Raw genomic sequence first — 56,128 nt, 5'->3', positions numbered from 1 at the left:
CTGGCAGCACACCGCGCAACTGGCCGCCCGCCACCCCGAGGTGACCGTGGACGACTCGGTCCTCTACACGGACGAGGGATCCGTGCTGACCAGCGCCGGGGCCACCGCCGCGCTCGACCTCTGCCTGCACCTGGTGCGCGCCGACCTCGGCGCGACCGTCGCCGGCCGGCTCGCCCGCCGTCTCGTCGTCCCGGCCCACCGCCCGGGCGGCCAGGCCCAGTTCATCGAGGCGCCGCTCCCGCCGAGCGACGACGACAGCCTGGGGCCCGTCCTGCAGTGGGCGACCGAGCACCTGTCCGAGCCGCTGACCGTGGAGGAGCTGGCCCGGCGGGCCCGGATGAGCCCGCGCACCTTCCACCGGAGGGTGCGCGAGGAGTACGGGACCACCCCGCTGCAGTGGCTGCTCCAGCAGCGGGTGGCCCGGGCCCAGACCCTGCTGGAGTCCACCGACCTGCCCGTGGAGCTGGTGGGCGACCACAGCGGGCTGGGCTCCGCGGCCAATCTGCGCCGGCACTTCACGCGTGCCGTCGGGTTGTCCCCGTCCGGCTACCGCCGGACGTTCAGGCCTTCGGGGCCACCTTCGAGAGACCGTTGATGATGCGGTCCATGGCGTCGCCGCCCGAGGGGTCGGTCAGGTTCGCCAGCATCTTCAGCGTGAACTTCATCAGCATCGGGTGGGTCAGACCGCGCTGGGTCGCGATCTTCATGACCTTGGGGTTGCCGATGAGCTTCACGAAGGCGCGGCCGAGGGTGTAGTAGCCGCCGTAGGTGTCCTTGAGGACCTGCGGGTAGTTCCGCAGCGCGAGCTCGCGCTGGGCCGGGGTGGACCGGGCGTGCGCCTGGACGATGACGTCGGCCGCGATCTGGCCGGACTCCATGGCGTACGCGATGCCCTCGCCGTTGAACGGGTTGACCAGGCCGCCGGCGTCGCCGACGAGCAGCAGGCCCTTGGTGTAGTGCGGCTGGCGGTTGAAGGCCATCGGGAGGGCGGCGCCGCGGATCGGCATCGTCATGTTGTCCGGGGTGAAGCCCCAGTCCTCCGGCATCGAGGCGCACCAGGCCTTGAGGACCTCGCGCCAGTCGAGCTCGCGGAAGGCCTTGGAGGAGTTGAGGATGCCGAGGCCGACGTTGGACGTGCCGTCGCCCATGCCGAAGATCCAGCCGTAGCCGGGCAGCAGCCGGTCCTGCGGGCCGCGCCGGTCCCACAGCTCCAGCCACGACTCCAGGTAGTCGTCGTCGTGGCGGGGCGAGGTGAAGTACGTGCGGACGGCCACGCCCATCGGGCGGTCCTCGCGCCGGTGCAGGCCCATCGCCAGGGAGATCCGGGTGGAGTTGCCGTCGGCGGCGACGACGAGCGGGGCGTGGAAGGTGACCTCGCGCTTCTCCTCGCCGAGCTTGGCGTGGACGCCGGTGATCCGGCCCGTGCGGTCGTCGATGATCGGGGCGCCGACGTTGCAGCGCTCGTGGAGACGCGCGCCGGCCTTCTGGGCCTGGCGGGCGAGCTGCTCGTCGAAGTCGTCGCGCTTGCGGACGAGTCCGTAGTCCGGGTACGAGGCGAGGTCCGGCCAGTCGAGCTCCAGGCGCACGCCGCCGCCGATGATCCGCAGGCCCTTGTTGCGCAGCCAGCCGGCCTCCTCGGAGATGTCGATGCCCATGGAGACGAGCTGCTTGGTCGCGCGGGGCGTGAGCCCGTCGCCGCAGACCTTCTCGCGGGGGAAGGCGGTCTTCTCCAGGAGGAGGACGTCCAGTCCGGCCTTGGCGAGGTAGTACGCGGTGGTCGATCCGGCCGGGCCTGCCCCGACGACGATGACGTCCGCGCTGTGCTCGGAGAGGGGCTGCTCGGTCACGGCGAGATCTCCCGGTGATTCGGCGATGGGAACGTACCGAAGTCTAGGCGGGTCGGCCGCGGCGGGGCCGGAGGGTCACCCCCGTACCGGCCCCGGCGCGCGGCGGCGGGTCAGGCGGGCTTGAAGCCCCGGTGGAGCGCCACGATCCCGCCGGTCAGGTTCCGCCAGGCCACCCGCGACCAGCCGGCCTTCTGGAGCATGCCCGCCAGGGTCGGCTGGTCGGGCCAGGAGCGGATCGACTCGGCCAGGTACACGTACGCGTCCGGGTTCGAGGAGACCGCACGGGCCACCGGCGGCAGCGCGCGCATCAGGTACTCCTCGTACACCGTGCGGAACGGCGCCCAGGTGGCGTGCGAGAACTCGCTGATGACGACCCGGCCGCCGGGCTTCGTCACCCGGTACATCTCGCGCAGCGCCTGGTCGGTGTCCTGGATGTTCCGCAGCCCGAAGGAGATCGTGACCGCGTCGAACACGTCGTCGCGGAACGGCAGCTTCGTCCCGTCGCCCGCCGTGAACGGCATCCACGGGTGGTTCTTCTTGCCGACCCGCAGCATCCCCAGCGAGAAGTCGCAGGGCACGACGTACGCCCCCGCCCGGGCGAAGGGCTGCGAGGACGTGGCCGTCCCGGCGGCCAGGTCCAGGACCTTCTGCGCGGGGCGCGCGTCGACGGCCTTCGCGACCTCCTTGCGCCAGCGACGGTCCTGGCCCAGCGAGAGCACGTCGTTCGTGAGGTCGTAGTTCGCCGCCACGTCGTCGAACATCGAGGCGACTTCGTGCGGCTGCTTGTCCAGGGTGGCGCGGGTCACTGGCTTCGGCCTCGCAGGATCGGGTGCGGACGGATCCGCCCATTCTGGCAGGCGGGACCCGACCGCCCGGAGCGGGCCCGCCGGGCGGCGCGCGCGGCACGATTTCCTGCTTTCCGCGATCTCCTTTCAACCTTTCGGGACCGGGGGCGCTCAAGGACGGTCGAACACGACAGCAGGCACGACGGCGAGGGGAGCAGGGGTGGCTGCGATGGCAGTGCCGGCGGAGGGCGGAATCGACGCCGGAGGTGCGGAGTCGGACGTCGGGACGGACTCCGGGTTCGAGGAGTTCGCCCGGGCCGCCCAGCAGCGGCTGTACCGCACGGCGTACCTGCTCTGCGGCGAGCCCGAGACGGCCCGCGACCTGACCCAGACCACGCTCGCCAAGGTCTACCAGCACTGGCGGCGGGCCGGGGCCGCCGACCATCCGCACGCGTACGCCAAGACCGTGCTGACCCGGACGTTCCTGAGCGAGCGGCGGCGCCGGCTGCGCGATCTGCTCGCCCTCACCCGGACCGGGGGGACGGACCCGGCGCCGGTCGCCGACCACACCGACCTGCGGGTGACGCTGCTCGCCGCCCTCGCCGAACTCCCGCCCCGGGCACGGGCGATGGTCGTGCTGCGCTACTGGGAGGACCAGAGCGTGGCCTCCGTGGCGACCCTGCTGCGGTGCAGCGAGGCCACCGTCAAGAGCCAGTGCTCCCGTTCCCTCGCCCGCCTTCGCACCCGCCTGGCGGACGCCGGGCTCTCGCTCACGGAAAGCTGAGGTCCACCGTGGAGAACGACAACGACATCACCCTGCTGCGCGACGCCATGGACCGGACGACGGACGGCCTGCCGCCCCTCCCCGACCTCGCACCGATCGCCGTGCGCGAGGGCCGCAGGCGGCGCGCCCGCTCCCGGCTCGCGGCCGGCGCGGCGGCCTTCGCCGTGGTCACGGCGGGGGTCCTCGGCGTGACGGTGCTGCCGCGTCCGGGGGCGGACGCCACCGGGGTGTCGACGGGCGTCGGCGGTGAGGCCGAGCGCCGCGCGGACTACCAGCGGCGGATGGCCGCGCTGCTGGACGAGCTGCTGCCCGCGAAGGTCACCGCCGTCCGGCCGGTGAAGGACGAGCCGGGCCGGTACCGGATCACCGTGGGCGGCAGGACCTTCCCGATGGTCGCGTCGGTCCAGCCGGCCGCCGGGGGCCGGGGGCCCTGCACGTGGAATGCCAAGAGTGCCGCCTGTGCGGGGAAGGAACTGCAGATCGGGGGGATCAGCGGGTTGTGCGGGGCTTCCGTGCACTACGCGCTGGGCAGGACTGCGATCCTCCTGAGGGTGTACTCCGGGACATCGCCGGAGCCGCTGGCGGTGGAGGATCTGATGGCCCTCGGCCAGGAACCGCGCTTCATGCACCTGGTGAAGGAGGCCGACGCACACCCTGTACAGCCTCAGGAGAAGAGCCTTGGCGAACCCCTCACCCCGGAGGAGCAGCGGCGGATGGCGAACTGCGAGCCGATTCAGCGGGCCCGGTAGACCAGCCGTCCGCCGATCACGGTCGCGACGCAGGTCGACGGGCCGAGGCGGACCAGGGCGGCCCGGTCCTGCACGTCGAAGACGGCGAAGCGGGCCGGGCCGCCCGGCTCCGGACCGGGCAGCAGGATCAACGGGGCCGGTGAGAAGGACGGGGCGCCCGGGAGCTTCTCCGGGCGGCGGCCCACCGCCAGGCCCGCCCGGCGCACGGCGTCCGCCGCAGCCCGGTCGCGGAGGTCGCCCGCGACGGCGACCGTGCCGTGGGCGAGGAGCCGCTGCACGCCGCGGCGCGCCGACGCGCCCCGGCGCGAGGCGTCCATGCGGAAGATCCGCTGCGCCCGCTCGCCGGTGATCGGCTCGGTGCCGAAGCCCTCCGCCTCCCGGGGGTCCGGGTGGTACATGCCTTCGAGGAGTTCGGGCGCGAAGGGGTTGAGCAGCCCCGGGGTGAGGATGCCGGGCCACCGGCGCACGCGGGCCTCGGGCCGGACGGCGGCCAGGTCGTCGAACGGGCCGACGGCGGCGATCCGGTCGCCGTCGACCAGGACCGCCGTCTCAGGCGTCGCCTCGGCGACGTGGATGGTCAGCACGGGCGCGTCAGCGGGCGTCGAGGAGCTTCAGCTCGGGGTGCGCCGTGCCGCCCTCGATCGCGACGGACGAGATGTGGGAGGCGACGCGCTCGTCGACCGGGTCGTTCGCCGGGTCGTCGTGGACGACGATGTGCTCGTACGTGGTGGTGCGCTGGGCCGGGACGCGGTCCGCGGTGCGGATCATGTCGATCATCTCGCGCAGGTTGGAGCGGTGCTTGGCGCCGGCGGAGGAGACGACGTTCTCCTCCAGCATGATCGAGCCGAGGTCGTCCGCGCCGTAGTGCAGGGTGAGCTGGCCGATCTCCTTGCCGGTGGTGAGCCAGGAGCCCTGGATGTGGGCGACGTTGTCCAGGAACAGCCGGCCGATGGCGATCATGCGCAGGTACTCGAGGAGCGTCGCCTGCGTCCGGCCCTTGAGGTGGTTGTTCTCGGGCTGGTACGTGTACGGGATGAAGGCCCGGAAGCCGCCTGTCCGGTCCTGCACGTCGCGGATCATCCGCAGGTGCTCGATCCGCTCGGCGTTGGTCTCGCCGGTGCCCATCAGCATGGTGGACGTCGACTCGACCCCGAGGCCGTGCGCGATCTCCATGATCTCCAGCCAGCGCTCGCCGCTCTCCTTGAGCGGGGCGATGGCCTTGCGCGGCCGCTCCGGCAGCAGCTCGGCGCCCGCGCCCGCGAAGGAGTCGAGGCCGGCGGCGTGGATGCGGGTGATGGCCTCCTCGACGGAGACCCCGCTGATCCGGGCCATGTGCTCGACCTCGGACGCGCCGAGGGAGTGGATGACCAGCTGCGGGAACTCGGCCTTGATCGCGGCGAAGTGCTTCTCGTAGTACTCGACGCCGTAGTCCGGGTGGTGGCCGCCCTGGAACATGATCTGGGTGCCGCCGAGCTCCACGGTCTCCGCGCAGCGGCGCAGGATGTCGTCGAGATCGCGGCTCCAGCCCTTCTTCGTGTCCTTGGGGGCGGCGTAGAAGGCGCAGAACTTGCAGGCCGTGACGCAGACGTTCGTGTAGTTGATGTTGCGCTCGATGATGTACGTCGCGATGTGCTCGGTCCCCGCGTACCGGCGGCGGCGCACGGCGTCGGCGGCGGAGCCGAGGGCGTGCAGGGGCGCCGAGCGGTAGAGGTCGAGCGCCTCCTCGGGGGTGATCCGGCCACCCGCGGCGGCGCGGTCGAGAACGGACTGGAGTTCGGCCTTCTCGGTCACCGGGTGTGTCCCTTTCGGAGGGGTTCTGTCGACCGAACCAGCGTACGCCAGCGCTCCTCACCGCTTCCGTCGGGTGGTGCGCGGGCGCGCGGTGGCAATGCGGCGGCATTACGGAGGGTTCGGACGGGGATATCGGGGTGAATTGCCGAACGGAGACGCGACGGCGAATTCCGGGAAGCCGGCGGAAGGCCCTGGAGAACTCCGGCGGAGGAGGTGTCCGGGGAGTGTCCGGGGCGTGTCGGGGAGGCCGAATGGGAACGCGGAACGCGCGCCCCGCTAATCCCGCGCCGGCGGCAGCAGTTCGACGGTGACGTCCGCCGGGAAGCCGGTCGTGGGGCCGGTGCGGCGGGCGAACTCGCGGACTCCGGCGAGCTGCTCGGGGCCGAAGCGGAAGTCGAGCGTACGGAAGTACCGCTCCAGGAGTTCGGCGTCGAAGGTCTCCCAGCGGGCGGCCTGCTCGGCGACCTTGGCGACCTCCTCCAGGGAGAGGTCCCGGGAGGCGAGGAACGCCTGGTGCACCTCGTGGACGGTCTCCGGCTCGCGGGCCAGGTAGTCCTTGCGCGCCGCCCACACGGCGAAGACGAACGGGAGCCCCGTCCAGTCCTTCCACATGAGGCCGAGGTCGTGGACCTGGAGGCCGAGCCGGGGCGCGTCGTGCAGCGAGGCCCGGAGCGCGGCGTCGCCGATGAGGACGGCCGCCTCGGCCTCCTGCATCATCAGGCCCAGGTCAGGGGGGCAGGTGTAGTAGTCCGGCGCCACCCCGTAGCGCTCGGCGAGGAGCAGCTGGGCGAGGCGTACGGAGGTGCGCGAGGTGGAGCCGAGCGCGACGCGGGCGCCGTCCAGCTCCTCCAGCGGCCGCTGCGAGACGATCACGCAGGACATCACGGGTCCGTCGCAGCCGACGGCGATGTCGGGGAGCGCGACCAGGTCCGGCGCGTTGCGGAGGTACTCGACGAGGGTGATGGGGCCGATGTCCAGGTCGCCCCGGACGAGCCGCTCGCTGAGCTTCTCGGGCGTGTCCTTGGTCAGCTCCAGGTCGAGGAGCGTCCCGGTCCTGGCGAGGCCCCAGTAGAGAGGGAGGCAGTTCAGGAACTGGATGTGCCCGACGCGGGGCCGGCTGCGCTGCTGGTCGTCGGTTGCATTGTCCACATCGTGAGGCTAGACCCGTCTCGTACCGTGGGCATCGTCGGGGCACGCGCGTCAGCACACGGAGCGAGATCAAACATGCGAGTGAAGTGATCTTTCCCTCTACCGTCCCGGGCGGCCTGCGTGCTACGCTCAACGCAAGTTGCAGTTTGGTTTCCCTTGCAGTACAGAGCCTGCGGAGCATGTGACCCGCAGGCTTTTGTAGTTTTCAGACTTGTTTGCAGGTTCTGGAGCAGGGCGACCCTTTGGCCCATAGGAGGGCTCATGGCTACCGGAACCGTGAAGTGGTTCAACGCTGAAAAGGGCTTCGGCTTCATCGCCCAGGACGGCGGCGGCCCGGATGTCTTCGTCCACTACTCCGCGATCAACGCGAACGGCTTCCGTTCGCTCGAGGAGAACCAGCTCGTGACCTTCGACGTCACGCAGGGCCCGAAGGGCCCGCAGGCGGAGAACGTCTCCCCGGCCTAAGGTGCCTGGGTCGGCGAACACGCACGACTAGAGCAGTACCCAAGGAGCCCCGCTCCGTGCCTCGGCACGAGCGGGGCTCCTGCCCTTTCCCGGCGACGACCGCACCCGCACCGCGGGGCTTACGTAGTCTGGACACATGACCGAACGCAAACCGCCCGGAGTCAGCTTCGAGTCCTTCGTGGACAAGCAGATCCGCGAGGCGTCGGAGCGTGGTGAGTTCAGCCGTCTGTCGGGGTTCGGCAAGCCCCTCCCCGACGACTCGGCGCCCTACGACGAGCTGTGGTGGATCAAGGGGAAGATGCACCGCGAGGGCGCGTCCGTCCTCCCTCCCTCGCTGGCGCTGCGCAAGGCCGCGGAGGACGCGGAGGCGGAGGTCGCCGCCGCCGTCTCGGAGAGCCAGGTCCGCCGGATCCTCGGGGAGATCAACACCCGGATCGGCGAGGCGCTGCTCCGGCCGCCGGCCGGTCCGCCGCTCAACCTCAAGCCCTTCGACGTCGAGGCGGCGGTCGAGCGGTGGCGGGCGCAGCGGAGCGCGTAGCGTCCCTGCCCGCCGGGCCCCGCGTCGAGAGGAGTCCCTCATGTCCCACCTGAACAGCGCCGGTCTGCTGGTCGACTCGTTCGGCCGGATCCAGGAGGCCGTCCACGAGGCCGTGGAGGGCCTCACCGAGGAACAGCTCGCCGCCCGGATCGATCCGGACGCCAACTCGATCGCCTGGCTGGTCTGGCACCTGACCCGCGTCCAGGACGACCACCTCGCGGGGGCCTTCGACACGGACCAGCTGTGGGACACGGACGGCTGGCGCGACCGATTCGGGCTTCCCTTTGGCAAGGACGCGACCGGCTACGGCCAGACGAGCGCCCAGGTGGGCCGGGTGCGCGCGCCCGCGGACCTGCTGCTCGCCCACTACGACGCGGTGCACGCGCGGACCCTCGACCTGGTGCGCACGGTGACGAACGCGGACCTGGACCGGGTCGTCGACGCCGCCTGGGACCCCCCGGTCACCCTCGGCGTGCGCCTGGTGTCGGTGGTCGCGGAGGACCTCCAGCACGCGGGGCAGGCGGCGTTCGCGCGGGGCGTGGTGGAGCGCGGTTAGGCCCCCGGCCGGCCCGTCGACGCCGACGCCCCGCCACCCGATCGCCTGACGGCCGGGGCGGCCGGGGCCTACCCGCGCCCGGGGCGCTCGGGCGCGGCCGCGGGTCCGCCGCCGGTCAGCCGTCTACTCCTCCGTCGCTCAGCGGTCTGCTCCTCCGCCGTCCGCCGTCGTCGGCGCGTCCGGTACCGGGAGGTCGGTCGTCGTGAAGACGGGGACGGTCGCCTCCCCCTCGGGCCGGAAGGCGACCCGGAGTGCCATGCCGATCCGGAGCTCCGCCTCCGGGACGTCCACCACCTCCGTCATCATCCGCGGCCCCTCGGCGAGGTCGACGACCGCCGCCACGTACGGGACGCGCTCGCCGAAGGGCGGGAGGTCGTTCCGGTGGACGACCGACCAGGTGTAGAGGGTGGCGCGGCCGCTCGCGCGCTCCCACACGACGTCCTCGCTCCAGCAGTGCGGGCAGAACTCGCGCGGATAGTGGTGGGCCCGGCCGCAGGCGGCGCAGCGGCGCAGCAGGAGGCGGCCCCCGGCTGCGGCGTCCCAGTACGGGCGGGTGAAGGCGTCGATGTCGGGGTCGGCGGCCGTCACGGGAAGAGTCCGATCGCGTGGTCGAGGGACCAGGTCTGCCAGGACATGGCGAAGAGGGCGACGAGCGAGATGAGGGCCATCATGGCGTTCTGCCCCTGCTCGGCCCAGTCGTGGATCATCAGGACGAGGTAGAGCAGGTTGAGGAGCAGGCCGCCGACCAGGGCGACCGGGGTGAGGAATCCGGCCACCAGGCCGAGCCCGAGGGCGAGTTCGGCGTAGACGACGACGTACGCCATCAGCTTGGGGCGCGGGGCGACGACCGCGTCGAAGCCCTTCCTGACGGGCGGCCACCGGTGCCGGCCCGCGACGTCGGCGGCCCAGGCGATGCCGGTGCCGCGCTCGAACCAGCCCTTCCTGTCCTTGTGGCGCCAGCTCTCCAGCCACCACAGGCCGAGGCCGATGCGGAGGACGGCGAGCCATTCGGCGCCGGTGAGCCAGACGGTCTGCATGCGCGCTCCCCCTCGTGGGAAACCACTGAATCTGACGGTACGTCAGTTCAGCGCAGCCGGGCCCCCGGCGCAAGGGGCGGGCGTCCGGCGGTCGCGGCGGGCGTCCGGCGTGACCGATTCGCAACCGAAATCCCTCTTGACCGAGACCCACAGCGTGTACACGTCATTACGCTCAGCATTCATGGCCACCACCCCCCTTGCACTCCCTCCACAGGCTGACCACCCCGTGTACGTCATCGGCGCGGGCCCCGGCGGTCTCGCCGTCGCCGCCGCCCTGCGCGCGCGGGGCGTCCGGGCCGTCGTCCTGGAGAAGTCCGACGCCGTCGGCGCCTCCTGGCGCGCCCACTACGACCGGCTGCGGCTGCACACCACCCGCCGGCTCTCCGCCCTCCCCGGTCTGCGGATCCCCCGCTCCTTCGGGCGCTGGGTCGCCCGCGCGGACGTGGTGCGCTACCTGGAGAAGTACGCCGAGAAGCACAAGCTGGAGATCGTGACGGGCGTCGAGGTCTTCCGCGTCGAGCGGGCGGGCGCCGACTGGGTCCTGCACGCGACCGGCGGCCGCCGGCTGACCGGCCGGGCGGTCGTCGTGGCCACCGGCTACAACCACACTCCGCGACTGCCCGAGTGGCCCGGCCGCGAGGAGTACCAGGGCCGGCTCGACCACGCCCGCGCCTACCGCAACCCCGAGCCCTACACCGGGCAGGACGTCCTCGTCGTCGGCATCGGCAACACCGGCGCCGAGATCGCCGCCGACCTCGCCGACGGCGGCGCCGCCCGGGTGCGGCTCGCCGTGCGGACCGTCCCGCACATCGTCAAGCGCACCACGGCCGGCTGGCCCGCCCAGCGCTCCGGCATCCTCGTCCGCCGCCTGCCGAGGGGGCTCGTCGACCGGCTGGGCGCCCTGGCGGCCCGGGCCGGGACGCCCGACCTCTCGGCGTACGGACTCCCCCGCCCCGACAAGGGCATCGCCACGCGCCAGCGCGAGGGGGCGATCCCGGTCCAGGACGTGGGCCTGATCGCCGCGGTGCGGGCGGGGAGGGTCGAGGTCGTCGCGGCCGTGGAGGCCTTCGAGGGCGGTGAGGTGATCCTCGCGGACGGCTCCCGGATCGCCCCGGACGCGGTGATAGCGGCGACCGGCTACCGGCGCGCCCTGGAGCCGCTGGTCGGCCACCTGGACGTGCTCGACGGGCGCGGGCACCCGGTGGTGCACGGGGCCCGCTGCCCACGTGAGGCGCCCGGGCTCTACTTCACCGGGTTCACGAACCCGATCAGCGGGATGTTCCGCGAACTCGCCATCGACGCGGAGAAGATCGCCCGGAGGATCGCCCGGTAGCGGGCCCGGGGACCGGCCGCCCCGCACCTATTCCTGACTGCGCGTCAGTTCTGTAATCTGACTGATCGTCAGGTGTATACGGATGGGTGAAGGGCGGGCGGAACACATGCTTGGATCGACACACGGCACCTTCACCACCGATCTCCGCGCCCGCGTGGTCGCCTGCGGGGAGTCGCCCCGCGCCGCCGTGCACGGGGTCACCGCCGCCCCCGGCGACCAGGACGTCAGCGGACGACCGCTGTACGCCGCCGTGCCCGACCTCGACCGGTTCTTCCGCCCCGAGTCCGTCGCCGTCGTCGGCGCCTCCGACGCCGAGGGCCGGCCCAACACCGGGATCACCCGGCAGCTGCTCGCCTGGGCCGAACGGGTCGGCGCCCGGCTGGTGCCCGTGCACCCCACCCGTACCAGCGTGTTCGGGATCCCCTGCGTGCCCTCCGTCGGCGCCCTCGCCGAACCCGTCGACCTCGCCGTGCTCCTCGTCGCCGACCCGCTGCCCGTCATCGAGGAACTCGCCGAGACCAAGGTGCGGTTCGCGGTCGCGTTCGCCTCCGGCTTCGCCGAGACCGGCGCGGCTGGAGCGGCCGCGCAGGAACGTCTCGCCGCCGCCGTCCGCCGCTCCGGGATCCGTCTCCTGGGCCCCAACACCAACCTCAACGCCTTCGAGCGCTTCCGCGAGGACCTCGACGGCCCCGCCGTCGCCCTCATCACCCAGTCCGGCCACCAGGGACGGCCCGTCTTCACCCTCCAGGAGCTCGGCGTCCGCCTCTCCCACTGGGCGCCCACCGGCAACGAGGCCGACCTGGAGACCGCCGACTTCCTCTCGTACTTCGCCGGACGGCCAGAGGTCGGCGCCATCGCCTGCTACGTCGAGGGACTCAAGGACGGCCGGTCCTTCCTCCTCGCCGCCGACCGGGCCGCCCGCCACGGCGTCCCCGTCGTCGCCGTGAAGGTCGGCCGGACCGAGACCGGGGCCCGCACCGCCGCCTCCCACACCGGCAAGCTCACCGGCGCCGACCAGGTCGTCGACGCCGCCATGCGCCAGTTCGGGGTGATCAGGGTCGACGGGCTCGACCAGCTCCAGGACACCGCGACCCTGCTCGCCCGCGCCCGCCGGCCGCAGGCCGACGGCGTGGTCGTCTACTCGATCTCCGGCGGCACCGGCGCCCACTTCGCCGACCTCGCCACCGCGGCCGGCCTGCGGCTGCCCGCCCTCCCGCAGGCCCGGCAGGACGAACTCCACCAGTGGATCCCGGAGTACCTGAGCGTCGCCAACCCCGTCGACAACGGCGGTCACCCGGTGGGCGACTGGCGCGGCCGGAAGATCATCGACGCGATCCTCGCCGACCCGTCGGTCGGCGTGCTGATCTGTCCCATCACCGGACCGTTCCCGCCCATGAGCGACCGGCTCGCCCAGGACCTCGTCGACGCGGCGGAGGCCACCGACAAGCTGGTCTGCGTGGTGTGGGGATCCCCGGTCGGTACGGAGGAGGCCTACCGCACCACCCTGCTCGGCTCCTCGCGCGTCGCCACCTTCCGCACGTTCGCCAACTGCATCGGGGCCGTGAAGGCCTACCTCGACCACCACCGCTTCACCGGCACCTACCGCTCCCCCTTCGACGAGGCCCCCCGCACCCCCTCCCCGTCCTTCCGCAAGGCCCAGGCCCTCATGCGGCCCGGACGGAGGCTCAGCGAGCACGCGGCGAAGCAGCTCCTTCGGGCGTACGGGATACGGGTGCCCCGCGAGCAGCTCGTCACCAGCGCGGCGGCCGCCGTCCGGGCCGCCGGCCTGGTGGGCTACCCGGTCGTGATGAAGGCCTCCGGCGCCCAGCTCGCCCACAAGACCGAACTGGGTCTGGTGAAAGTGGGGCTGACCTCCGCGAGCCAGGTCAGGGACGCGTACCGCGAACTCAACGACATCGCCCGCTTCGAGTCGATCGACCTCGACGGGATCCTCGTCTGCCAGATGGTCGGGCGGGGCGTCGAGATGGTGGTGGGCGTGACCCGCGACGACCTGTTCGGGCCGACCGTGACGGTGGGGCTCGGTGGGGTCCTGGTGGAGGTCCTCGACGACACGGCCGTACGGGTCCCGCCGTTCGGCGAGCACGAGGCCCGCTCGATGCTCGCCGAGCTGCGCGGCCGCGCCCTCCTCGACGGAGTGCGGGGCGCGCCGCCGGCCGATGTGGACGCGCTCGTCGAGGTGGTGCTGCGGGTCCAGCGGATGGCGCTGGAACTCGACGGCGACCTCGCCGAACTCGACATCAACCCGCTGATGGTGCTGCCGCGCGGGCAGGGCGCGGTGGCCCTGGACGCGCTCGCGGTCTGCCGCTGAGGAGACCAGAGGTGAAGGACGCCATGCCCGAGGTACTGCACGCCGTCGAGAACGGCGTCTCGTGGATCACCCTCAACCGCCCCGAGGCGATGAACGCGGTCACCTGGGGCCAGCGGGAACGCATCATGGCCCTGCTCGACGAGGCCTCCGCCGACCCGGACGTCCGGGCCGTGGTGGTGACGGCGACGGGCCGCGGCTTCTGCGCCGGGGCGGACCTGCGGGGCACGCCGACGGTCACGGAGACCGTCCCGGGGGACGTGGCGCGCACGATCCGGCGCGGCGCGCAGCGCTTCATCGGGGCCGTGCTCGACTGCGAGAAGCCGGTGATCGCGGCGGTGAACGGGACGGCGGCCGGCATCGGGGCGCACCTCGCGTTCGCGTGCGACCTGGTCCTGGCGTCCGAGTCGGCCCGCTTCATCGAGGTGTTCGTCCGGCGGGGACTGGTCCCGGACGGCGGCGGGGCGTACCTGCTGCCGCGGCTGATCGGGCCGCAGCGGGCGAAGGAGCTGATGTTCTTCGGGGACGCGGTGTCGGCGGCGGAGGCGCACGGCCTGGGCCTGGTGAACCGGGTCGTCCCCGCGGAGGACCTGCCGAAGACGGCCCGCGCGTGGGCGGAACGCCTGGCCCAGGGCCCGACGCGGGCCCTGGCACTGACGAAGCAGCTGGTGAACGCGTCCCTGGACACGGACCGCGCCGCCGCCTTCGCGGCGGAGGCGGCGGCGCAGGAGATCAACATGACGACGAGGGACGCGAAGGAGGGGGTGGCGAGCTTCGTGGAGCGGCGGGAGGCGCGGTACGAGGGGCGGTAGCGGAGTGTGTCGTACCGGGGCCCTATGGTGTGAGCCGCATATGCCACACACTGCCGCTCCGGGGGGAACGGAATGCCTGACTCCGCGCGCTCGCGCGATGGATCCGAAGGATCTGGAAGATCCGGTGGATCCGACAGATCCGAGAGACTTGGTGGATCCGGTAGATCCGGTAGATCGAGAAGATCCCGCAGCTCGCTTCTGCTCGTCCCGGCGCTGCTGACGGCGCTCCTGAGCCCACTGCTCCCGGCGGGTCCGGCGCTGGCGGCGACGCCGCCGGCGCCGGTGCCCCCGGTGAGCGCGGCACCGGCCCAGGACCCGGCGGCGCCCGCGCCCGAGCCGTCCGCGACGGCGGACCCGACGCCCGCGCCGGCGCCGACCGCCGAACCGTCGCCGAACCCGACGGAACCCACCACCGCCCCCTGCCCCGACCTGCCGCTCGCCCCGCTGGGCGACCCGGGTGACGCGGCGCGGCGGGTCACGATGGAGCCGAACAGCACCGCCTGCTTCACGGTCACCGTGGAGAAGCCGGGCCTGCACCGCTTCGTTCTGGACGGCGGCGTCCCGTCCGTCACCCTCTCCTCCGGCGGGACGCCCGTCAGTTGCCCTCTGCTGGACGAGCGCCCCTGCTCGCTGGTCGTCGGCACGTACACGCTCGGCCTCGCCACCTCCGACTACCGGCTCTCGGACACCCGGCTCGCCGTCGTCCCGCTCATGGCGGGGACCTCCGGCTGCCCGGATCCGGCCGACAGCGGCTTCGGTACGGCCCCGACGACGGGCACGGCCGACGGCGCCGGCATCGTCTGCCACCCCTTCACCGCGGCGCCGGGCGAGCTGGTCACCTCGAAGATCCAGCCCCAGGGCGCCTTCGCCAACGTCAGCGCCTGGATCACCGACGACACGGGCGAGCACCTCTGCAGTGTCGGCTACGACTGCGTGCTGCCCGCGGGGACCGGCGGCTACCGCGTCCTCGCGCACCTCGACTCCTCCGTCCCGTACACCCTGCGGGTCCGGCAGATCTCCCACCCCGTGGGCTGCGCGACCGTCGGAGTGAACGCCTACGGCACGGCGCCGACGCGGGTCTCGCCGCCGGCCGAGTGCAAGACGTTCACGCCGGCCGTGACCGGCGCCTACGACGTGCGGGCCGTCCAGCCGTCCGGCTCCACCGGCACTCTCCAGATGTACGCGCCGGGCGGCCGGATCTGCGAGGACACGGTTTCCTGCCGACTCGTCGCGGGCGTCACATACACCCTGATCACCGACCAGGACGTGCGGATCCTCGACCGGAGGTCCGCCGCCGAGGGGTGCGAGAACGTGGCACTCGGGCAGCCCCGCCGGGCCGCGCTCGGCACGCCCGGCGAGGTCGACTGCCTGAACCTCCCGGTGCCGCGGGGCTCCCGGGTGGCCGTCCTGACGGCTTCCGAGGACGAGGACGGTGTCACGCCCGACCTCTCGGTGATCGACGCCACGGGCGCCCTCCTCTGCTGGACGGAGGAGCAGCTGTCCTCGGGCACCTGCGGCCTGAGCGGCACCGCCCCCTACAGCCTCCTGGTGGAGCGTGGATCCCGGGGCGGGGCGACCGGCGGCTACGGTCTCACCGTCCACCGCACGGACGTGGCGAGCGACTGCCGGACCTTCCCGGCGGGCGACTTCACCGCGCGGTCGGCCCGGGCCACCGTGCGGACCGGCACCGGGATCTTCGGGGACTGCCTGACGATCCCGGCGAACGACCACTCCGCTCGCGAGCTGATCAGGGTCGAGAGCCCCCAAGCCCTCGACTTCAGGGTGCTCGACGAGAACGGCAGGACGGTCTGCGGCGGCAACGAATGGGGCGAGACCCAGGACGACTGCGCGCTGTCGCCCGGACTCTCGCACACGGTCCTCGTCCCCGGCGGCCAGAGCGGCGCTCCCGTCGAGCACACGCTCGTCCGCCGGGACGTCACCGGCACCGCACGCGGCTGTGTCGCGACCGCGGCCGCGAAGGCCGGCGCCCCGTCGGCCTCCGGCGCCCCGGCGGCGGACGGCACCCTCGTGTGCCACCGGGTGACCACGGCGGACGCGCGGGACACCCTCTACCTCGACGCCCGGTACACGGCAACGGGGAACGCGATCGGGCACGGGGTCTACGACGCGAAGGGCAAGCCGGCGTGTGAGGACTTCGGCGCCGGCTGCGCCGTCTCCGGCTCCACCGGCTACCAGGTCGTCGTCCAGGTCGCGTCCGGCGGCACCACCACCCCCGCCTACCGCCTCGACGCCGTCCGCATCGGCACGGCCACCGGGCCCGCGCCGGAGTGCGCGCCGATCCCGGACATCACCTACGGCTTCGGGCCGCTCGTCGACACCCTGTCCGAGCAGCGGTCCACGCTCTGCGCGGTGCTCCCGACGGCGACGAACGACGTGCTGAGGCTCTCGTTCACGCCCGCGCAGGAACTCCGCAAGCAGCCCACGCCCCGGCTGTACGACAGGACCCGCGCGGATCTCTGCGACGGAAGCCACCGCGGGTACTACGACTGCCGGGTGCCCGGCGAGTACTCCACGTCCGCCCCCCGGCAGACGACGCTCGTGATCGGGCTGCCGTCCGTTCCCGCGCAGGCGCCCACCGAGGTGCGCGCCACCGCGACCTGCTCGTCCGCCTGCGGCACGGTGACCCGGGCCATCACCACCGTGGGCCCCGCCACCGTGGGCGCCGGGAAGATCACGATGACGGTCACCGGCGCGGCGCTGCACGAGAAGGACGTCGTCGAGGTGTCCGGTGGCGGCTTCCGCGCCCGGTCCACGACGGTCTCCGTCGCTCCCGACCGGCGGAGCATGAGCGTCGCTCTGGATCTGACGAGCGCACCGCGCACCGCGCTGAACCTGAGCGTGGTCACGCACGACGGTGCCACGTTCGCGCGCGGCAAGGCCACCGTCGTCGCCCCGATCCGCGCCACCACGGCCCCCGGTGTCACCGGCACCGCCGTCGTCGGCGGCAAGGTGACGGCGACGGCCGGGACCTGGACGCCGGCGGCCGAGTCGTACGCCTACCAGTGGCGGGCCGACGGGGTCGCGATCGCCGGGGCCACCGCGTCCACGTACACGGTCCCCGCCGCCCTCCAGGGCAAGCAGCTCTCCCTGGCGGTGACCGCGCGGAAGGCCGGGCAGCCGCTGGTCACCGCCACGACCGGCGCCCTGGTCGTCAAGGGCCTCGCGCCCAGGCCCACCAAGCTGCCGTACGTCTCCGGCTCCACGCGGGTGGGCAACCGGATGACGGCCGTGGTCGGCACCTGGTCGCCCGCGCCGACCTCGTACACCTACCAGTGGCGGGCCGACGGCGTCGCGATCTCCGGCGCGACCGGGTCGACGTACGTCATCGGCGGCGCCGTCGCCGGGAAGAAGCTCTCGGTGACCGTGACGGCCCACCGCACCGGGCACCTGAGCGGGGCGTACACGACCGTCGGGTACACCTCCGCGTACGGGTACGCGCCCAAGGCCACCAAGGCCCCGGCCCTCACCGGCACGGTCAGGGTCGGGCGGACGCTCACGCTGAACCGGGGGACGTGGACTCCGGCGCCGAGCTCGTACGCGTATCAGTGGTACGCGAACGGGCGGGCGATCAGCGGGGCCACCCGGGCCACGTTCACGCTCGGCACGGCCCAGCGCGGGACGAAGATCACCGTCCGGGTGACCGCCCACCGCACCGGGCACGCCTCGGGTGTCGCCTGGACCCGGGCGACGGGGGCCGTCGCCGGCTGATCCCGCGGTCGTCCGCGTGACGAGCCCCCGGTGCGGCGGGACCGCCGCACCGGGGGCTCTCGCGTGCCCGGCGTCCCCGCCGGGTCTTCACCGTCCCCGCCCTTCCCATCTGACGACCCGTCAGGTTCAATGGGCGGTGTGATGGGACACGCGGGGATGGCGGCCACCGTCGTCCGACACCTGAGAGCGGCCGGTTCGCCGACGGCCGTGGAACCACTGCCCCGGCCGGTGCTGCGCGCGGTACGGGAGGACGAGCGACCGCCCGTCGACCCGGCCGAGTTCCGCCGCGTCCTCGGCCACTTCGCGAGCGGGGTCACGATCGTGACCGCCCTCGACGCGGACGGACCGGCCGGCTTCGCCTGCCAGTCCTTCGCCTCCCTCTCCCTCGACCCGCCCCTGGTCGCCTTCATGGTCGCCCGGACCTCGACGACCTGGCCCCGGATCGCGGACGCGGGCACCTTCTGCGTCAACGTCCTCGGGGCAGGGCAGGGGCCGCTGTGCCGGTCGTTCGCCGTCAGCGGGGCGGACAAGTTCGCCGGGGTCGACTGGATCCCGTCCCCCGCCACCGGCTCCCCCCGCCTCGCCGGGGCCCCCGCCTGGATCGACTGCGCGATCACCGCCGTGCACACCGGGGGCGACCACCTGATCGTGGTGGGACGGGTGGAGGCCCTGGGCGCGCGAGAGGACGGCGACGCGTCACCCCTGCTCTTCCACCGGGGGAGGTTCGGACGGCTCGCCCCCTAGGCCGGGAGCCCCGACCGCCCTCGTGCGATCACCCCCCCGGTGCTCGTCACACCCCCGCCGGGGCCACCGGCCGCGTCCCGGGGCGGCGGATGACCAGGGCCATCAGGGCCGCCGCCGCGCACAGCGCGCCCGAGGCGTACCAGACGACGTCGTAGGAGCCGAAGACGTCGCGGGCCACACCGCCCGCGAACGCGACGACCGCCGCGCCCACCTGGTGGGAGGCGAGGACCCAGCCGAAGACGATCGCCGAGTCCTCGCCGTAGTGCTCGCGGCACAGGGCGATCGTCGGCGGGACCGTCGCCACCCAGTCCAGTCCGTAGAACACGATGAAGAAGAGCATCGGCGGGTGCACCGCCGGCGCGAGCAGCATCGGCAGGAAGAGCAGGGAGACGCCGCGGAGGGCGTAGTAGACCGCGAGGAGCCGGCGGGCCTCGAAGCGGTCGGTGAACCAGCCGGAGGCGATGGTGCCGACGACGTCGAAGACACCGATGACCGCGAGCAGCCCCGCCGCCGCCGTCACCGGCATCCCGTGGTCGTGGGCGGCCGGTACGAAGTGCGTCTTCACCAGGCCGTTCGTCGAGGCGCCGCAGATCGCGAAGGTCCCCGCGAGCAGCCAGAAGGGGCCCGTGCGGGCCGCCCTGGACAGGACCGAGAGCGCACGGCGGGCGGCGCCCGTGACGGGCGCCGGCTTGTCGGCGTACTCCCCGCCGTACGGGGCGAGCCCGACGTCGGCGGGGTGGTCGCGGAGCAGCAGCCAGACGAACGGGACGACCGCGAGGGCGGCGAGCCCGACGGTCACCGCGGCCGGGCGCCAGCCGTGGTGCTCGACCAGCCAGGACAGCAGCGGCAGGAACACCAGCTGCCCGGACGCGCCGGCGGCCGTGAGGATGCCCGTCACCAGGCCCCGACGGGCGGTGAACCAGCGGTTGGTGACGGTCGCCGCGAACGCGAGGGCCATGGAGCCGCTGCCGAGCCCGACGAGCACGCCCCAGAGGAGGACGAGCTGCCACGCCGCCGTCATCCAGACCGTGAGCACCGAGCCCAGCGCGATGACGGAGAGCGCCGCGGCCACGATCCGGCGGATGCCGAAGCGGTCCATGAGGGCGGCGGCGAACGGTGCCGTGAGGCCGTAGAGCGCGAGGTTCACCGAGACGGCGAAGCCGATGGTGCCGCGCGACCAGTCGAACTCCCGGTGCAGCGGCTCGATCAGCAGGCCCGGGAGCGAGGCGAACGCCGCCGCGCCGATGATCGTGACGAAGGTGACCGCCGCGACGAACCAGGCGCGGTGGACTCGGGGCGTGCGCCGGGGGCGCGGCTGCCGCGGGAGGCGGGGCGCCCGCCCGTCGGGCGGGGCGGCGGACGGCGTCTCGGTTGTCTGGGCCATGCCACCGAGCATCCCGGTCCGCCCCGGCCCCGGACCATTGGCCCGGACGACAGGTTTCGAACGGATCGGGACACGCGGGCCGGAGCCGGGACGCCGCGCCGGACAGGCAGAACCGGGCCCCGGGTCGCCGCTCAGGCCGCCCTCGGCAGGGTCCTGATCGGGCGCACCGCCAGCAGAGCGCCCACCACGAGAACCGCGATCCCCGCCCCCGTCAGCAGCACCTCCTCCGTGCCGACGGCCGCCGCGACCGGCCCCGACAGGGCGCGCCCGACGCCCATCATCAGGAGCGATCCGGCCACGTCGTAGGCGTGCATCCGGTTCAGCGCCTCCTGCGGCACGTGCGTCTGGACGGACGTCGACCACATCACCAGCCAGAAGGCGAAGGCCGCGCCCCCGATGAACTGGCCCGTGCCGAGCAGCGCCACGGGCGCGCCGAGACCCAGCAGCGCGAGGTTGACGGGGAGGCCGAGGAGGGCGACCGCGCCCGCCGCGAGCGGGGCGCGGGGGCGCAGCCGGAGGGCCAGCAGACCGCCGACGGCGCTGCCCGCGCCGTTGACGGCCATCAGCACGCCGTACACGGCGGAGCCGTGCTCCCCGGTGACCAGGCTCGCGGTGAGCGGCACCATGGGCCCGGCCACGGTGAGCCCGTACACGGTCCAGATGGCGATGACGCCCCAGAGCCAGGTCCGCGCCCTGAACTCCCGCCATCCACCGGCCATCTCGGCACCCAGCGAGTCCCGTCGCAGCGCGTCGGAGGGGATCGGGGCGATCCGCATCAGGGTGAGGCAGAGGGCGCTCACGGCGAACGTCACGCCGTTGACGGCGAAGGACGCGCCCGCGCTCCACACGGCGACGAGCACGCCCGCGGCCGCCGGACCCGCCATGATCATGAGGGCTTCCATCACCCGCAGGACGGCGTTGGCGCGCTGCACGTCGGGGGCGATGCGCGGGATGGTCGAGGCGACGCCCGGCTGGAAGAGGGCGGCGCCGACGCCGCTGAGGACGGACAGCGCGTAGACGGCCCAGAGCGGCGGGGCGCCGAGCGCGAAGGCGACGGCGAGGACGGCGGCTCCGGGCAGCCGCAGCAGATCCGCGAGGATCATCATGCGGCGGGCGGTGAAGCGGTCGGCGAGGACGCCGCCGAAGAGGACGAAGAGGGCGAAGGCGGCGGTCCAGCCGCCGAGCGCGTAGCCGACGGTGGCGCCGGAGTGGCCGGCGCCGAGGAGTCCGGCGGCGAAGGCGACCGGGACCATGCCCTCGCCGAAGACGGCGACGCCCCGGGCGACGAAGAAGAGCCGGAAGTTACGGTTCCACAGTGCGGGCGGCTCGGCCGGGGCGGGAATCCGCTCGGCGGCCTCAGACTTGTACGTGTTGTCCGTCACGGAGACGTAGACCTATCACCACGTGGTCTACACCACCACTGGTTTTCGATCGATCCCGGAGGGAGCACCGCCCGTGCAGCCGTCGCCCGAACCGCCCCCGCACCGCGTCGCCGTGCTCGCGCTGCCCGGTCTGCTCCCCTTCGAACTGGGCATTCCGCACCGCATCTTCGGCCGCGCGATGGACGCCGCGGGCCGCCCGCTGTACGAGATCGTCACCTGCGCGACGGCGGCCGGGCCGGTGCGGACGGACGCGGACTTCGCGATCCACGTCGAGCACGGGCCGGAGGCCCTGGCCACCGCCGACACCGTCGTCGTCCCGGCCTCGTACGAACTCGGGCCGGTCTACGAGGAGGGCCGGCTCACCGGGGAGCTGGCCGCCGCGCTGGCCCGCATCCGGCCCGGCACCCGGCTCGTCTCCATCTGCACCGGCGGGTACGTGCTCGCCGCCGCCGGGTTCCTCGACGGGCGTCCGGCCACCACCCACTGGTCCTCGGCCGAGCACTTCCAGCGGCTCTTCCCGCGCGTCCGGGTCGACGCGGACGTGCTGTTCGTCGACGACGGGGACGTCCTCACCTCGGCGGGCGTCGCCGCCGGGATCGACCTGTGCCTGCACATCGTGCGCCGCGACCACGGCACGTCCGTCGCCAACGACGTGGCCCGCAGGACCGTCGTGCCGCCGCACCGGGACGGCGGTCAGGCGCAGTACATCGAGCGGCCCCTGCCGGAGGCGGGCACCCACACCACGACGACCGCGCGGGCGTGGGCGCTGGCCCACCTGCACGAGCCGATCCAGCTGCGGGACCTGGCCGGCCAGGAGGCGATGAGCGTGCGGACGTTCACCCGCCGCTTCCGCGACGAGGTGGGCGTGAGCCCGGGCCAGTGGCTGACGCAGCAGCGCGTCGAGCGCGCCCGGCACCTCCTGGAGTCCACCGGCCTGCCCGTCGACCGGGTCGCGCAGGACGCCGGCTTCGGCACGGCGCAGTCGCTGCGGGTGCACCTCATGAGCGCGATCGGGGTGACGCCGACGTCCTACCGCCGGACGTTCCGCACGGCCGCGTCCGCGGCCCCGGGGTCCGGGTCGGAGACGGCAGCGGCGGCCTCGGGATCCGTCTCCGACCCGGCTCCCTGAGACAGGGACCGGGACGAGCGTGCGTCCGCCCCGTCGTCCCGGGCCCCGCCGCCGACCCGCCGATCACCGCCGGACCGATCACCGCCGGACCGATCACGGCCGGACCGAGCACCGCCGGGCCGATCACCGCCGGGCCGAGCACCGTCCGACCTGCCGGTCTCCGACCCGCCCGGCTCCGACCTGCCCGGCTCCGACCCACCCGGCTCCGACCCGTCCGGCTCCGGCCGGTCGCCCTCCGCCCCGTCGCCGTCCCGCCTCCGCCGGACGAGTCGCCGTTCGCCCGCCGCGCCGACCAGGGCGAGCAGGACGGTCAGGCCGACGCCCCAGAGGATCGCGGTCGACGGGGCCGCGACCCTGAGCAGACCGCCCGCGAGGCCGCCGCTCGCCGCGTAACCGGCTCCCACCGCCGCGTACATGACCGAGTACCCGGCGGCCAGCGCCGAGGGAGGCAGGAGCTCCCGCAGGGCCAGGCTCCGGGCCAGGCTCGCCGGGGCCTGGAGCAGTCCGGCGGCCGTCAGGGCCACCGCGATGCCCGGCACCGAGGGCAGGACGGCCACGAGAGCGACGCCCGCGGCGACGGCGAGGACCAGGACGAGCGACTGCAGCGCCAGCGGGCCCGGCCAGCGCCCCCGGAGGCCGTACAGGAACGCGCCGACCGCCGCGCCGACGGAGAACCCGGCGAGGAGCGCCCCCGCCCACCCGATGCCGATGCCGCGCTGTTCGAGGAGGGCGGGCAGGATCAGCTCGGCGAGGGCGAGCAGCGTCAGACCGGCCGCGCCGAGGACGTACACCGGCCACGCCCGGAGCAGGGCCCGCCACGTCGCCCCGCCGCCCTCCCCGGCCTCCTGGTGCCAGCCGGGCGGGAGCGCCCGCAGCCCGGCGACGGACACCGCCATCAGCCCGCCCATGAGCAGCAGGGGCGCGGCGGGGGCGGCGCCGAGCGCGAGGCCGGTGACGAGGGCCGGGGCGGCGGCCCAGATGCCGAAGGTCAGCATCGACTCCATGCTCATCGCCTGGGTGACGGCCCGCTCGGGGACGAGCGCGGTGAGGAGCGCGCGCAGCCCGCCGGGCACGGCGGCCGGTGCGGCTCCGGCGAGCACGGCGAGGACGGCGAGCACCGCGGGATGCGCCGTCGGCAGCAGGCCGAGGCCGGTGAACCCGGCGGCTCCGACGCCGAGACCGGCGGCGAGCTGCGGCCGGGCGCGCGCGGCGTTCAGCCGCATGCCCAGGACGGGCGCGGCCATGATCTCCCCGAGGACGTACGCGGCGGCGAGCACGGCTCCGAGCGAGTACCCGCCGGGGCGCTCCCGGACGAGGAACACCAGGGCGAGCGGGGCCATGGCGACGGGGAGGCGGCCGGCCGCGGTGACGGCGGACCAGGCGAGAACGGGGCGGGTGGCGAGCTCGCGGTAGGACATCCCCGGACCGTAGCGGGGTGGGTCCGCGGGGCTCACCCCGTTTTCGACGGCCGCCGGGCGGCACCGTCAGAACGTGAGGACCCCGCGGGCCACCTTGCCGGCCTCCGCGTCCTCCACGGCCCGCGCGAAGTCCTCCACCGGGTAGGTGGCGGTGACGAGTTCGTCGAGGAGCAGGCGGCCCGAGCGGTACAGCTCGGCGTAGAGGGGGATGTCCCGCTGCGGCCGGGAGGAGCCGTACCGGCAGCCCAGGATCGACTTGTCCAGGAACATCGCCGCGGGCAGGAAGGCCGCCTCCGCCGTGGGCGCGGTCATGCCGAGCAGGACGGCCTGGCCGTGCCGGTCGAGGAGGTCGATCGCCGTCCGGACGAGCCCGGTGCGGCCGACGCACTCGAAGACGTGGTCGGCGCCGGTGGGCAGGATGTCCCGTACGCCGTCGGCGGAGGTGAGGAAGTGGCTCGCCCCGAACCGCCGTGCCGTCGCCTCCTTCGCCGGGTTGGTGTCGACGGCGACGATCGTCAGCGCGCCCGCGATCCGCGCGCCCTGCAGGACGTTGAGCCCGATCCCGCCCGTGCCGATGACGACGACCGTCTCGCCGCGCCCGACCTTCGCCCGGTTCAGGACGGCCCCGACGCCGGTGAGGACGCCGCAGCCCATCAGCGCGGCGGAGGTCAGCGGGATGTCCTGCGGGATCTTCACCGCCTGGACCGCCTTGACCACGGTCCGCTCGGCGAACGAGGAGTTCGAGGCGAACTGGTGGAGAGGGCTCCCGTTCCGCGAGAACGGCTGTCCCGGTCTCCCGATGGCCTTCCGGCACATGGTGGGCCGGCCCCGGTCGCAGTCCGCGCAGGCCCCGCAGTTCGCCAGGGTCGACAGGGCCACGTGGTCGCCCGGGACGACGTGCCGCACGCCTGGTCCGACCGCCTCGACGACCCCGGCGCCCTCGTGCCCGAGGACGACGGGCGCGGGGAAGGGGATGGTGCCGTCGACGACCGAGAGGTCGCTGTGGCACAGTCCGGCCGCCGCGATCCCCACGAGCACCTCGCCCGGGCCGGGGTCGCGCACCTCCAGGTCGTCGACGACGGTGACCTGCTTCCCGTCGAACACCACGCCCCTCATGAGCCGTTCTCCCCGCTCGTGGCGGTACGGGCGGCGGTGTCGGGGGCCGGAGTCGCGTTCGGGCGGTCGTCGGCGGCGGCGGCCCGGGCCATCTCCTCCAGGCGCGCGAGCATCGGCATGGGGTCCGCCCCGACCGTGCCCGGCAGGAAGTCCGCGATCCGCTCCGGCGTCCAGCCGCCCTCGGCGTAGCCCGCCCGCAGTTCCCTGGGCTGGGCCCAGACCGCGATCTTGGGGCCGGCGATCGTGTAGACCTGTCCGGTGATCCGCTCCGTGCGGGCCCGCTCGGAGAGCAGGTAGACGACGAGGGCCGCCACGTCCTCCGGCTCCCCGATCTCGGCCAGCTCCATGGGGACGTTCGCCGACATCCGGGTCCGTGCCACGGGCGCCACGGCGTTCGCCGTCACCCCGTACTTGTGGAGGCCGAGGGCCGCCGAGCGCACGAGGGAGATGATCCCGCCCTTGGCGGCCGCGTAGTTGGCCTGCGCCACGGAGCCCTGGTGGTTGCCGCTGGTGAAGCCGATCAGGGTGCCGGTCTTCTGCCGCCGCATGACCGCCGAGGCGGCCCGGAAGACCGTGAACGTGCCCTTCAGGTGGGTGGCGACGACCGGGTCCCACTCCTCCTCGGACATGTTGAAGAGCATCCGTTCGCGCAGGATGCCCGCCACGCACACGGCCCCGTCCAGGCGGCCGTACTCGGCGAGTGCGACGTCGACGACCCGCTGTCCGCCGGCCATCGTCGCGATGTCGTCGGCGACCGCGACCGCCGTGCCGCCGCCCGCCTCGATCTCCTTCACCACCGAGAGCGCGATCTCGGAGGTCGGTTCGCCGCCCTCGATCGACACCCCGTAGTCGTTGACGACGACCTTCGCGCCCTCGGCGGCGCACGCGAGGGCCACGGCGCGGCCGATGCCCCGCCCCGCGCCCGTCACGGCGACGACCTTGCCAGCCAAGAAGTTCCCCACGTCCGGCCCCTCCCGCAGTTTCTGACGGTCCGTTAGATTCTTGCTCGACAGGATTCTACGGTCCGTCAGATACCGGAGAACAAGACCCCGGAGGCCCCGATGTCTCTGCCCGCCGCATTCCACGAGATCGCCAAGCGCGTCAACAACTGGGGCCGTTGGGGCCAGGACGACGAGATCGGCACCCTCAACCTCGTCACGGACGAGGTCGTGCGCGAGGCCGTCGCCACCGTCCGCACGGGCCACCGCGTCCCGCTCGCCGTCGACCTGGAGCAGGACGGCGTCCAGACCGGCATGATCCCCGGCCGGGTCAACCCGCTCCATGTGATGGTGCAGATCAACCAGGAGCTCTTCGGCCCCGGCACGGTCGCCACCAGCGACGACGCCGTGACCCTCGGCCTCCAGGCCGGAACCCACTGGGACGCCCTGACCCACGTCAGCCACTCGGGCCGCATCTACAACGGCCGCCCCGCCGACACCATCACCCCGCACGGCCGCTCGCGGTTCAGCGGCATCCACACGGTCCGCCGGCTGGTGAGCCGCGGGGTCCTGCTGGACGTGGCCGCGGCGAAGGGGCTGGACCGGCTGCCGGGCGACCACGCGGTCACGCCGGAGGACCTCGACGAGGCGGCCGAGTTCGGCGGCGTCACGGTCCGGGCCGGCGACATCGTGCTCGTACGGACGGGTCAGATGAGGTCGTACCTGGCCGGGGACAGGCACGGGTACGCCTTCCCGTCACCGGGCCTCTCGATCCGCACCCCGGAGTGGTTCCACGCGCGGGACGTCGCGGCCGTCGCCAACGACACCCTCACCTTCGAGATCTTCCCGCCGGAGATCGAGGACCTGTGGCTGCCGGTCCACGCCCTCGACCTGGTGGAGATGGGCATGCTCCAGGGGCAGAACTGGAATCTGGAATCCCTGTCCACAGCCTGTGCACAAGAGCGGCGCTACGCCTTCCTGCTCGCCGCGATGCCCGAGCCCTTCGTGGGCGGCACGGGCACGCCGGTGGCGCCGGTCGCCGTCCTCTGAGCCGCGCGCCCCGGGACGGTGGGCACGGCGAAGGACGGCGGACGGCGGACGGCGGCAGGCACCCTGACCGGCCCCTCTCGCCGCCGGGTGCCGCCCGGCGGCGGACCGTCAGCGGCGCGGCCGCGCGCGCCCCACCCGCTCGCGGTCCGTCAGCAGGGAACCCGGCCGGGCGTCATCGACGCCCCGGGGCCGGGGCCGCGCCCCTCGCCGCGCACTGGGGCGGGAAGGGGTCCCCGGCTCTGCGGAGGCGTGACCGGCGCCGGGTCCACCTCGCACCAGATGCTCTTGCCGACACCCTCGGGCTGCCAGCCCCACCGGTCGGCGAGGCCGTCGACCAGCTCCAGGCCGCGCCCGTTGGTGTCGTCGCCCTCCGCGTGCCGGGGCCTCGGCGGGCGGTCGCTCGTGTCCGCGACCTCGACCCGCACCCCGCCCTCCGCCGCGAACAGCATCCGCAGGACGGCCGGACAGCCGGTGTGCACCACCGCGTTGGTCACGAGCTCGGAGATGAGCAGCACCAGCGTCTCGGCCAGCGTGTCGTCTTCGCCTATGCCCGAGCCGGCGAGCCGTGACCGGGCCCACCTCCGGGCTCGCCCCACCTCGGCCGGGTCGGGCCCGACCTCCAACTGCACCTGAAGCACCTGCACCGCTCACACCATCCGAACCGGCGGACAACACACCTTCACGGAACGTGATTCCCTTGTGGGACAGCATGGTTGACGTACAGTCACCGCAACAAGCGCTTCGGGCATATTCCAGCGCGAAGGAGTACGCATGGTCCATACTGTGCGACGCACGCTGCGGGTAGTCGAACGCCGGGTGCGAGCGCCGGGCATTCCCGGCCACGGGGCCGCCCCGGGGGCGACACCGGGACGATCCGGGCCGACGAGCACTCGCATCCCACGGAGCGTACCGGAGCCGGAGGCCGACTCCGGGCCGTGACGGCCCCGCCGAAGGACACAACCCGATATCGACATTCCGTCATCGGGATGTCGCGGAGCGCTACAGGCTCGCCGCCACCGCCTCCTCCGCGCGCTCGGCCGTCATCCCCAGCCGCGACCGCACCCACGCCCGCTTCAGGTGCAGGTGGACGTCGGCCTCCCAGGTGAAACCCATCCCGCCGTGCACCTGGAGGCAGTCCCGCGCGTTCCCGACGGCGGCCTCGTCGGCCAGCAGCTTGGCCCCCGCGATCTCGACCGGATCGGCGGTGACGGCGGCGGCCCGGACGGCGGCCCGCGCCAGCTCGACCCGCACCAGCATGCCCGCGCACAGGTGCTTGACGGCCTGGAAGCCGCCGATCACCTGCCCGAACTGCTCCCGCTCCCGCGCGTACGCGACGGCCGCCTCGGTGGTCCGCCCGGCGCTCCCGACCTGCTCGGCGGCATGGAGCAGCACCGCCTCCGCCGCCGGGTGCCCGTCCGTGCGGGCGGGCACCCGGTGCAGCGGGGTCAGCGGATCCACCGACCGCAGGGGCGCGGCGCCCGTCACGTCCCCGGACACCGCGTCGGCCTCGTCCAGCCACGGCACCAGCCCCTCCGAGGCGGCGGTCACCACGACGGCGCCCTCCGCCGCCCCCGGCACGGTCCCCGCCGCGAGGTGGGTGGCCACCAGCGGCCCCGGCAGCAGCGCCCGGCCCGCCTCCTCGAAGAGGAGCACCGCCTCGGGGAGGCCGAGGCCCACGCCCCCCTCGTCCTCAGGAAGCCGCAGGGCGAAGAACCCGGCCTCTCCGAGCTCCCGCCACAGGTCCCGGTCGAGCGCGGGCGCGGGCGCGTCCACGGCCTCCCGCAGCGCCTCGCGGTCGAAGCGGCGGGCGAGCAGCTCCCGCACACCGCGCCGCAGGGCCCGCTGGTCCTCGGTGAGTCGGAAGTCCATGGCGGGGGTTCACCGGCCCTTCGGCAGGCCGAGGATGCGCTCGGCGACGATGTTGCGCTGGATCTGGGAGGTGCCGGCGGCGATCGTGTACGAGAGCGAGGACAGCCGGTCGAGGGTCCAGTCGCGGCCGAGGTCCAGGGCGTCGGGCCCGAGGACGGCGGCGGCGGCCTCGTACAGCTCCTGACGGGCGTGCGAGTAGTGGAGTTTGAAGACGGAGCCGCCGGCGCCGGGCACCCCGCCGGTGGCCTGGGCCTCGCTGACGTTGGCCTGGGTGAGGCGCCACAGGGCCTGGAACTCGGCGGCGAGCCTGCCGAGGCGGCGGCGCAGGACGGCGTCGTCCCAGGTGCCGTTCTTCCGGGCGGTGCGGGCGAGTTCGCCGAGGAGGCGGCGGCAGGCGACGACCTCGCCGACGAAGGCGGTGCCGCGTTCGAAGGAGAGGGTGACCATGGTGACCCGCCAGCCGTCGTTCTCCTCGCCGACGCGGTTCCCGACGGGCACCCGGACCTCGTCGAGGAAGACCTCGGCGAACTCGGTGGAGCCGGCGAGCGTCCGCAGCGGCCGCACGGTGACGCCGGGGGCGTCCATGGGGAGGGCGAGCCAGGTGATGCCCCGGTGGCGGGAGGGGGCGTCGGGGTCCGTGCGTACCAGGAGTTCGCACCAGTCGGCGACCTCCGCGTGCGAGGTCCAGATCTTCTGGCCGGTGACGACGTAGGCGTCGCCGTCGCGGACCGCGCGGGTCCGCAGCGCGGCGAGGTCGGAGCCGGCGCCGGGTTCGCTGAAGCCCTGGCACCAGACCTCGTCGCCGCGCAGGACCGGCGGCAGCCAGCGGGCGCGCTGCGCGGGCGTGCCCTCGGCGGCGATGGTCGGGCCCGCGTGGAGGAGGCCGACGAAGTTGGCGCCGACGTAGGGCGCCCCGGCGCGTTCGGTCTCCTCCAGGAAGATCAGCCGCTGGGTCGGGGAGGCGTCCCAGTGGACGTCGGCGTATCCGGCGTCGTACAGCCGGCGCTGCCAGCCGCAGTCGTACGCGCGGCGGGCGGGCCAGTCGAGCGGGTCGGGCCGCGGGGGGAGGCCGGGCAGGGCGGCGGTGAGCCATTCCCGGAGCCGGGCGCGGTACTCCTCCTCCTCGCCGGTGCAGGAGAGGTCCATCAGGCGGTGCCCCGGTCGAGGTCGAGGCCGAGCATGCGGATGGCGTTGCCGCGCATGAGCTTGTAGACCGTCTCGTCGTCGAGGCCCCGGACGTGGTCGAGGGCGACCTCCTTGGTGTGCGGGAAGGTCGAGTCGACGTGCGGGTAGTCGGTCTCGAAGGTGGCGTTGTCGCGGCCGACCACGTCCAGCGAGGCGATCCCGTGCTTGTCGCGGAAGAAGCAGCAGAAGATCTGCCGGTAGTAGTAGGTGGACGGCGGCTCGGGGATCAGGTCGCGGACGCCGCCCCAGGCGCGGTGCTCCTCCCAGACGTCGTCGGCGCGTTCGAGGGCGTACGGGATCCAGCCCATCTGGCCCTCGCTGTAGGCGAGCTTGAGCGTCGGGAACTTCACCAGGACCCCGCTGAAGAGGAAGTCCATCATCGAGGCCATCGCGTTGTTGAAGCTGAGCGAGGCCTGGACGGCGGGCGGGGCGTCGGGCGAGGCGGCGGGCATCTGGCTGCTGGAGCCGATGTGCATGTTGACGACGGTGCCGGTCTCCTGGCAGACGGCGAAGAAGGGGTCCCAGTAGCCGGAGTGGATGGAGGAGAGTCCGAGGTGAGTGGGGATCTCGGAGAAGGTGACGGCCCTGACGCCGCGGGCGGCGTTGCGGCGGATCTCGGCGACGGCGAGGTCGATGTCCCAGAGCGGGATGATGCAGAGCGGGATGAGCCGGCCGCCGCTGTCGCCGCACCACTCCTCGACCATCCAGTCGTTGTAGGCGCGGACGCAGGCGAGGGCGACCTCCTTGTCGTGCGCCTCGGCGAAGGTCTGGCCGCAGAAGCGGGGGAAGGTGGGGAAGCAGAGGGAGGCCTCGACGTGGTTGAGGTCCATGTCGGCGAGGCGCGCCTTGGGGTCCCAGCAGCCGCGCCGCATCTCGGCGCGGGTGATCCCCTCCAGGGTCATGTCGTCGCGGTCGAAGCCGACGGCGGCGATGTTGCGCTTGTACGGGAACCTGAGGTCCTCGTAGATCCACCAGTCGGTCGGCGGGCCGTCCGGGTCCATCGTGATCCGGTACTTGCCGGCGACGTAGGCGAGCTCTCCGATGCCGGCCGTCAGGGGCCGCGGTCCGCGGTCGCGGTACTTCTTCGGGAGCCAGGTCTCGAAGAGGTGGGCGGGCTCGATCACGTGGTCGTCGACGCTGATGATGCGGGGCAGTTCCGTCATGACCCCTCCATGTCTCTCATGGCTTTTCTGATGGACCGTCAGATCTGCCCCTCAGGCTAGCCCCGCACCCCTGGACCGACAAGCGCCCGGCCTCTACGCTCACCGCACGATCTGACGGAACGTCAGCCAAGAGGAGTCCGGTCATGGATCAGACCGCACACGCCCTGGGCGGGTCCCGCACGCTCTGGGAGCTCGTCGAGCGCCGCGCCGCCCTCACCCCCGACCGGCCCGTCCTCCTCCAGGGCGACCGGGTCCTCACCTTCGGCGGCCTGCGCGAGCGCGCCGAGCGCTGCGCCGCGGGCCTGCACGCCCTGGGGGTGCGCCCGGGCACGGTCGTCGCCTGGCAGCTGCCCACCCGCATCGAGACCGCGGTGCTCTCCTTCGCGCTCGCCCGCCTCGGAGCCGTGCAGACTCCCGTGATCCCCTTCTACCGGGACAAGGAGGTCGGCTTCGCGCTGCGCGAGTCCAAGGCCGAGTTCTTCGCCGTCCCCGGCACCTGGCGCGGATTCGACCACGCCGGGATGGCCCGCCGGCTCGGCGCCCGCGGCGTCTTCGAGGTGTACGGCCCCGACTCCCTGCCGGACGGCGACCCCGCGACACTCCCCCCGCCGCCCGCCTCCGGGACCGACGTCCGCTGGATCTACTGGACCTCGGGCACCACCTCGGACCCCAAGGGCGTCCTGCACACCGACCGCTCACTCCTCGCGGGCGGCTCCTGCCTCGCCCACGCGCTCCGGCTCACCGCCTCCGACGTCGGCTCGATGGCCTTCCCGTACGCGCACATCGCCGGGCCCGACTACACGGTGATGCTGCTGCTGTACGGCTTCCCGGCCGTCATGTTCGAGCAGTTCGCGCTGCCCGAGGCCCTCGCCGAGTACCGGCGGCACGGAGTGACCGTCGCCGGCGGCTCCACCGCCTTCTACGCGATGTTCCTCGCCGAGCAGCGCAAGAACCCCGGCGAACCGGTCATCCCCACCCTCCGGCTCCTCGCGGGCGGCGGCGCGCCGAAGCCGCCGGAGATCTACCACGCGGTGCGCAGGGAGCTGGGCTGCCAGCTCACCCACGGATACGGCATGACCGAGGTCCCCATGATCACCATGGGCTCGCCCGACGACACCGCCGAGAACCTCGCCACCACCGAGGGCCGCCCGCCGGCCGGCATGGAGATCCGGATCACCCCCTCGGGAGAGGTGCGGCTCCGCGGGGAGGCCGTCTGCCGGGGCTACCTGGACCCGGCGGCGACGGCGGCCGCCTTCGACGAGGACGGCTTCCTCGTCACCGGCGACGTCGGACACCTCACCCCGAGCGGGCACCTCGTCCTGACCGGCCGCGTCAAGGACATCATCATCCGCAAGGGCGAGAACATCTCGGCGAAGGAGATCGAGGACCTCCTGCACGGGCACCCGGACGTCGGCGACGTCGCCGTCGTCGGGCTCCCGGACGACGAGCGCGGCGAGCGCGTCTGCGCCGTCGTCGAGCAGCCCCCGGGAGCCGGGCCGCTGACCCTGCCCGCGGTGACCGCCTTCCTGCGGGAGGCCGGCCTGTCCGTGCACAAGCTGCCCGAGCAGCTGGAGGTGGTGGCCGCGCTCCCCCGCAACGAGGGCCTGCGGAAGGTGCTGAAGTACCGGCTCAGGGAGCGGTTCGGCCGCTGACCCGCCGTCCGTCGCCGGCCCGCTGTCCGGGGAGATCCGCCGGGGACGGCCCGGGATCCTCCGGCAGGGCGTCCGGCACGTCCTCGTACACCTCGAAGAGGCGCTGGACGCCGAGTGCGGCCAGGACCCGGGCCACGTGGCCGTCCTGCTCGTCGGGGAGGATCAGGCGCAGTCTGCCCCCGCAGGAGCGGAGCAGCCGGCGGGCCGCGATCAGCACCCCGACGCCGCTGGAGTCGCAGAACCGCACGCCGGACAGGTCGATCACCAGGTCGTGCCGACCGCCCGCCACGGCGGCGTGGACGCTGCGGCGTATCCGGGGCGAGGTGACCAGGTCCATCTCGCCCCGCACGCGGAGCACCGTCCAGGCGCCGTACTCGTTCTCGTCGACCTCGATCGTCGTCACGCCGGGCGCCTGCCCCCTGGGCGCGACCCGAAACCCGCGAATCCGAGGATGACGCGTTCCTTACCATCCGCGTCCGCGTCAAGGGCGAAGTTGCGGCAAACATGCGTACGCCGTCCGCCCGGCGCACTACTTTGGAGTACGGACGGAGAGCCGCCGGAGCCGGGAGGGGCGAGGGTCGCATGGCGATGGACACACCACCGCGCTGGGACCGCAGGATGCAGCAGCGGTTGGCACGCGGCGAGGCCGCCGCGCTCGGCGAGCTGTACGACCGGTTCGCCGCCCTGGTGCACAGCCTCGCCCACCGGGTCCTGGGCGACGACGACGCGGCCGACCAGATCACCCGCGAGGTCTTCGGCTACATCTGGGAGAACCCGGACGCCTACGACCCCAAGCAGGGGAACCTGCGCTCCTGGGTGGCGAAGCTGACGCAGCGGCAGGCCGTCCACCGGCTGCGGCAGACGGAGACGACGGCCTACGCGGAGACGGGCCGGGGCTCGGCCGAGGAGCTGGAGCAGAAGGTGCGGCGGGCCTCGGTCGCGGCCCGCGCCGACTACATCGTCACCTCCATGCCGACCCCGCTCCGCGCCGCTCTCGAACTGGCTTATTTCCAGCGGCGGGACTACCGGCAGACCGCGGCCGACCTCGGCGTCACCGAGGACGAGGCGCGCCGCCGGCTGCGCCTGGGCCTCCAGCTGCTCTCCTCCGCGAACCGTCCCTTCGCCGAGGGCGGCGGCCCGCCCGGCTACGGGCGCACACGGTGACCCGGGCGAACGGCGACGACGGTGACGACGTCGCACGCGCCCCGTGGATACCGGGACCCCGCCGGTCGGCGGACGACCACGCCGACCTGACGGCCGACCCGGCCGGAGCGCCGGCGGAGGAGCCGCCCGGGGCGGAGCCCGAGCCCGAGGTGCCCGTGCTGACCCACGGAGTGCTCAAGTCCCTGCTCGGGGCCTGGGCGCTCTCGGCGTGCTCGGCCGGGGAGACGCAGGCCGTCGAGGACCACCTGACGGCCTGCGCGCCGTGCGCGGACGAGGCGCTGCGGCTCCGGGACGCGGTGGCCCTGCTGCACGAGGACCGCGACCTGGACCTGGATCCGCTGCTGCGGTCCCGGGTGCTGGAGAACTGCCTGGGCCGGCGGCCGGCCCGCATCCCGGTCCCGGACTGGGTCACACCGTACGACGCGGAGACCGCACGGCTCGACGCCCTCCTCCGCGACATCGGGGAGTCGGAGTGGCACGCGCCGGTCCGGCTCAAGTGGTACGAGGAGGGCCGGATCGTCCGCCGGAAGGCAACGGTCGCCGGGGTCATGGGCCACCTCCTCGCGGTGGACGGGCTCGTGTCGGCCGCGCTCGGCCTGGACGACCCGCTCGGCGCGGGGACCCCGGAGCTGTCGCCGTCGGAGCGGACGGACGCCTTCTGGTCCGGCCTCGACCGGCCGCCGAACCGCTCGATCCGCGGCCCGTGGCGGGACCAGAGCCACACGCTGATCCGGACGGTGGCCTTCGCCGGACGGGGCGTCGCGGACCTGACGGTCACGTACAAGGACTTCGCGCTGCCGCTGCGGGACTCCCTGCTGGAGCGGGCGTTCGAGTGCTGGGTGCACGCGGACGACATCGCGAACGCGGTGGCGTACCCGTACGCCGCGCCGAGCGGTGCGCATCTGCACGGCATGATCGACCTGGCCGCCCGGCTGCTGCCCGGCGCCCTGGCCAACCGGCGCCGCGCGGGGCTCGCCGCCCCGGCCCGCCACCTGGTCGCGGCGGGCGCACCGGGCCGCTCGCTCCATCTGGAGGTGGAGGGCGCGGGCGGCGGCCACTGGTACATCGCGCTGGACTCGCCGGCGGCGCTCGGTTCGCCGGAGCAGGCGGTGGCTCAGGTGGCGATGGACGGGGTCGAGTTCTGCCAGCTGGTCGCGGGCCACATCTCCCCGGAGGAGGCCGCGGCGGGACAGGACGGCGACCGCGAGGCGATCAGGGACGTCCTGTCGGCGGCGGCGTCGCTGAGCCGGCTGTAGCCGAAGCGCCCGGTGCGCCCGGTGCGGCCGGTGCGGCTTCCTAGGCGAAGACCACCGTGCGGCGGCCGTTCAGCAGGATGCGGTGCTCCGCGTGCCACTTGACCGCGCGGGCCAGGGCCTGGCACTCCACGTCGCGGCCGATCGCCACCAGCTGGTCCGGAGTCACCTCGTGGCCGACGCGCTCGACCTCCTGCTCGATGATCGGGCCCTCGTCGAGGTCGGCCGTCACGTAGTGGGCGGTCGCGCCGATCAGCTTCACGCCGCGCGCGTGCGCCTGGTGGTAGGGCTTCGCACCCTTGAAGCTCGGGAGGAAGGAGTGGTGGATGTTGATGATCCGCCCGGAGAGCTGCTTGCAGAGGTCGTCGGAGAGGACCTGCATGTAGCGGGCGAGGACGACCAGCTCGACGTTCTCCTCGCGGACCAGGTCGAGGAGCTCGGCCTCCGCCTCCGCCTTGGTGTCCTTGGTGACCGGGATGTGCCGGAAGGGCAGCCCGTACGAGCCGACGAGCTCCTCGAAGTCCGTGTGGTTGGAGACCACGGCCACGATCTCGACCGGCAGCGCCCCCAGCCGCGACCGGAACAGCAGGTCGTTCAGGCAGTGGCCGAACTTCGACACCATGAGGACGACCCGCATGCGCTGGTCGGCGCGGTGGATCTGCCAGTCCATCCCGAAGGAGTCGCCGACCGCGACGAAGCTGGCCCGCAGCTTGTCGACGTTCACCGGGGCCTCGGCCGAGAAGTGGACCCGCATGAAGAAGAGCCCGGTGTCGCGGTCTCCGAACTGCTGACTGTCCTCGATGTTGCAGCCGGTGATGAAGAGGTAGCTCGACACGGCGTGCACGATGCCCTGCTTGTCGGGGCACGAGAGGGTGAGGACGTACTGGTCGGTCATCCCGTCAGCCTGCCACATCCGGAGCCGCGCGGTGACCCGCCGTCCGTCAGACGGACCCCGTCATACGGACCCCGTCATGATGTGCAGCACGTCGAGGGAGCGCGGCGGGGTGTCCGGGTCCTCCCCGTCCGCCTGCGCGAGGCGTACGTGGGCCTCGCGGGCGGCCCGCACGGCCTCCGGCCACCCGGGGTGCCCGAGGTAGGCGGAGACGGGGGCGTCGGGGCCCACCTGGTGCATGATGCGCAGCACCCGGAGGACGGCGACGTCGACGAGGGCGGCCTCGCCGGTGTCGCGGAAGATCGCGCCGACGTACTTCTCGGCGGACCAGTTGTCGAGCCAGGTGTCCTCGACGAGGCGGTAGACGGCGTCGGTGACGTCGCCGTACCCGTCGAGGCCGGCCAGCCAGGTGGTCTCGTGGAACCCGGGGTCGGAGAGCATGTGCAGCGCCGAGCGCACGTTGCTGCGCCAGCGCCACCACGGCATGTCGTTGAGCGGCATGCCGCCCATGGTGGAGGAGCGACGGCCGCGACGGGAAGAGTTCACCGAACCGGAGACTGGACTGGACACCTTTCGATCGTACGTTCCCCTGTCTGGCGGCCGGACCCGCCCCCTCGCCGCCCCCGCAATTCACCGTCACGTCACCCCGTGTCGACCCGCGCTCACTCCCGCGTTACCCATGGGGCGGAAATGTGCGTGTCCATGACCGGACGGCGACTGACCTCACTCCTCGCGTACGTCACGACCGCGACGGCCGGAGCCTCGCTGCTCACCGGGTGTGGCGTGCTCCCTGGAACCACGGGGGGTTCCAGGGAGCCCATCACCGTCATGACGTGGGCTCCCGACCAGACCCGTGCCACCAACATGCCCGGAATGCCCGCCATGGCCCAGACCTTCGCCCGCTGGGTCAACTCCCAGGGCGGCATCGACGGCCACGAGCTGCGCGTCCTCACCTGCAACGAGCACAACACCACCACCGGCGCCGCCGCCTGCGCGCGCCGCGCCGTCCGGGAGGGGGCGGTGGCCGTCGTCGGCTCGTACAGCCAGAACGGCCGCGCCTTCATGGCCCCCCTGGAGGCCGCCGGCATCCCGTACATCGGCGGCTACGGGATATCGGAGGACGAGTTCACCAGCCCGCTCTCCTATCCCGTCAACGGCGGCCAGGCCTCCCTCATCGCCGGGCACGGCATGCAGCTCGCCGCGGCCTGCCGCACGGTCTCCCTCGTCCGGCCCGACACCCTGGCCGGCGACAAGCTCCCCGAGCTCCTCAACTCGGGCCTCCGCAAGGCGAGCCACCGCGGCGCCGTCGACATCCCCGCCGTCGAGGACGCCGCCGAGTACACCGAGTCCGCCTCCCGGGCCAGGGAGAAGGCCGGCGACGAGAACGGCTGCGTCACCGCCGTCCTCGGCGAGCGCACCCAGACCTTCTTCGACTCCTTCCGCCGCCTCCCGGAGCAGGAGGACGGCGGGGACGGCGGAAGCGGCGGGGACGGCGAGCGGACGGACGGCGTGCGGATCTCGTCCGTCCTCGGCAGCGTCGGCCAGCCCGTGATCGACCGCACCGGCGGCGCCCACAGCCCCTTCGAGGGCGCCTTCGTCACCGGCTGGTACCCGGAGGCGTCCGACAGGAGCTGGGCCCCGATGCGCAAGGTCGTCCAGGAGCACGCCTTCGCCGACAACCGGGTCGACCCGACCGACGCGGGCGTCCAGACCACCTGGATCGCCTACACGGTGCTCAAGGAGGTCGTGGAGTCCCTCGACGGCGACGAGGTCACGGCCACCCGGATCGCGTACGCCCTCGACCGGGGCGCGCGCATCGACACCGGCGGCCTGACCCCGGCCCTCCGCTGGAAGTACGAGGACCTGCTCGGCGCCCCGGGCTTCCCCCGGATCATCAACCGCGAGGTGACCTTCCAGGTGGTGCGCGAGGGGCGGCTGGTGGCGCAGCGGCCCGGCTTCGTCGATGTCGGCGACACCGTGCTGAGCGCCCCCTGAAGCCCTCCCCGCCGCGGATCGCGCGGCGGGGGCCCCGCGCGGGCTACAGCTGGGTGTACGCCCGCTTCTCCAGGCCGTACTTGGCGGCCGTCGGGTTCCACAGCGAGGCCGCCTGCTTCTTGGCGGCGGTGGCCTCGCCGCTCTTGGTGTTCGCCGCGGCCAGCTGCGGGGTCGAGCGGGCCTTGCCGCCCTTGCAGGCCTTCTTGGCCTTCATCTGGTCGCCCCAGGCCGCGTAGTGGTCGTCCGCCGCCGCCGAGGCCTCCCAGGCCTTGGTGAGCGCGGACGTCAGCGCCGGGTTGTCCGGGATCTTGTCGACCGACAGCGTGCGGAGCCTGGTGACCAGACCACGGCGCTGCTCGGCGGCGCCCCGCAGGTCGCTCGTGGCCTTGTCCAGGTTCTTGCACTGCTTGATGGACTCGACCGAGCTGATCACCGTGTCCCGGCTGCTGCTGCTGGTCGCGAGGAGCTTGCTCAGCTCCTGCGCCTGCGGCTCGGCCGGGTCGGCCGGCTTCTCGGCCGGCGCGCTCGTCGCCTCGCCGGACGGGGCGGCGGAGCTCCCCGCCACGGTCTCGGCGCCCTTCTTAGGGTCCTTGTCGTCGTCACCGCCGCTGAGCAGCGCGCCGGCGCCGAGGCCGACGACGGCACAGCCGACGACGACGGCGGCGATCAGGGCGACCGGGGACTTGCGGCGCGGCGGCTCGGGGTCGCCGCCGTCGTCGTAGTAGGCGCCCTGGTACGCGTACTGCTGCGGGGGTGCAGGCGGCTGCTGCTGGTGCTGCTGCTGGTACGGGGCCGGGGCGGGCTGCCGGTAGGCCTGCGCGTGCGGCTGCTGCGGGGCCTGCGGCGCCCGCGGGGACTCCGTGCGGAAGAGGTTGTCGAACTCGGCGGGCGGCTGCCGCTCGCCGGGCTCCTGCGCCGGCACCGGGGCGATGTACTGGGTCGCGTCGGAGGCGCCCGCGGGCCCGGGGCCCTGCGCCTGGAGCGGGCCGGTGCCGAGGAACCGGGTCTGGGCGCCGCCGCCCTGCTGCTGCGGCGGCACCGGCGCGATGTGCTGGGTGGCCTGGAGGTCGGCGGCCGGGTGCGGATAGCCGTACCCGGGCCCCTGCCCGGCCTGCGGCATCGCGCCGGGCGCCTGCTGCGGGTAGCCGTAGCCCGGCTGCGGGCCCGGCGCCTGGGGTATGCCGCCCTGCGCGGGCGGCATCCCGCCCGGGACCGGCGGGATGTGCTGGGTCGCCTGCAGGTCCGCGCCGCCGGGGGCGCCCGGCCCCGGGTAGCCGTAGCCGGGCTGCGGCGCGACCGGCGGCAGGTACTGGGTGGACTGCATGTCGGCGGCGGCGCCCGGAGCCGCCTCCGGGGGCAGGGGCTGTGCGGGCGGCAGGGGCTGCCCGCCCGGCGCTGCGCCGGCGGGACCCCAGGCGCCACCGTACGGCTGTGCTCCCCCTGGGGCGTTCTGCGCCGGGGGCACCGCCGGGTACTGCGGCTCCGGACCCTGTCCGTTCTGCGTCACCGGGACTCCTACTGATGGACCTACGGAATCGTCGGCTCACGCTACCGGGTGCGCCCGGGGCTCCGCACACACGTGTGAGCCCGGTTACACAACCTTCTCGCACGGCACCGCCGCCACCGGGGACTACGCGGCGTAGAGCTCGACGCGCGCCCCGAACTCCCGCACCACCGCCTCCCCCGCGTACGGCTCCAGGCGCTCCCGCAGGTCGTCCAGGTACTCCGCGCCCCTCGACGACCGCAGCGTGCCCAGCAGTTCGAGCGCCCGCGTGCCCGTGCGGCAGGCCTCCTCGACCTCGCGCTGCTGCACCTGCGCCGAGGCCAGCAGCGCCAGGCCGATGGCCCGGCGCCGCGCGCGCGTCTCCGGATGCCCGGCGATCGACTCCTCCGCCGCCCGCGCCGCGGCCTCCGCCTGCCCCAGGTCCCGGTAGCAGTGGGCCAGTTCGTCCGCCAGATACGCCGCGTCGAAGTGCGCGATCCACACCGGGTCGTCGCCCGCCTCCGGATCGGCCTGCTCCAGCGCCCGTACGGCACGGCCCGCCGCCGTCTCGAAGGCGCTGAGGTCCCCGAGCAGGGCGTGCCCGCGCGCCTCGGCCGCGAGGAACATCGCCTCCGCCCGCGGCGGCACCTTCCCCCGCGCGCCCTCCTGCGCGGCCCGCGCCAACTGGGCGATCTCCCGCGGGTTTCCGAGCTGGGCGGCGAGGTGACTCATGGAGGCGGCGAGGACGTACCCGCCGTACCCCCGGTCCCCCGCGGCCTGCGCGAGCCGCAGCGCCTGGATGTAGTACCGCTGGGCCAGCCCCGGTTCGCCCGTGTCGACCGCCATGTACCCCGCGAGTTCGGTCAGTCGGGCGACCGCGGCGAACAGCTGCCGTCCGACCGCCTCCCGGTACGAGCCGGACAGCATGCCCGACACCACGCTGTTGAGGTAGTGGACGACCACGGGACGCACGTGCCCGCTGCCGAACCGCCGGTCGAGGTCGACCAGCGCCGCCGTCATCTCCCGTACGGCCGCGACGTCCGCGACCCCGACGCGCGCCCCCGCCATCCGGGCCACGTGCGCGTCCGGGCCCGTGATCAGCCAGTCCCGGCTGGGCTCGACGAGCGCGGAGGCCGCCACCGCGGAGCCGGAGAGGAAGTCCCGGCGGCCCACGTCGCTCCGCCACAGCTCGCAGACCTGCTCGATCGCGCCGGGCACGGTCGGCGCGAACTGGAGGCCCACCCCGGCCGCGAGGTTGCGGCCGTTGGCCATGCCGACCTCGTCGATGGTCACCGTGCGGCCCAGCTTGCGCCCGAGGGCCTCGGCGATGACCCCCGGCGCCCGCCCGCGCGGCTGCTGGCCGCGCAGCCAGCGCGCCACCGACGTCTTGTCGTACCGCAGGTCGAGGCCGCGCTCCGCGCCGACCATGTTGACCCTGCGGGCGAGACCGGCGTTGGAGCAGCCGGCCTCCTGGATGAGCGCCTGGAGCCGTTCGTTGAGCTGACGCGGAACGAGTGGCCTGGCTGCCATGAGTACCCCCTGAGGCCGTGCGGTGATCATCGGAGAACAGATCACTGCCCGGTGGATATCCGGTCAATGCCGATGTGAACACGCGAAACCGGACACGTCGGTTGCGGCTTCGCCACCGGCGCCCCCACCTCTCCGTACCCACCCCAGCTCCCCGGCCCTCCGCGCGCCCCCGCTCGTGCACCGATGCGCCCCGCGTGCAGGATCGATGCCTCACACCGCTCCGCGCCCTGGCCGTAACCCCAGGTGGCGGGGGAAGTTGTGTTCCACGTGGAAGAGACCATCGGAGTCACGGAAGCCGCACAGATCCCCCAGCAGCGCGGCGAGCAGCTGCTGGACAGTGCCGTGCGGTACGCGGAAGAGCGGCACTGGGACGTGTTTCCCGGGACCTGGCTGGAAGCCGTCGAGGGCCGGGAGCGCTGCTCCTGCGGGGCGGAGGCGTGCGCCCTGCCCGGCGCCCACGCGGTCAAGCCCGACTGGTCCACCCTCGCGACCGGCAGCGGCGTCGGGGCCCGGCGCATGTGGTCGAAGCAGCCCAAGGCCTCGATCCTGCTGCCGACGGGCCGCACGTTCGACGCGATCGAGGTGCCCGAGTCCGCCGGCTTCCTGGCGCTGGCCCGGATGGAGCGGATGGAGCTGACGCTCGGCCCGGTCACCTGCACCCCGGACCGCCGGATGTTCTTCTTCGTCCTCCCCGGCGCCGCGGCCAAGGTGCCGGACCTCGTCCGCAAGCTCGGCTGGGTCCCGGCCTCCATCGACCTCACCACCCGCGGCGAGGGCCACTACGTCGCGGCCCCGCCCACCCGCGTCGGCGGCAGCGGCGCCGTCCAGTGGGCCCGGCGCCCCACCCCGGCGAACCGCTGGCTCCCCGACGCCGAGGAGCTGATCAGCGCCCTCGCCTACGCGTGCGGCCGGGAGGCCGCGGAGGCGCGAAGCCGGACGTCATGACCCTGGGTCCCCGCGAGTCCCGCCCGTAGGGTGGGGCCGGTAAGACGCACGGGGACCGACGAGGGGCAGACAGACCATGCCTGACCAGGCATTTGACGGGGCGTTCGAGACGGCGGGAGCCGCACCGGGGGACGGTGCGGCTCCCGCCGTGCGCATCGAGGGCCTGTGGAAACGATTCGGCCAGCAGATCGCGGTGAACGGCATCGACCTGGTGCTGCCCGCCGGCAGGTTCATCGGGCTCGTGGGGCCCAACGGCGCGGGCAAGACCACCACGCTCTCGATGATCACCGGCCTGCTCCGTCCCGACCAGGGACGCATCCAGGTCGCCGGGCACGACGTGTGGGCCGACCCCGAGTCGGTCGCCCGGGTCAAGGCACGCATCGGCATCCTGCCCGAGGGCCTGCGGCTCTTCGAGCGGCTGTCCGGCCGTGAACTCCTCGCGTACAGCGGCCGGCTGCGGGGGCTGCCCGGCGCCGAGGTCGACAAGCGCGCCGCCCAGCTCCTCGACGTCCTCGACCTCACCGGCTCGCAGAACAAGCTGGTCGTCGACTACTCGACCGGCATGCGGAAGAAGATCGGGCTCGCGGCGGCCCTCCTCCACAACCCGGAGGTGCTGTTCCTCGACGAACCCTTCGAGGGCGTCGACCCGGTCTCCGCGCAGACCATCCGCGGCGTCCTGGAGCGGTACACCGCCTCCGGCGCCACCGTCGTCTTCTCCAGCCACGTCATGGAGCTCGTCGAGTCGCTCTGCGACTGGGTCGCCGTGATGGCCGCGGGCCGGATCCGCGCCCAGGGCACCCTCGCCGAGGTACGGGGCGAGGCGCCGTCGCTGCAGGCGGCGTTCCTGGAGCTGGTCGGCGCCAACGGGCGCGAGGCCGCCGGCGACTCGCTGGACTGGCTGGGCGGCGGGGCGGGGACGGCCGGTGGCGCGGGTGGCGCCGGTGGCGCGGGCGACCCCGGCAGCGCCGGTGGCGCAGGTGCTCCGGGCGGGGCTCGGCGATGAGCGCCCTCCCGACCGCGACGGCCCCCGGCACCGCGCGCCCGGCCGGTCCCGCCCCCTCCCTCACCTCCGTCTTCGTCCGGCTCAAGCTGAGCCTGCTGCGCAACAGCCTGCGGCAGTCCGGCAGCCGCACGGCGGCGTACATCGTCTCCATCGTCTTCGGCGCGTTCTTCGCCGCGGCCCTCGTGCTGGGCTTCGTGCTCCTCCGGGGCAACGCGGACGCCGCCGCCGTCGCGATCCTGCTCACGGGGGCCCTCGCACTCTCCTGGGCGGTGATGCCGCTGTTCATCCCGAGCGGCGACGAGACCCTCGACCCGTCGCGGCTCGTCATGCTGCCGCTGCGGCCCCGGCCACTGGTCCGTGCGCTGCTCGTGGCCTCGCTCGTGGCCGTCGGCCCCGCCCTCACCCTCGTCCTGGCCCTGGGCGCCGCGCTGTCCGTCGCGCACGGCGCGGCCGGCACCGTCGTCGCCGTCCTCGCCGTACCGCTGACGGCGGTGACGTGCGTGGCCCTGTCCCGGGCCGTGGCCGCCGCCAACGTCCGGCTGCTCACATCCCGCAAGGGCCGGGACCTGGCCCTGCTCAGCGGCCTCGTCATCGCCGTCGGCATCCAGGTGGTGAACTTCGGCGCCCAGCGCCTGGGCGAGGCGGGCGGACTGGAGTCGCTGAAGCCGGCGACGGCCGTCGTCGGCTGGCTGCCGCCGGCCGCCGCGATCGCCGCGGTCGACTCCGCGAGCCGGGGCGACCACGCGGTGGCCGCGGCCCGGCTGCTGCTCACCGCGGGAGCGCTCGCGGCGCTCGCGTACTGGTGGCGGCGGAGCCTCGTACGGCTGATGGTCGAGCCGGACGGGTCCACGATCGGCGCGGCGTCCGACGCGGCCGTCCGGGAGAGGTCCGGCGGGGGGCTGCTCGCCCGCATCCTGCCCGACGGGCGCACCGGAGCGGTCATGGAGCGCAGCCTGCGCTACCTGTGGCGCGACCCGAAGACCAAGGCCGGGGCCGTGACCTCGCTCGCGCTCGGCCTGATCGTCCCGCTCGTCAACGCGCTCCAGGGCACCGGCTCGATCTACTGGGCGTGCTTCGCGTCCGGCATGCTCGGCATGCTGATGTACAACCAGTTCGGGCAGGACACCTCGGCGTTCTGGATGGTCGCCCAGACCATCTCGACGACGGCCGACGCGTACGCCGAGCTGCGGGCGCGGACGCTGGCCCTGCTCCTGGTCACCCTGCCGTACGCGGTCTTCGTCACGGTCCTCACGGTCGCCGTCCTCGGCGAGTGGAACCGGCTCCCGGACGCCGTCGGCCTGGCGCTCGGCCTGCTGGGCGCGATGCTGGCGACGGGTTCGGTGGTCTCGGCCGTCTTCCCGTACTCGATTCCGCAGGACAGCGGCTACAAGAACGTCGCCCCGGGGCAGGGCGCCCTGGCGTGGATCTCGATCCTCGGCGGCATGCTCGCGGCCCCCCTGCTGTGCGCGCCGCTGATCGGCGCGACGATCTACCTGCACGTCTCCGACCAGCGGTCCCTGCTCTGGCTGCTGCTCCCGGCCGGCACGCTCTACGGCGCGCTCCTGGTCCTGCTCGGCCTCAAGGTCGCGGCGCCCCGGACGGCGCGGCGGCTGCCGGAGATCCTCGCGGCGGTCAGCAAGGGCTGACCGCCGGCGACTCCGGACCAGCACGTCGACGGCCCGCCCGGGTGAACCGGGCGGGCCGTCGCCCGTCCCCCGCCCCCGTCAGCGGTACGAGGCGAGCAGGCGGGCCAGGTGGCGGCCCGCGGTGTCCAGGGGGGTGGTGCTCCGGGCGACCTGGGCGGCAAGTTCCGCGCCCTCCAGGGTGGCGATCACCGTGTGCGCCAGCTCCTCGGCGTCCGTCTCCGGGTAGCCCGCGGCGAGCAGCCTGCGGGCGACCACCGCCCGCCAGCGGGCGAACGCCTCGGCCGCCGCCGTCTGGACGCCGGGCGCGCTGTGCGCCGTGCCGACGACCGTGGACGTGACGGGGCAGCCGTCGAGCCAGTCGGAGGCGCGCAGACCGTCGGCGAGGGAGGCGGTGAGGGCGAGGAGTGCCTCGGCGGGGTCCGGTTCCGCGTCGAGCGCCTCGGCGAGGATCTCGGCGAACTCCTCGTCGCCGAGCCGGACGGCCGCCGTGCCGAGCTCCTGCTTGCCGCCGGGGAAGAAGTGGTAGACGGAGCCGAGGGTGGCCCCGGCCTCGACGGAGATCTGCTTGATGCCGGTGCCTTCGTAGCCCTGTCGCTGCATGAGGCGCGAGGCCGTGCGGACGATCCGCTCGCGGGTTCCGGCGGTCTCGGGGTCGTGCGGGTCCTTGGTCTTCACCCCTCCACAGTACCGAACTAGAGCGATCGCTCTAGAGCTGTGCTAGGTTCCTCTCTAGATAGAGCGTTCGTTCTAGTCATCTCGGGGAGAATTCCGTGAACACGTCTGCCGTCACCACCCCTGCCGTCGACGACCTGTCCGTGACCGTCGTCGGACTCGGCCCCATGGGCCGCGCCATGGCCGGCGCCTACCTCGACGCCGGCTACCGCGTCACCGTCTGGAACCGCACCGCGAACCGCGCCGACGAGCTGGTCGCCCGGGGCGCCGTCCTCGCCGCCGGCGTCGAGGAGGCCCTGCGCGCCAACGAGCTGGTGGTCCTGAGCCTCACCGACTACGCCGCCATGTACGCGATCCTCGAACCGGCCGCCGCGGCGCTCGACGGCCGCGTCCTGGTCAACCTCAGCTCCGACACCCCGGAGCAGGCCCGCCAGGGCGCCGCCTGGGCGGCGAAGCACGGGGCACGGCACCTCACCGGCGGCGTCCAGACGCCGCCGTCCGGCATCGGCACGCACGAGTTCGGCACCTTCTACAGCGGCCCCCGCGACCTCTTCGAGGAGCACGAGGACGCCCTGAAGGTCCTGACGGACACCGACTACCGCGGCGAGGACCCGGGCCTGGCCGCGCTGTACTACCAGCTCCAGATGGACCTCTTCTGGACCACGCTGACCGCCTGGCTGCACACCGCCTCGCTGGCGCACGCGAACGGCATCGGCCTGTCCGAGCTCAAGCCGCTCGCGACCGCGACGCTGACGGGGATGGGCCAGTTCCTCGACTTCTACACGCCGAGGATCGAGGCCGGGGACCACGGCGGCGACGTCGACCGGATCTCGATGGCCGTGGCCAGCCTCGACCACGTCGTCCACACCACGCGGGACTCGGGCGTGGACCCGGCCCTGCCGTCCGCCGTGCTCGCCGCCTTCCGGCAGGCGGCGGAGGCGGGCCACCAGGACGACAGCCTGACCCGGCTGTTCGAGGTGTTCCGCCGGTGACCCCGGCCCGGCGGGAGGCGCCCGGCCCGCCGGGCACCTCCCGCCGCCCGCTATTCGGATGCGGCGCGACCCGCGGTCTGCGATCCTCGCGCACTGTGACATCCGACGACATCGACATACGGCGCGCCGGCGCATCCGACGCGACCGCCGCGGCCGAGGTGTGGCTGCGGTCCTTCGGCACCGCGCTGCCCACCGTCCGCCGCGCGCACGACGACGAGGCGGTGCGCGGCTGGTTCACCCACGTCGTCGTGCCGGAGTACGAGACCTGGGTGGCGGTGGCCGGGGAGGCCGGCGTGGTGGGGCTGCTCGTCCTCGACGGCGGGGAGCTGGACCAGCTGTACCTCGACCCCTCGTGGCGCGGCCGGGGACTCGGCGACCGCTTCGTGGAGCTGGCCAAGCGGCAGCGCCCGGAGGGCCTGGCGCTCTGGACGTTCCAGGTCAACGCGTCGGCCCGGAGGTTCTACGAGCGGCACGGCTTCGTCGAGGCGGAGCGGACCGACGGGCTGCGCAACGAGGAACGCGAGCCGGACGTCCGCTATGTGTGGCGGGCCACGGCGGGGTGACCCGGCGGCGGTACGGCGGGGGGCCGACGGGGTGATCCGGCGGCGGTACGGCGGGGTGACCCGGCGGCGGTACGGCGGGGGGACTGTGCGGGCTCCCGTCGACGCGCCGCCGTCCTCCCCGGCGCGGGCCGGCGGCGGCCGTACCGGAAACCCGTCCGCCGATTCCTGTCACACCTTCGCGGGCAGCTCCGTCAGTGCTGTGAAGGCGCCGCACCGGGCGCCGCGAAGGAGAGCAGCGATGACGCACACGGACTCCGCCACCACGACCGCCGCCCCCGCGGGCCCTATCTCCCGGATGCCCGACCCCGGTTCCCTCGTACCCGAGTTGGGCGAGGTCAGCGCCGCCCTCTTCCGGGCCACCGGCAACCGCTCGGTGCCGCGCGCCACGATGAGCCTGGTCCACCTGCGGGCCGGGCAGATCGTCGGCAACACCTATCTGACGATCCTGAACACCGGCTTCCTCCGCAAGGCCGGGGAGTCGGAGGAACGCATCACCGCGGTCGCCTCCTGGCAGGACGCCCCCTACTTCACCGAGGCCGAGCGCGCGGCCCTCGCCCTGGTGGAGGCCACCCTCCAGCCCGCCCCGCACGGCCGGGAGCGCGTCTCGGACGAGCTGTACGCCGAGGTGGCGAAGCACTACGACGACAAGGCGCTGGCCACCCTGACCATCGCCATCGGCCAGATCAACTTCTTCATCGCCCTGGCCGTCATCGGCAAGCCGAGGCCGGTCGCCTCGCTCGCCGACGAGCAGTGGGACTGACCCGCCCCGGGGAGGACCGTCCCGCCGCCCTCCCCCGCGCCCGCCCGGACTCCGTCCTACGAGGTCAGGACGCCGTTCAGGAAGGGGCCGACGGCCTCGCGCCAGGCGTCCGCGTGCTCGTAGTGGAGGAGGTGGCCGGCGTCGGGGATCTCCGCGTACGCCCCGTGGGGCAGCACCCGGACCATCTCCTGCGCCTCGGCGCGGCCCAGCTCGCCGTCGAGGCCGCGGACGACCAGCGTGGGGCAGCGGACCTGGGCCAGGGACTCCCAGTGGGCGTCGTGCACCCAGGTCTCGCGGGAGGTCAGCATCTGCTCCGGGTCGAAGACCGGCCGCCAGCCGTCCGGGTGCTCGGCCATCACCTCGGCGAAGAAGGCGCCCCGGGCCGGGTTCGGGCGCTCGACCCACGGGTCGTCCTCGCCGAACCAGCGGCGGACGGCGTCGAGCGAGGGGAACGGGGTCGGCCAGCGGCGGAACCAGTCCCGCCACTCGCGCTGCGAGGCCGCGCCGAGCGCCGAGGCGCGCATGTCGCAGATGACGAGGGCGTGGACGAGGTCGGGGCGCTCGGCCGCGAGCTGCCAGGCGGTGAGGGCGCCCATGGAGTGGCCGATGAGGGTGACCGGGCCGAGCCCGAGCTGCTCGACCGCCGCGGCCGCGTCCGCCACGTAGGCCTCGCGGGTGAAGGAGGCGGTGGGCGGCTTGTCGCTGTGCCCGTGGCCCCGCTGGTCGAGGGCGACGGTGCGGGGGCGGTGCGGCGGGCCCGCGGCCGTGCCGGGGTGCGCCGCCGCGGCGAGGCGCTCGACCGCCGGGGACCAGTGGGCCGCGTGGCCCATCAGGCCGTGGAGGAGTAAGACGCCGGGTCCGGCCTCCGGGGCGGCCCCGGGCGTGAAGTCCCAGGCCGCCAGCCGTACGCCGTCGGCCCCGGTGACGTCGAGTCGTCGCGCCATCCCTGGCACCCCCTCTTCTTGCCGTCGAACCACGCCAGACTATCGAACTCGCATTCGAAAATGCGCTCCTGCCGCGCAACACCCCTCGTTCGAGTGACAGGGCTCAAGGATTGACGGCCGCTGCCGAGGGGAGATCTTGAACGGGAGGCGGACCGCTCGGGGAAAACGGTCCGAGGGGATTGACCTTGAGAGCTCGGGGCTCCAGGTCAGCTCAGGGGAGGACAGGCCCCGGCGCCGCAAGGCGCCGGGGCCCTCTGCTGTCCGGCGCGGGCGGGCGCCCGCCGCCACCCGGGATGCCCGGGCGTCCTCCCCGATCCGGGTCGCGCGGGCCTCCGGGGCGGACGGCGCCGGGCGTACGACGGTCTGCTGCACGGCCCCCACCCTTCCCCGGTATCGCACCACGTTCGCTCCAGCGTGGCACGACCAGGGCGCGGGCGTAGCCATTCCGGCGTAAACCGGGGCGCACGAGGGCCGTCGGGTCCAGCACCGCTCCCGTACGGGCATCGGGCGGGGGGCGGGCCGACACGACGAAGGGCGCCCCGCCGGACGTCGGACACGACGAACGGCGGGGCGCCCCGCGGAAGGCTCCGCCGGCCGGGGCCGGCGTCAGCGCGTCAGCGCTTGGCCACGAAGACGTGGGACGCGACCTCGGCGTCCAGCTCGGCCGCCTCGCCGCTGCTGCCGACCAGGATGCCGCCGGCGGACTCCGTCACCGACACCACGGAACCGGGCTGCACGCCCGCGCGCCGCAGCGTGTACATCAGCTGGGCGTCGGTCTGGATCGGCTCGCCGATCCGGCGGACGATCACCGTCTTGCCCTCGCTCGCGTCCAGCTCGGCGAGCGACACCATCGAGTCGTCGAGGAAGGCCTCGGCCTCGGCCTTCTCGCCGAGCTCCTCCAGACCCGGGATCGGGTTCCCGTACGGCGACTCCGTCGGGTGCCGCAGCAGCTCCAGGACGCGCCGCTCCACGGCCTCGCTCATCACGTGCTCCCAGCGGCAGGCCTCGGCGTGCACCTGCTCCCACTCCAGGCCGATCACGTCGACGAGCAGACACTCCGCGAGGCGGTGCTTGCGCATGACGCGGGTGGCGAGGCGGCGGCCCTCGTCGGTCAGCTCCAGGTGCCGGTCGCTGGCGACGGCCACCAGCCCGTCGCGCTCCATCCGGGCCACCGTCTGGCTCACCGTGGGGCCGCTCTGGTCGAGCCGCTCGGCGATCCGGGCACGCATGGGGACCACACCTTCCTCCTCAAGCTCGAGGATGGTGCGGAGATACATCTCCGTTGTGTCGATCAGTCCGGACATACGTGCCCCTCGATGAGTCGTGCGCTGGCCCTGCACCAATTCTGACGCATCGCGCCGACAACCGGACCGCACCGGCCCCAGGCGGTATTGACAGAGCAATGGTCCAGACCGCACCGTGATCGGCGACCAGGGCACGACCATGACACGACGGCGAACGCGACGGCGACGAGAAGGAGCTTCTGGAATGGGCGACAGCGCGGGCGAGAGCAAGCTGGCCGGACAGTTCTTCGACGCCGCGATCGGCCTGCTCCAGCAGGTCCGCGACGGCGACTCGGCCGAGATCTCCGCGGCCGGCGCCGCGATCGCCGAGGCCGTCGCGAACGGCAACCGGCTCTTCGCCTTCGGCGCGGGCCACTCCTCCCTCGCCGCCCAGGACGTCGTCTACCGGGCCGGCGGCCTCGCCCTGATGAACCTGCTCGTCGTCCCCGGCGTCGTCGGCGTCGACGTCATGCCGGCGACCCTCGGCTCCGCCCTCGAACGCGTCGACGGCCTCGCCGGGGCCGTACTGGACTCCTCCCCCGCCACCGCCGGGGACGTCCTGGTCATCATCTCCCTCTCCGGGCGCAACGCCCTGCCCGTGGAGATGGCCATGAACGCCCGCGCGCTCGGTCTCACCGTCATCGGCGTCACGTCGGTGGCGTACGCGACGGAGACCAAGTCCCGGCACGTCTCGGGGACGTACCTCAAGGACCACTGCGACATCGTCCTCGACTCCCGGATCGCCGTCGGCGACGCGGAGCTCACCCACGAGGGCATCGAGGCCCCCTTCGCGCCCGCCTCGACCGTCGTCACCAGTGCCCTCATGCAGGCCACCCTCGCGGCCGCGGCCGAGGAGCTCGTCCGCCGCGGCATCGAGCCGCCGCTGCTCCGCTCCGGGAACGTCGACGGCGGCCACGAGTGGAACGGCCGCGTGATGACGGAGTACGGCGACCGGATCTTCTACCGGCACTGACCGGCGAGGGCACGGAGCGCGGGGCCCGGGTCGTATACAAGCCCCCCCGGGCCCTGCGCCGGCCTAAGCCCGTTCCCCCAGGTCGAGCGAGGCCGCGACCCGCGTGGCCACCGCCTCCGCGAAGACCGCGTCCTCGCGCTCGAACGGCCGGCGGCACGCGGCGCGCAGGAAGGTGACCACGCCGAGCGTGCGGCCCCGGGAGCGCAGGGTCACGCAGACCGCGTGCGCCGCGTCCGACGGCCACTGGTGGGCCTCCGCCCACACCTCCGCCGTGCGCCCGGCGCTCGCGCGGACCGTGCCCACCCGGTCCCACGCCTGGAGCGCCGGATGCCTCGGCCCGTACCGCAGGGGTATGCCGCCGCCCACCACCGGCGAGGACGGACCGGCCGCGGCCGCGGGGGTCGCCAGCGCCCGGGTCAGCCGCCGCTCGCCCGCGACCCGGTCGACCAGCGCGTGGTCCGCGAACCCGGCGAGCGCGAAGTCGAGCAGCACCGCGACCGCCTCCTCCGGGTCCTCGCACTCCGCGGCCGCGGCCCCCGCCCGGTGCAGCTGGCTCCACCGGAACCGCAGCCGGTCCGCCTCCCGCGCCGCGAGCCGCTCCTCCGTCACGTCCTGGAACAGCCAGGCCACCCCCAGCGGCACCGGCTCCTCCGCCATCGGCGAGGACAGCAGCAGGAAGCCGCTGCGCCAGCACCGCCGCCGCTCCTCCCCGGAGGTCCGCAGCGTCACCCACACCTCGGCCGGCGCGGGCGGCGTGCCCTCCGCGAGGACGTGCTGGATCGCCGCCTCCAGCTCCTCCGCGCCGTGCACGACGACATCGCCCAGCGGCCGTCCGAGCAGGGCCGTGCGCCCGGTGCCGAAGGCGCGGGCCGCGTGGCCGTTGACCATGGCGGGGCGCAGGTCGGCGTCGACCAGGACGACCCCCCAGGACGCGTCCTCGAACAGCGCCTCGCTGAGGGCGACCGACCGCTCCAGGTCGAGCTGGACGTGGACCTCGCTGAACGCGCAGTACACCCCGGCGGGACCGCCGTCCGCGCCGCGGACCCCGGCGGCCTGGCTGCGCACGAGCACCCGGCCGCCGTCCTTGCGGAGCAGCGCCAGCTCGTGGACCTGCCGGCCGGGGCCCTTCATGACCCCCATCAGCCGCCGCAGGATGTCCTCGGCGTCGGCGCTGCGCGCCGCCCAGCCCTCGAACCCGCGCCGCCCGACCGCCTCCGCGGCGGACCAGCCGAGTATCCGCTCGGCCTCGCGGTTCCAGTGCGTGACCGTCCCGTCGGCGTCGAACGCGCAGAGCGCCGCGTCCATCCCGTCGAGCAGGGCGGCCAGCAGATCGGCCCCCGCTCCGGGAACGGAGGCGGTCGCGCTCGCGGACCCCGTGAAAGCACTCATCCCGGCACCCCCCATACTTCCGCCATTCAACTGGAACGTGACGCAGAGCACAGCACCTTCACGGAAATCGTTGCACCGCGGAAACGCGGGCGCACACGGAGACCGAGGCGGGGTACGCCAGAGGCATGTGCGCCGGTCAGGGCGCCGGCGCACCGCTCAGGGCGCGAGCCGCTCCACCCGCCACGTACCGCCGTCCGGGGCCCCCTCGGCGCCCGGGCCGCCGCCGTTATCTCCCTCGCGGACGTACCGCAGCCGGTCGTGGAGCCGGTTCTCGTGCCCCTGCCAGAACTCGACCGCGTCCGGGACGACCCGGATGCCGCCCCACTCCGGGGGGACCGGCACCTGCGTGTCGCCGGGGTAGCGGGCGGCCAGCTCCCCGTAGCGGGCGAGGAGTTCCTCGCGGGACGCGATCACCGAGGACTGGGGGCTCGCCCAGGCGCCGAGCTGGGAGCCGTGCGGGCGGGTCCGGAAGTAGGCGACGGTCTCGTCGCGGCCGATGCGCTCCGCCCGGCCCGTGACGACGACCTGGCGGGCCAGCGGGTGCCAGGGGAAGAGCAGTGCGGCGTACGGATTGGCCGCGAGCTCGCGGCCCTTGCGGGACTCGTAGTTGGTGAAGAAGACGAAGCCGGCCCGGTCGTAGTGCTTGAGGAGCACCGTGCGCGAGGACGGGCGGCCGTCGGCGGCGGCCGTGGAGACGACCATCGCGTTCGGCTCGTGGATCGCCGGGTTCGCGGCGGTCTCCTTGAACCAGCGGGTGAACTGCGCGATCGGTTCGGGCGCGAGGTCGGCGGTGGACAGCTCGTCGGTGCGGTACTGCTCGCGCATGTCCGCGGGATCCGGGGCGTCGTTCACGGGATCGGTCACAGGGTCATCCTGCCGCAGCGGCCCAGTCTGCCCGGCACGGCGTGACGCCAATCCTTCCTCGCCGGATCGGCGGAGTGTGCCGGATGTCACGCTTCCCCGCATCATCGGAACCGTACAGACTCTTGGGCTGGACGACTGTTGAATCCCCACGATCGCCCACCACTCGATTGATCGATCATCGATAGAGGAGCCGCCTGATGTCCGACTTCGTACCCGGGCTCGAGGGAGTCGTCGCGTTCGAGACGGAGATCGCCGAACCCGACAAGGAGGGCGGCGCCCTCCGCTACCGCGGCGTCGACATCGAGGACCTGGTCGGCCACGTCTCGTTCGGCAACGTCTGGGGCCTGCTCGTCGACGGCGCCTTCAACCCCGGCCTGCCCGCCGCCGAGCCGTTCCCCATCCCCGTGCACTCCGGCGACATCCGCGTCGACGTGCAGTCCGCCCTCGCGATGCTCGCGCCCGTGTGGGGCCTCAAACCGCTCCTCGACATCTCCGCCGAGCAGGCCCGCGACGACCTCGCCCGCGCCGCCGTCATGGCGCTCTCGTACGTCGCCCAGTCCGCCCGCGGCCAGGGCCTCCCGATGGTCCCGCAGAGCGAGATCGACAAGGCCGAGTCCGTCGTCGAGCGCTTCATGATCCGCTGGCGCGGCGAGCCGGACCCGAAGCACGTCAAGGCCGTCGACGCCTACTGGACCTCGGCCGCCGAGCACGGCATGAACGCCTCCACGTTCACCGCCCGCGTCATCGCCTCCACCGGCGCCGACGTGGCCGCCTCGCTCTCCGGAGCCGTCGGCGCCATGTCCGGCCCGCTGCACGGCGGCGCGCCGTCCCGCGTGCTCGGCATGATCGAGGAGATCGAGCGGACCGGCGACGCCACCGCGTACGTGAAGCAGGCCCTCGACAAGGGCGAGCGCCTCATGGGCTTCGGCCACCGCGTCTACCGCGCCGAGGACCCCCGCGCGCGCGTGCTGCGCCGGACGGCCAAGGAGCTGGACGCCCCGCGCTACGAGGTGGCCGCCGCGCTGGAGAAGGCCGCCCTGGAGGAGCTGCACAACCGGCGTCCCGACCGCGTCCTGGCGACGAACGTCGAGTTCTGGGCGGCCATCGTCCTGGACTTCGCCGAGGTCCCGGCGCACATGTTCACGTCGATGTTCACGTGCGCGCGTACGGCCGGCTGGTCGGCGCACATCCTGGAGCAGAAGCGCACCGGCCGCCTGGTCCGCCCGTCCGCCCGCTACACCGGGCCGGGCCAGCGCGACCCGCGCGAGATCGAGGGCTACGCCGACATCGCGGGCTGATCCCGCGCGGCACCGCGACGCCGCGGCGACGGTCCGACCCGCACAGTCGGGACGGTCGCCGCGGCGTCGTGACGGGCCGGTGCTACACCGACAGCGCCGGCTGGGACTCCGGGTGCAGCAGCAGGTCCGCGTGGTGACGGGCCGTCGTCAGCGGGTGCGCCCGCAGCTTGCCCTTGAGCTCGTTGCGCCCGTATTCGGCGAACAGCGGGTTGGCCGGGTCGGCCGTGACGCCCGGCGCGGTCTCCGCGTACGGGAAGGCCAGCGGGGCGATCCGGGCGTCGAGCCGCGGGTTGTAGAAGAACGGCACCGAGTAGCGCTCGGTGGCCCCGGGCGGCGAGACGACCCGGTGGTTGGTCGCGAGCAGGTAGCCGTTCGTCGCCACTTCGAGCAGTTCGCCGAGGTTCACGACGAACGCGCCGGGCAGCGGCGGCACGTCGTGGAAGTCCCCGTCCTCGCGCTGCACCTGGAGCCCGCCCACCTGGTCCTGGAGCAGCAGGGTGAGGAAGCCGTAGTCCTTGTGCGCGCCGACGCCCTGGTCGTCACCCTCGCCGCTGCTGCCGGGGTAGCGCACCAGCTTGAGGTGGGGGTGGGCGCGGGGGCCGAAGATGTCGTCGTAGAAGTCCCGGGGCGCGCCGATCGAGACGAGCAGTTCGTGCAGGAGCCGCTCGGCGACCCCGCTGAGCCGCTCGATCCAGTGCAGGGCGGCGGTGCGCAGCTCGGGGAGGGCCTCGGGCCACTGGTTGGGGCCTTCGAGCCACCAGTACGGCGCTTCCCAGGGCCCGGGGAGGCGGGCGGGGCGCTCGGCGCCTATGTCGAGCTGGTCGCGCCAGTCGCGTGCGCCGGCGGTGCGCTCGTCCCCGATGCGCGTGTAGCCGCGGAAGTGCGGCGAGTTGATGTTGTCGAGGGCGATGCGGTCGGCCTCGGGCAGCGCGAAGAAGGCGCGCATCGCGGAGGTCAGGGCCCGCGTCTCGGCCTCGGTCACCCCGTGTCCGATGAGCTGGAAGAACCCCACGTCGTGGGCGGCCGAGTGGAGCTGTGCGTGGAGCAGCCGCCGGGCCTGGGGGTCGCGGTCTGCGGCGGAGAGGTCGACGATGGGGAGCTGCGAGGAGTACGAGCTGCGAGTCATGGGTGCGTCCGCGGGGTCTACGGGTGCCCGGGGCGGCCGCCAGGGGTGGGGCGGGGGCCACGGGTGCCGGTCGGCTTGGGCTCGGAACGAGGGACCCGGTGGGGCGGCTGAGGGCGCCCCGGGAGGGTCAGGCGGAGCGGCGACAGCTCATGGTCGTGACGCGGAGGAAGTCCACGTGGCGACGGCGTACGAGCGTAGGCATGCGACCAGAGTACTGCCGAGGGGGTGGATGGACTGTGGCGCCGGTCACGTCTCGCGGGAGGACTTACGGCCGCGACGGCTCCGGGGAGGAGGATCCCCGGGCGGGGGCGCGGTACGGGGTCGGTTCCTCCGGCAGCGGGTGTCTCCGGCCGGGAGGTCCTCTGGCCGCGGGTGTCCGGCCGGGGGTCCCTCTGGCCGCGGGTGGTTCCGGCCGGGAGGTT

General features: G+C 73.8%; 52 protein-coding genes (1 of these 52 only partly in view). 25 read left to right on the top strand and 27 right to left on the bottom strand.

The window, feature by feature from the left end:
- A protein-coding gene (locus ACF09E_RS22220; protein ID WP_392206738.1) for a GlxA family transcriptional regulator crosses the window boundary here: on the top strand, positions 1–595 show its 3' portion. It extends 335 nt beyond the left edge of the window; only the last 595 of its 930 coding nucleotides appear in the window; its start codon lies off the left edge, out of view; the stop codon is at positions 593–595.
- On the opposite strand, the gene ACF09E_RS22215 is transcribed toward ACF09E_RS22220, so the two are convergent.
- Positions 561–1,847: a geranylgeranyl reductase family protein gene (locus tag ACF09E_RS22215; RefSeq protein WP_388792599.1), complete on the bottom strand. Its 1,287-nt coding sequence runs from the start codon at positions 1,845–1,847 to the stop codon at positions 561–563. The two genes, ACF09E_RS22220 and ACF09E_RS22215, sit on opposite strands and share 35 nt — an antisense overlap.
- Before the next feature lie 110 nt (positions 1,848–1,957).
- The gene (locus ACF09E_RS22210; RefSeq protein ID WP_392206670.1) at positions 1,958–2,653 is read right to left on the bottom strand and encodes a demethylmenaquinone methyltransferase; all 696 of its coding nucleotides are present in this window, start codon (positions 2,651–2,653) and stop codon (positions 1,958–1,960) included.
- Positions 2,654–2,861: 208 nt separating this feature from the next.
- On the opposite strand from ACF09E_RS22210, the gene ACF09E_RS22205 reads away from it, so the two are divergent.
- A complete protein-coding gene (locus ACF09E_RS22205; RefSeq protein ID WP_392206737.1) occupies positions 2,862–3,416 on the top strand; it encodes a SigE family RNA polymerase sigma factor in 555 nt (184 codons plus the stop codon).
- Between the two features lie 8 nt (positions 3,417–3,424).
- Positions 3,425–4,165, top strand: a complete 741-nt coding sequence (locus tag ACF09E_RS22200; protein WP_392206669.1) for a hypothetical protein — start codon at positions 3,425–3,427, stop codon at positions 4,163–4,165.
- Here the strand turns inward: ACF09E_RS22200 and ACF09E_RS22195 are convergent.
- The 3 genes from ACF09E_RS22195 to ACF09E_RS22185 all read right to left on the bottom strand — a co-directional run bounded on the left by ACF09E_RS22195 (position 4,150) and on the right by ACF09E_RS22185 (position 7,105).
- Positions 4,150–4,749, bottom strand: a complete 600-nt coding sequence (locus ACF09E_RS22195; RefSeq protein WP_392206668.1) for a hypothetical protein — start codon at positions 4,747–4,749, stop codon at positions 4,150–4,152. The two genes, ACF09E_RS22200 and ACF09E_RS22195, sit on opposite strands and share 16 nt — an antisense overlap.
- 7 nt (positions 4,750–4,756) lie before the next feature.
- Complete coding sequence (gene mqnC, locus ACF09E_RS22190) at positions 4,757–5,956, bottom strand: cyclic dehypoxanthinyl futalosine synthase (protein WP_392206667.1); 1,200 nt, start codon at positions 5,954–5,956, stop codon at positions 4,757–4,759.
- Positions 5,957–6,232: 276 nt separating this feature from the next.
- Positions 6,233–7,105 (bottom strand): menaquinone biosynthetic enzyme MqnA/MqnD family protein, encoded by an 873-nt coding sequence (locus ACF09E_RS22185; protein ID WP_392206666.1) that lies wholly within the window; start codon positions 7,103–7,105, stop codon positions 6,233–6,235.
- Between the two features lie 261 nt (positions 7,106–7,366).
- Between ACF09E_RS22185 and ACF09E_RS22180 the strand changes: the two genes are divergently transcribed.
- The 3 genes from ACF09E_RS22180 to ACF09E_RS22170 all read left to right on the top strand — a co-directional run bounded on the left by ACF09E_RS22180 (position 7,367) and on the right by ACF09E_RS22170 (position 8,664).
- Positions 7,367–7,570 carry a cold-shock protein gene (locus tag ACF09E_RS22180; RefSeq protein ID WP_015035453.1) on the top strand — a complete coding sequence of 68 codons (204 nt, stop codon included), beginning with the start codon at positions 7,367–7,369 and terminating at the stop codon, positions 7,568–7,570.
- A gap of 136 nt (positions 7,571–7,706) precedes the next feature.
- A complete protein-coding gene (locus ACF09E_RS22175) occupies positions 7,707–8,108 on the top strand; it encodes a DUF1992 domain-containing protein (RefSeq protein WP_392206665.1) in 402 nt (133 codons plus the stop codon).
- 49 nt (positions 8,109–8,157) lie between these two features.
- Positions 8,158–8,664, top strand: a complete 507-nt coding sequence (locus tag ACF09E_RS22170) for a DinB family protein (protein WP_392206736.1) — start codon at positions 8,158–8,160, stop codon at positions 8,662–8,664.
- Between the two features lie 138 nt (positions 8,665–8,802).
- Here ACF09E_RS22170 and ACF09E_RS22165 read toward each other — a convergent pair whose 3' ends face one another.
- A complete protein-coding gene (locus ACF09E_RS22165) occupies positions 8,803–9,252 on the bottom strand; it encodes a Zn-ribbon domain-containing OB-fold protein (RefSeq protein WP_392206664.1) in 450 nt (149 codons plus the stop codon).
- Complete coding sequence (locus ACF09E_RS22160) at positions 9,249–9,701, bottom strand: DoxX family protein (RefSeq protein WP_392206663.1); 453 nt, start codon at positions 9,699–9,701, stop codon at positions 9,249–9,251. Before ACF09E_RS22160 ends, ACF09E_RS22165 begins: the two co-directional genes overlap by 4 nt.
- Positions 9,702–9,882: 181 nt before the next feature.
- Here ACF09E_RS22160 and ACF09E_RS22155 point away from each other — a divergent pair, with 181 nt between their 5' ends.
- From ACF09E_RS22155 to ACF09E_RS22135, 5 genes are all read left to right on the top strand, one after another.
- The gene (locus ACF09E_RS22155; protein ID WP_392206662.1) at positions 9,883–11,034 is read left to right on the top strand and encodes a flavin-containing monooxygenase; all 1,152 of its coding nucleotides are present in this window, start codon (positions 9,883–9,885) and stop codon (positions 11,032–11,034) included.
- A 106-nt stretch (positions 11,035–11,140) separates the two neighbouring features.
- A complete protein-coding gene (locus ACF09E_RS22150) occupies positions 11,141–13,363 on the top strand; it encodes an acetate--CoA ligase family protein (protein ID WP_392206661.1) in 2,223 nt (740 codons plus the stop codon).
- 23 nt (positions 13,364–13,386) lie between these two features.
- Positions 13,387–14,172 carry an enoyl-CoA hydratase/isomerase family protein gene (locus ACF09E_RS22145; RefSeq protein ID WP_392206735.1) on the top strand — a complete coding sequence of 262 codons (786 nt, stop codon included), beginning with the start codon at positions 13,387–13,389 and terminating at the stop codon, positions 14,170–14,172.
- 291 nt (positions 14,173–14,463) lie between these two features.
- Positions 14,464–17,901 (top strand): hypothetical protein, encoded by a 3,438-nt coding sequence (locus tag ACF09E_RS22140; protein ID WP_392206660.1) that lies wholly within the window; start codon positions 14,464–14,466, stop codon positions 17,899–17,901.
- A gap of 129 nt (positions 17,902–18,030) precedes the next feature.
- A complete protein-coding gene (locus ACF09E_RS22135) occupies positions 18,031–18,645 on the top strand; it encodes a flavin reductase family protein (protein WP_392206659.1) in 615 nt (204 codons plus the stop codon).
- A 46-nt stretch (positions 18,646–18,691) separates the two neighbouring features.
- On the opposite strand, the gene ACF09E_RS22130 is transcribed toward ACF09E_RS22135, so the two are convergent.
- Positions 18,692–20,029: an MFS transporter gene (locus ACF09E_RS22130; RefSeq protein WP_392206658.1), complete on the bottom strand. Its 1,338-nt coding sequence runs from the start codon at positions 20,027–20,029 to the stop codon at positions 18,692–18,694.
- 131 nt (positions 20,030–20,160) lie between these two features.
- Positions 20,161–21,411, bottom strand: coding sequence for an MFS transporter (locus ACF09E_RS22125; RefSeq protein WP_392206657.1), 1,251 nt, complete (start codon positions 21,409–21,411; stop codon positions 20,161–20,163).
- A 73-nt stretch (positions 21,412–21,484) separates the two neighbouring features.
- Here ACF09E_RS22125 and ACF09E_RS22120 point away from each other — a divergent pair, with 73 nt between their 5' ends.
- Positions 21,485–22,540: a GlxA family transcriptional regulator gene (locus ACF09E_RS22120; RefSeq protein WP_392206656.1), complete on the top strand. Its 1,056-nt coding sequence runs from the start codon at positions 21,485–21,487 to the stop codon at positions 22,538–22,540.
- Here ACF09E_RS22120 and ACF09E_RS22115 read toward each other — a convergent pair.
- The 3 genes from ACF09E_RS22115 to ACF09E_RS22105 form a co-directional block, all read right to left on the bottom strand.
- A complete protein-coding gene (locus tag ACF09E_RS22115; protein ID WP_392206655.1) occupies positions 22,441–23,958 on the bottom strand; it encodes an MFS transporter in 1,518 nt (505 codons plus the stop codon). The two genes, ACF09E_RS22120 and ACF09E_RS22115, sit on opposite strands and share 100 nt — an antisense overlap.
- 66 nt (positions 23,959–24,024) lie before the next feature.
- Entirely contained in the window at positions 24,025–25,074 is a 1,050-nt protein-coding gene (locus ACF09E_RS22110) for a Zn-dependent alcohol dehydrogenase (RefSeq protein ID WP_392206654.1), read from the bottom strand.
- A complete protein-coding gene (locus tag ACF09E_RS22105) occupies positions 25,071–26,036 on the bottom strand; it encodes an SDR family oxidoreductase (RefSeq protein ID WP_392206653.1) in 966 nt (321 codons plus the stop codon). Before ACF09E_RS22105 ends, ACF09E_RS22110 begins: the two co-directional genes overlap by 4 nt.
- Before the next feature lie 99 nt (positions 26,037–26,135).
- Here ACF09E_RS22105 and ACF09E_RS22100 point away from each other — a divergent pair, with 99 nt between their 5' ends.
- Positions 26,136–27,062 carry a cyclase family protein gene (locus ACF09E_RS22100; protein WP_392206652.1) on the top strand — a complete coding sequence of 309 codons (927 nt, stop codon included), beginning with the start codon at positions 26,136–26,138 and terminating at the stop codon, positions 27,060–27,062.
- A gap of 149 nt (positions 27,063–27,211) precedes the next feature.
- On the opposite strand, the gene ACF09E_RS22095 is transcribed toward ACF09E_RS22100, so the two are convergent.
- From ACF09E_RS22095 to ACF09E_RS22080, 4 genes are all read right to left on the bottom strand, one after another.
- Positions 27,212–27,706, bottom strand: a complete 495-nt coding sequence (locus ACF09E_RS22095; protein ID WP_392206651.1) for an ATP-binding protein — start codon at positions 27,704–27,706, stop codon at positions 27,212–27,214.
- A 355-nt stretch (positions 27,707–28,061) separates the two neighbouring features.
- On the bottom strand, positions 28,062–28,931 hold the full coding sequence (locus ACF09E_RS22090; protein ID WP_392206650.1) for an acyl-CoA dehydrogenase family protein: 870 nt from the start codon (positions 28,929–28,931) through the stop codon (positions 28,062–28,064).
- 9 nt (positions 28,932–28,940) lie between these two features.
- Positions 28,941–30,077, bottom strand: a complete 1,137-nt coding sequence (locus ACF09E_RS22085; RefSeq protein WP_392206649.1) for an acyl-CoA dehydrogenase — start codon at positions 30,075–30,077, stop codon at positions 28,941–28,943.
- Positions 30,077–31,279 carry an amidohydrolase family protein gene (locus ACF09E_RS22080; protein WP_392206648.1) on the bottom strand — a complete coding sequence of 401 codons (1,203 nt, stop codon included), beginning with the start codon at positions 31,277–31,279 and terminating at the stop codon, positions 30,077–30,079. The genes ACF09E_RS22085 and ACF09E_RS22080 overlap by 1 nt, the downstream gene beginning before the upstream one ends.
- 143 nt (positions 31,280–31,422) lie before the next feature.
- Here ACF09E_RS22080 and ACF09E_RS22075 point away from each other — a divergent pair, with 143 nt between their 5' ends.
- Positions 31,423–32,931 (top strand): class I adenylate-forming enzyme family protein, encoded by a 1,509-nt coding sequence (locus tag ACF09E_RS22075; RefSeq protein WP_392206647.1) that lies wholly within the window; start codon positions 31,423–31,425, stop codon positions 32,929–32,931.
- On the opposite strand, the gene ACF09E_RS22070 is transcribed toward ACF09E_RS22075, so the two are convergent.
- Entirely contained in the window at positions 32,909–33,334 is a 426-nt protein-coding gene (locus tag ACF09E_RS22070) for an STAS domain-containing protein (RefSeq protein ID WP_392206646.1), read from the bottom strand. The genes ACF09E_RS22075 and ACF09E_RS22070 overlap by 23 nt on opposite strands.
- Positions 33,335–33,513: 179 nt before the next feature.
- Here ACF09E_RS22070 and ACF09E_RS22065 point away from each other — a divergent pair, with 179 nt between their 5' ends.
- Complete coding sequence (locus ACF09E_RS22065) at positions 33,514–34,095, top strand: sigma-70 family RNA polymerase sigma factor (RefSeq protein ID WP_392206645.1); 582 nt, start codon at positions 33,514–33,516, stop codon at positions 34,093–34,095.
- Positions 34,092–35,351: a maleylpyruvate isomerase N-terminal domain-containing protein gene (locus ACF09E_RS22060; RefSeq protein WP_392206644.1), complete on the top strand. Its 1,260-nt coding sequence runs from the start codon at positions 34,092–34,094 to the stop codon at positions 35,349–35,351. Before ACF09E_RS22065 ends, ACF09E_RS22060 begins: the two co-directional genes overlap by 4 nt.
- Positions 35,352–35,391: 40 nt before the next feature.
- Here ACF09E_RS22060 and purU read toward each other — a convergent pair whose 3' ends face one another.
- Both purU and ACF09E_RS22050 read right to left on the bottom strand, forming a co-directional pair.
- Positions 35,392–36,243 carry a formyltetrahydrofolate deformylase gene (gene purU, locus ACF09E_RS22055; protein ID WP_392206643.1) on the bottom strand — a complete coding sequence of 284 codons (852 nt, stop codon included), beginning with the start codon at positions 36,241–36,243 and terminating at the stop codon, positions 35,392–35,394.
- Between the two features lie 60 nt (positions 36,244–36,303).
- A complete protein-coding gene (locus ACF09E_RS22050) occupies positions 36,304–36,750 on the bottom strand; it encodes a hypothetical protein (RefSeq protein ID WP_361853802.1) in 447 nt (148 codons plus the stop codon).
- Positions 36,751–36,942: 192 nt separating this feature from the next.
- On the opposite strand from ACF09E_RS22050, the gene ACF09E_RS22045 reads away from it, so the two are divergent.
- Positions 36,943–38,235: an ABC transporter substrate-binding protein gene (locus tag ACF09E_RS22045; protein ID WP_392206642.1), complete on the top strand. Its 1,293-nt coding sequence runs from the start codon at positions 36,943–36,945 to the stop codon at positions 38,233–38,235.
- A 43-nt stretch (positions 38,236–38,278) separates the two neighbouring features.
- Here ACF09E_RS22045 and ACF09E_RS22040 read toward each other — a convergent pair whose 3' ends face one another.
- Both ACF09E_RS22040 and ACF09E_RS22035 read right to left on the bottom strand, forming a co-directional pair.
- Positions 38,279–39,742 (bottom strand): hypothetical protein, encoded by a 1,464-nt coding sequence (locus ACF09E_RS22040; protein WP_392206641.1) that lies wholly within the window; start codon positions 39,740–39,742, stop codon positions 38,279–38,281.
- A 123-nt stretch (positions 39,743–39,865) separates the two neighbouring features.
- On the bottom strand, positions 39,866–41,248 hold the full coding sequence (locus ACF09E_RS22035) for a transcriptional regulator (protein ID WP_361853767.1): 1,383 nt from the start codon (positions 41,246–41,248) through the stop codon (positions 39,866–39,868).
- A gap of 258 nt (positions 41,249–41,506) precedes the next feature.
- Between ACF09E_RS22035 and ACF09E_RS22030 the strand changes: the two genes are divergently transcribed.
- The 3 genes from ACF09E_RS22030 to ACF09E_RS22020 all read left to right on the top strand — a co-directional run bounded on the left by ACF09E_RS22030 (position 41,507) and on the right by ACF09E_RS22020 (position 44,842).
- A complete protein-coding gene (locus tag ACF09E_RS22030) occupies positions 41,507–42,193 on the top strand; it encodes a bifunctional DNA primase/polymerase (protein ID WP_392206640.1) in 687 nt (228 codons plus the stop codon).
- A 76-nt stretch (positions 42,194–42,269) separates the two neighbouring features.
- Positions 42,270–43,196 carry an ABC transporter ATP-binding protein gene (locus tag ACF09E_RS22025; RefSeq protein WP_392206639.1) on the top strand — a complete coding sequence of 309 codons (927 nt, stop codon included), beginning with the start codon at positions 42,270–42,272 and terminating at the stop codon, positions 43,194–43,196.
- Complete coding sequence (locus tag ACF09E_RS22020; protein ID WP_392206638.1) at positions 43,193–44,842, top strand: transporter; 1,650 nt, start codon at positions 43,193–43,195, stop codon at positions 44,840–44,842. The genes ACF09E_RS22025 and ACF09E_RS22020 overlap by 4 nt, the downstream gene beginning before the upstream one ends.
- A gap of 78 nt (positions 44,843–44,920) precedes the next feature.
- On the opposite strand, the gene ACF09E_RS22015 is transcribed toward ACF09E_RS22020, so the two are convergent.
- Complete coding sequence (locus ACF09E_RS22015; protein WP_392206637.1) at positions 44,921–45,517, bottom strand: TetR/AcrR family transcriptional regulator; 597 nt, start codon at positions 45,515–45,517, stop codon at positions 44,921–44,923.
- A 95-nt stretch (positions 45,518–45,612) separates the two neighbouring features.
- On the opposite strand from ACF09E_RS22015, the gene ACF09E_RS22010 reads away from it, so the two are divergent.
- The 3 genes from ACF09E_RS22010 to ACF09E_RS22000 all read left to right on the top strand — a co-directional run bounded on the left by ACF09E_RS22010 (position 45,613) and on the right by ACF09E_RS22000 (position 47,829).
- The gene (locus tag ACF09E_RS22010; protein ID WP_392206636.1) at positions 45,613–46,506 is read left to right on the top strand and encodes an NAD(P)-dependent oxidoreductase; all 894 of its coding nucleotides are present in this window, start codon (positions 45,613–45,615) and stop codon (positions 46,504–46,506) included.
- Between the two features lie 95 nt (positions 46,507–46,601).
- Positions 46,602–47,069, top strand: coding sequence for a GNAT family N-acetyltransferase (locus ACF09E_RS22005; RefSeq protein ID WP_392206635.1), 468 nt, complete (start codon positions 46,602–46,604; stop codon positions 47,067–47,069).
- Between the two features lie 238 nt (positions 47,070–47,307).
- A complete protein-coding gene (locus tag ACF09E_RS22000; protein ID WP_392206634.1) occupies positions 47,308–47,829 on the top strand; it encodes a carboxymuconolactone decarboxylase family protein in 522 nt (173 codons plus the stop codon).
- A gap of 56 nt (positions 47,830–47,885) precedes the next feature.
- Here the strand turns inward: ACF09E_RS22000 and ACF09E_RS21995 are convergent, their stop codons facing one another.
- Together ACF09E_RS21995 and ACF09E_RS21990 are read right to left on the bottom strand one after the other, a co-directional pair.
- Positions 47,886–48,773, bottom strand: coding sequence for an alpha/beta fold hydrolase (locus ACF09E_RS21995; protein ID WP_392206633.1), 888 nt, complete (start codon positions 48,771–48,773; stop codon positions 47,886–47,888).
- 614 nt (positions 48,774–49,387) lie between these two features.
- A complete protein-coding gene (locus tag ACF09E_RS21990; RefSeq protein ID WP_388792528.1) occupies positions 49,388–50,077 on the bottom strand; it encodes a metal-dependent transcriptional regulator in 690 nt (229 codons plus the stop codon).
- A 184-nt stretch (positions 50,078–50,261) separates the two neighbouring features.
- Between ACF09E_RS21990 and ACF09E_RS21985 the strand changes: the two genes are divergently transcribed.
- Complete coding sequence (locus ACF09E_RS21985; RefSeq protein WP_392206632.1) at positions 50,262–51,029, top strand: SIS domain-containing protein; 768 nt, start codon at positions 50,262–50,264, stop codon at positions 51,027–51,029.
- Positions 51,030–51,092: 63 nt separating this feature from the next.
- Here the strand turns inward: ACF09E_RS21985 and ACF09E_RS21980 are convergent, their stop codons facing one another.
- Complete coding sequence (locus ACF09E_RS21980) at positions 51,093–52,418, bottom strand: PAS domain-containing protein (RefSeq protein WP_392206631.1); 1,326 nt, start codon at positions 52,416–52,418, stop codon at positions 51,093–51,095.
- 156 nt (positions 52,419–52,574) lie between these two features.
- Entirely contained in the window at positions 52,575–53,243 is a 669-nt protein-coding gene (pdxH, locus tag ACF09E_RS21975) for a pyridoxamine 5'-phosphate oxidase (protein ID WP_392206734.1), read from the bottom strand.
- 236 nt (positions 53,244–53,479) lie between these two features.
- On the opposite strand from pdxH, the gene ACF09E_RS21970 reads away from it, so the two are divergent.
- Positions 53,480–54,580: a citrate synthase 2 gene (locus ACF09E_RS21970; protein WP_388792522.1), complete on the top strand. Its 1,101-nt coding sequence runs from the start codon at positions 53,480–53,482 to the stop codon at positions 54,578–54,580.
- Positions 54,581–54,662: 82 nt separating this feature from the next.
- Here the strand turns inward: ACF09E_RS21970 and ACF09E_RS21965 are convergent, their stop codons facing one another.
- Positions 54,663–55,706: an isopenicillin N synthase family dioxygenase gene (locus ACF09E_RS21965; protein WP_392206630.1), complete on the bottom strand. Its 1,044-nt coding sequence runs from the start codon at positions 55,704–55,706 to the stop codon at positions 54,663–54,665.
- Positions 55,707–56,128: the final 422 nt, after the last annotated feature.

The organism is Streptomyces sp. NPDC014891, assembly GCF_043081085.1.
Lineage (GTDB): Bacteria > Actinomycetota > Actinomycetes > Streptomycetales > Streptomycetaceae > Streptomyces.
This window is presented reverse-complemented; position numbering and strand designations above follow the sequence as displayed.

Coding starts and splice junctions, on each gene's coding strand:
- ACF09E_RS22000 (WP_392206634.1), top strand. CDS start 47,308: ATGACGCACACGGACTCCGCCACCACGACCGCCGCCCCCGCGGGCCCT.
- ACF09E_RS22035 (WP_361853767.1), bottom strand. CDS start 41,248: ATGGCAGCCAGGCCACTCGTTCCGCGTCAGCTCAACGAACGGCTCCAG.
- purU (WP_392206643.1), bottom strand. CDS start 36,243: ATGACCGACCAGTACGTCCTCACCCTCTCGTGCCCCGACAAGCAGGGC.
- ACF09E_RS22045 (WP_392206642.1), top strand. CDS start 36,943: ATGACCGGACGGCGACTGACCTCACTCCTCGCGTACGTCACGACCGCG.
- ACF09E_RS22090 (WP_392206650.1), bottom strand. CDS start 28,931: ATGGACTTCCGACTCACCGAGGACCAGCGGGCCCTGCGGCGCGGTGTG.
- ACF09E_RS22180 (WP_015035453.1), top strand. CDS start 7,367: ATGGCTACCGGAACCGTGAAGTGGTTCAACGCTGAAAAGGGCTTCGGC.
- ACF09E_RS21995 (WP_392206633.1), bottom strand. CDS start 48,773: ATGGCGCGACGACTCGACGTCACCGGGGCCGACGGCGTACGGCTGGCG.
- ACF09E_RS22115 (WP_392206655.1), bottom strand. CDS start 23,958: ATGTCCTACCGCGAGCTCGCCACCCGCCCCGTTCTCGCCTGGTCCGCC.
- ACF09E_RS22175 (WP_392206665.1), top strand. CDS start 7,707: ATGACCGAACGCAAACCGCCCGGAGTCAGCTTCGAGTCCTTCGTGGAC.
- ACF09E_RS22075 (WP_392206647.1), top strand. CDS start 31,423: ATGGATCAGACCGCACACGCCCTGGGCGGGTCCCGCACGCTCTGGGAG.
- ACF09E_RS22160 (WP_392206663.1), bottom strand. CDS start 9,701: ATGCAGACCGTCTGGCTCACCGGCGCCGAATGGCTCGCCGTCCTCCGC.
- ACF09E_RS22145 (WP_392206735.1), top strand. CDS start 13,387: ATGCCCGAGGTACTGCACGCCGTCGAGAACGGCGTCTCGTGGATCACC.
- ACF09E_RS21980 (WP_392206631.1), bottom strand. CDS start 52,418: ATGAGTGCTTTCACGGGGTCCGCGAGCGCGACCGCCTCCGTTCCCGGA.
- ACF09E_RS22130 (WP_392206658.1), bottom strand. CDS start 20,029: ATGGCCCAGACAACCGAGACGCCGTCCGCCGCCCCGCCCGACGGGCGG.
- pdxH (WP_392206734.1), bottom strand. CDS start 53,243: ATGCGCGAGCAGTACCGCACCGACGAGCTGTCCACCGCCGACCTCGCG.
- ACF09E_RS22150 (WP_392206661.1), top strand. CDS start 11,141: ATGCTTGGATCGACACACGGCACCTTCACCACCGATCTCCGCGCCCGC.
- ACF09E_RS22205 (WP_392206737.1), top strand. CDS start 2,862: ATGGCAGTGCCGGCGGAGGGCGGAATCGACGCCGGAGGTGCGGAGTCG.
- ACF09E_RS21965 (WP_392206630.1), bottom strand. CDS start 55,706: ATGACTCGCAGCTCGTACTCCTCGCAGCTCCCCATCGTCGACCTCTCC.
- ACF09E_RS21970 (WP_388792522.1), top strand. CDS start 53,480: ATGTCCGACTTCGTACCCGGGCTCGAGGGAGTCGTCGCGTTCGAGACG.
- ACF09E_RS22065 (WP_392206645.1), top strand. CDS start 33,514: ATGGCGATGGACACACCACCGCGCTGGGACCGCAGGATGCAGCAGCGG.
- ACF09E_RS21990 (WP_388792528.1), bottom strand. CDS start 50,077: ATGTCCGGACTGATCGACACAACGGAGATGTATCTCCGCACCATCCTC.
- ACF09E_RS22080 (WP_392206648.1), bottom strand. CDS start 31,279: ATGACGGAACTGCCCCGCATCATCAGCGTCGACGACCACGTGATCGAG.
- ACF09E_RS22155 (WP_392206662.1), top strand. CDS start 9,883: ATGGCCACCACCCCCCTTGCACTCCCTCCACAGGCTGACCACCCCGTG.
- ACF09E_RS22025 (WP_392206639.1), top strand. CDS start 42,270: ATGCCTGACCAGGCATTTGACGGGGCGTTCGAGACGGCGGGAGCCGCA.
- ACF09E_RS22020 (WP_392206638.1), top strand. CDS start 43,193: ATGAGCGCCCTCCCGACCGCGACGGCCCCCGGCACCGCGCGCCCGGCC.
- ACF09E_RS22110 (WP_392206654.1), bottom strand. CDS start 25,074: ATGAGGGGCGTGGTGTTCGACGGGAAGCAGGTCACCGTCGTCGACGAC.
- ACF09E_RS21985 (WP_392206632.1), top strand. CDS start 50,262: ATGGGCGACAGCGCGGGCGAGAGCAAGCTGGCCGGACAGTTCTTCGAC.
- ACF09E_RS22100 (WP_392206652.1), top strand. CDS start 26,136: ATGTCTCTGCCCGCCGCATTCCACGAGATCGCCAAGCGCGTCAACAAC.
- ACF09E_RS22135 (WP_392206659.1), top strand. CDS start 18,031: ATGGGCGGTGTGATGGGACACGCGGGGATGGCGGCCACCGTCGTCCGA.
- ACF09E_RS22050 (WP_361853802.1), bottom strand. CDS start 36,750: ATGGGCGGCATGCCGCTCAACGACATGCCGTGGTGGCGCTGGCGCAGC.
- ACF09E_RS22085 (WP_392206649.1), bottom strand. CDS start 30,077: ATGGACCTCTCCTGCACCGGCGAGGAGGAGGAGTACCGCGCCCGGCTC.